Origin of the sequence: Mesorhizobium sp. M1004 (assembly GCF_040318795.1) — a bacterium.
GTDB lineage: Bacteria > Pseudomonadota > Alphaproteobacteria > Rhizobiales > Rhizobiaceae > Mesorhizobium.
Window position 1 is genome coordinate 1 of record NZ_JAMYNB010000021.1, and the last position, 57,119, is coordinate 57,119.

Annotated in this window: 50 protein-coding genes, 1 tRNA gene and 1 pseudogene (1 of these 52 running past the window's edge); 21 read left to right on the forward strand and 31 right to left on the reverse strand. The window is 63.6% G+C overall.

Annotated elements, in window-relative coordinates; genetic code table 11:
* The first annotated feature begins 232 nt into the window (after positions 1-232).
* From NKH54_RS29220 to NKH54_RS29230, 3 genes are read left to right on the forward strand one after another with little or no spacing between them, the layout of a single operon-like run.
* The gene (locus tag NKH54_RS29220) at positions 233-1,156 is read left to right on the forward strand and encodes an ABC transporter permease subunit (protein ID WP_023684574.1); all 924 of its coding nucleotides are present in this window, start codon (positions 233-235) and stop codon (positions 1,154-1,156) included.
* Between the two features lie 9 nt (positions 1,157-1,165).
* Positions 1,166-2,293, forward strand: coding sequence for an ABC transporter permease (locus NKH54_RS29225; RefSeq protein WP_023709835.1), 1,128 nt, complete (start codon positions 1,166-1,168; stop codon positions 2,291-2,293).
* Between the two features lie 47 nt (positions 2,294-2,340).
* Positions 2,341-3,960, forward strand: a complete 1,620-nt coding sequence (locus NKH54_RS29230) for an ABC transporter ATP-binding protein (protein WP_023702233.1) — start codon at positions 2,341-2,343, stop codon at positions 3,958-3,960.
* A gap of 41 nt (positions 3,961-4,001) precedes the next feature.
* On the opposite strand, the gene NKH54_RS29235 is transcribed toward NKH54_RS29230, so the two are convergent.
* A complete protein-coding gene (locus NKH54_RS29235; protein ID WP_023684572.1) occupies positions 4,002-4,340 on the reverse strand; it encodes a hypothetical protein in 339 nt (112 codons plus the stop codon).
* A gap of 172 nt (positions 4,341-4,512) precedes the next feature.
* Positions 4,513-4,589: transfer RNA gene (locus NKH54_RS29240), tRNA-Pro, on the reverse strand.
* A gap of 200 nt (positions 4,590-4,789) precedes the next feature.
* On the opposite strand from NKH54_RS29240, the gene NKH54_RS29245 reads away from it, so the two are divergent.
* Positions 4,790-6,310 carry a phosphomannomutase/phosphoglucomutase gene (locus NKH54_RS29245; protein ID WP_353029492.1) on the forward strand — a complete coding sequence of 507 codons (1,521 nt, stop codon included), beginning with the start codon at positions 4,790-4,792 and terminating at the stop codon, positions 6,308-6,310.
* An 11-nt stretch (positions 6,311-6,321) separates the two neighbouring features.
* Entirely contained in the window at positions 6,322-8,559 is a 2,238-nt protein-coding gene (locus NKH54_RS29250) for a mannose-1-phosphate guanylyltransferase/mannose-6-phosphate isomerase (RefSeq protein ID WP_353029493.1), read from the forward strand.
* Positions 8,560-8,746: 187 nt separating this feature from the next.
* Here NKH54_RS29250 and betB read toward each other — a convergent pair whose 3' ends face one another.
* From betB to betI, 5 genes are read right to left on the reverse strand one after another with little or no spacing between them, the layout of a single operon-like run.
* The gene (gene betB, locus NKH54_RS29255) at positions 8,747-10,210 is read right to left on the reverse strand and encodes a betaine-aldehyde dehydrogenase (RefSeq protein ID WP_353003601.1); all 1,464 of its coding nucleotides are present in this window, start codon (positions 10,208-10,210) and stop codon (positions 8,747-8,749) included.
* 51 nt (positions 10,211-10,261) lie between these two features.
* Positions 10,262-11,914: a choline dehydrogenase gene (gene betA / locus NKH54_RS29260; protein WP_353029494.1), complete on the reverse strand. Its 1,653-nt coding sequence runs from the start codon at positions 11,912-11,914 to the stop codon at positions 10,262-10,264.
* A 3-nt stretch (positions 11,915-11,917) separates the two neighbouring features.
* Positions 11,918-12,922: a threonine/serine dehydratase family protein gene (locus tag NKH54_RS29265; RefSeq protein WP_353029495.1), complete on the reverse strand. Its 1,005-nt coding sequence runs from the start codon at positions 12,920-12,922 to the stop codon at positions 11,918-11,920.
* A complete protein-coding gene (betC, locus tag NKH54_RS29270) occupies positions 12,919-14,448 on the reverse strand; it encodes a choline-sulfatase (RefSeq protein ID WP_353029517.1) in 1,530 nt (509 codons plus the stop codon). The genes NKH54_RS29265 and betC overlap by 4 nt, the downstream gene beginning before the upstream one ends.
* 8 nt (positions 14,449-14,456) lie before the next feature.
* Positions 14,457-15,047 carry a choline-binding transcriptional repressor BetI gene (betI, locus tag NKH54_RS29275; protein WP_023816479.1) on the reverse strand — a complete coding sequence of 197 codons (591 nt, stop codon included), beginning with the start codon at positions 15,045-15,047 and terminating at the stop codon, positions 14,457-14,459.
* A 200-nt stretch (positions 15,048-15,247) separates the two neighbouring features.
* On the opposite strand from betI, the gene NKH54_RS29280 reads away from it, so the two are divergent.
* Both NKH54_RS29280 and NKH54_RS29285 read left to right on the forward strand, forming a co-directional pair.
* Positions 15,248-16,414 (forward strand): acetyl-CoA acetyltransferase, encoded by a 1,167-nt coding sequence (locus NKH54_RS29280; protein WP_353029496.1) that lies wholly within the window; start codon positions 15,248-15,250, stop codon positions 16,412-16,414.
* 28 nt (positions 16,415-16,442) lie between these two features.
* Entirely contained in the window at positions 16,443-17,447 is a 1,005-nt protein-coding gene (locus NKH54_RS29285) for an asparaginase (RefSeq protein WP_353029497.1), read from the forward strand.
* Here the strand turns inward: NKH54_RS29285 and NKH54_RS29290 are convergent.
* On the reverse strand, positions 17,440-18,795 hold the full coding sequence (locus NKH54_RS29290) for a TIGR03808 family TAT-translocated repetitive protein (protein ID WP_353029498.1): 1,356 nt from the start codon (positions 18,793-18,795) through the stop codon (positions 17,440-17,442). The genes NKH54_RS29285 and NKH54_RS29290 overlap by 8 nt on opposite strands.
* Before the next feature lie 139 nt (positions 18,796-18,934).
* On the opposite strand from NKH54_RS29290, the gene greA reads away from it, so the two are divergent.
* Positions 18,935-19,408, forward strand: a complete 474-nt coding sequence (gene greA, locus NKH54_RS29295) for a transcription elongation factor GreA (RefSeq protein WP_023698161.1) — start codon at positions 18,935-18,937, stop codon at positions 19,406-19,408.
* A 7-nt stretch (positions 19,409-19,415) separates the two neighbouring features.
* Here the strand turns inward: greA and NKH54_RS29300 are convergent, their stop codons facing one another.
* The 3 genes from NKH54_RS29300 to NKH54_RS29310 form a co-directional block, all read right to left on the reverse strand.
* On the reverse strand, positions 19,416-19,652 hold the full coding sequence (locus tag NKH54_RS29300; RefSeq protein ID WP_023698162.1) for an AbrB/MazE/SpoVT family DNA-binding domain-containing protein: 237 nt from the start codon (positions 19,650-19,652) through the stop codon (positions 19,416-19,418).
* Positions 19,653-19,716: 64 nt separating this feature from the next.
* Positions 19,717-21,837 (reverse strand): methylmalonyl-CoA mutase, encoded by a 2,121-nt coding sequence (gene scpA / locus NKH54_RS29305; RefSeq protein WP_353029499.1) that lies wholly within the window; start codon positions 21,835-21,837, stop codon positions 19,717-19,719.
* A complete protein-coding gene (locus NKH54_RS29310) occupies positions 21,834-23,276 on the reverse strand; it encodes a methylmalonyl-CoA mutase subunit beta (protein WP_352535156.1) in 1,443 nt (480 codons plus the stop codon). The genes scpA and NKH54_RS29310 overlap by 4 nt, the downstream gene beginning before the upstream one ends.
* Before the next feature lie 349 nt (positions 23,277-23,625).
* Between NKH54_RS29310 and NKH54_RS29315 the strand changes: the two genes are divergently transcribed.
* Both NKH54_RS29315 and NKH54_RS29320 read left to right on the forward strand, forming a co-directional pair.
* Positions 23,626-25,176: a helicase HerA-like C-terminal domain-containing protein gene (locus NKH54_RS29315; protein ID WP_353029500.1), complete on the forward strand. Its 1,551-nt coding sequence runs from the start codon at positions 23,626-23,628 to the stop codon at positions 25,174-25,176.
* A 70-nt stretch (positions 25,177-25,246) separates the two neighbouring features.
* Positions 25,247-26,116, forward strand: a complete 870-nt coding sequence (locus tag NKH54_RS29320; protein WP_353029501.1) for an aldose 1-epimerase — start codon at positions 25,247-25,249, stop codon at positions 26,114-26,116.
* Positions 26,117-26,120: 4 nt separating this feature from the next.
* Here the strand turns inward: NKH54_RS29320 and NKH54_RS29325 are convergent, their stop codons facing one another.
* From NKH54_RS29325 to NKH54_RS29365, 9 genes and pseudogenes are all read right to left on the reverse strand, one after another.
* On the reverse strand, positions 26,121-26,597 hold the full coding sequence (locus NKH54_RS29325) for a DUF4189 domain-containing protein (protein WP_353029502.1): 477 nt from the start codon (positions 26,595-26,597) through the stop codon (positions 26,121-26,123).
* The gene (locus tag NKH54_RS29330; RefSeq protein ID WP_353029503.1) at positions 26,594-27,289 is read right to left on the reverse strand and encodes a hypothetical protein; all 696 of its coding nucleotides are present in this window, start codon (positions 27,287-27,289) and stop codon (positions 26,594-26,596) included. Before NKH54_RS29330 ends, NKH54_RS29325 begins: the two co-directional genes overlap by 4 nt.
* 13 nt (positions 27,290-27,302) lie before the next feature.
* On the reverse strand, positions 27,303-27,878 hold the full coding sequence (locus tag NKH54_RS29335; protein ID WP_023670757.1) for an invasion associated locus B family protein: 576 nt from the start codon (positions 27,876-27,878) through the stop codon (positions 27,303-27,305).
* 9 nt (positions 27,879-27,887) lie between these two features.
* Positions 27,888-32,463 (reverse strand): annotated as a pseudogene (locus tag NKH54_RS29340) (YadA-like family protein).
* Between the two features lies 1 nt (position 32,464).
* On the reverse strand, positions 32,465-32,884 hold the full coding sequence (locus tag NKH54_RS29345) for a hypothetical protein (protein WP_353029504.1): 420 nt from the start codon (positions 32,882-32,884) through the stop codon (positions 32,465-32,467).
* Positions 32,885-33,117: 233 nt separating this feature from the next.
* A complete protein-coding gene (locus tag NKH54_RS29350) occupies positions 33,118-34,053 on the reverse strand; it encodes a helix-turn-helix domain-containing protein (RefSeq protein ID WP_306413643.1) in 936 nt (311 codons plus the stop codon).
* 809 nt (positions 34,054-34,862) lie between these two features.
* Positions 34,863-35,063 (reverse strand): hypothetical protein, encoded by a 201-nt coding sequence (locus NKH54_RS29355; protein WP_023684556.1) that lies wholly within the window; start codon positions 35,061-35,063, stop codon positions 34,863-34,865.
* Positions 35,064-35,353: 290 nt separating this feature from the next.
* Positions 35,354-36,163, reverse strand: a complete 810-nt coding sequence (locus tag NKH54_RS29360; protein ID WP_023692792.1) for a L,D-transpeptidase — start codon at positions 36,161-36,163, stop codon at positions 35,354-35,356.
* A gap of 175 nt (positions 36,164-36,338) precedes the next feature.
* Positions 36,339-37,001 carry a haloacid dehalogenase type II gene (locus tag NKH54_RS29365; protein ID WP_023673689.1) on the reverse strand — a complete coding sequence of 221 codons (663 nt, stop codon included), beginning with the start codon at positions 36,999-37,001 and terminating at the stop codon, positions 36,339-36,341.
* A gap of 168 nt (positions 37,002-37,169) precedes the next feature.
* On the opposite strand from NKH54_RS29365, the gene NKH54_RS29370 reads away from it, so the two are divergent.
* From NKH54_RS29370 to NKH54_RS29385, 4 genes are all read left to right on the forward strand, one after another.
* A complete protein-coding gene (locus NKH54_RS29370) occupies positions 37,170-38,048 on the forward strand; it encodes a branched-chain amino acid aminotransferase (protein WP_023731015.1) in 879 nt (292 codons plus the stop codon).
* A gap of 105 nt (positions 38,049-38,153) precedes the next feature.
* Positions 38,154-38,756, forward strand: a complete 603-nt coding sequence (locus NKH54_RS29375; RefSeq protein ID WP_023673687.1) for a superoxide dismutase — start codon at positions 38,154-38,156, stop codon at positions 38,754-38,756.
* Between the two features lie 159 nt (positions 38,757-38,915).
* Entirely contained in the window at positions 38,916-39,353 is a 438-nt protein-coding gene (locus NKH54_RS29380; protein ID WP_023684552.1) for a c-type cytochrome, read from the forward strand.
* 9 nt (positions 39,354-39,362) lie between these two features.
* On the forward strand, positions 39,363-40,313 hold the full coding sequence (locus NKH54_RS29385; RefSeq protein WP_353029505.1) for a cytochrome c: 951 nt from the start codon (positions 39,363-39,365) through the stop codon (positions 40,311-40,313).
* 20 nt (positions 40,314-40,333) lie between these two features.
* Here NKH54_RS29385 and NKH54_RS29390 read toward each other — a convergent pair whose 3' ends face one another.
* From NKH54_RS29390 to NKH54_RS29400, 3 genes are all read right to left on the reverse strand, one after another.
* Positions 40,334-40,723 carry an SET domain-containing protein gene (locus tag NKH54_RS29390; protein WP_353029506.1) on the reverse strand — a complete coding sequence of 130 codons (390 nt, stop codon included), beginning with the start codon at positions 40,721-40,723 and terminating at the stop codon, positions 40,334-40,336.
* Positions 40,724-40,869: 146 nt separating this feature from the next.
* Positions 40,870-41,496, reverse strand: a complete 627-nt coding sequence (locus NKH54_RS29395; protein ID WP_023692796.1) for a LysE family translocator — start codon at positions 41,494-41,496, stop codon at positions 40,870-40,872.
* Complete coding sequence (locus tag NKH54_RS29400; protein WP_352597550.1) at positions 41,493-43,640, reverse strand: S9 family peptidase; 2,148 nt, start codon at positions 43,638-43,640, stop codon at positions 41,493-41,495. The genes NKH54_RS29395 and NKH54_RS29400 overlap by 4 nt, the downstream gene beginning before the upstream one ends.
* 114 nt (positions 43,641-43,754) lie before the next feature.
* Between NKH54_RS29400 and NKH54_RS29405 the strand changes: the two genes are divergently transcribed.
* Together NKH54_RS29405 and NKH54_RS29410 are read left to right on the forward strand one after the other, a co-directional pair.
* Positions 43,755-44,129, forward strand: a complete 375-nt coding sequence (locus tag NKH54_RS29405) for an SH3 domain-containing protein (RefSeq protein WP_023705446.1) — start codon at positions 43,755-43,757, stop codon at positions 44,127-44,129.
* Positions 44,130-44,541: 412 nt separating this feature from the next.
* Entirely contained in the window at positions 44,542-44,967 is a 426-nt protein-coding gene (locus NKH54_RS29410; RefSeq protein WP_023673680.1) for a Ros/MucR family transcriptional regulator, read from the forward strand.
* Between the two features lie 127 nt (positions 44,968-45,094).
* Here the strand turns inward: NKH54_RS29410 and NKH54_RS29415 are convergent, their stop codons facing one another.
* Together NKH54_RS29415 and NKH54_RS29420 are read right to left on the reverse strand one after the other, a co-directional pair.
* Positions 45,095-45,523 (reverse strand): SufE family protein, encoded by a 429-nt coding sequence (locus NKH54_RS29415; RefSeq protein ID WP_023673679.1) that lies wholly within the window; start codon positions 45,521-45,523, stop codon positions 45,095-45,097.
* 117 nt (positions 45,524-45,640) lie between these two features.
* On the reverse strand, positions 45,641-46,009 hold the full coding sequence (locus tag NKH54_RS29420; protein WP_023684546.1) for a DUF5330 domain-containing protein: 369 nt from the start codon (positions 46,007-46,009) through the stop codon (positions 45,641-45,643).
* A gap of 531 nt (positions 46,010-46,540) precedes the next feature.
* Here NKH54_RS29420 and NKH54_RS29425 point away from each other — a divergent pair.
* The 3 genes from NKH54_RS29425 (at position 46,541) to NKH54_RS29435 (ending at position 49,470) form a co-directional block, all read left to right on the forward strand.
* The gene (locus NKH54_RS29425; protein ID WP_353029518.1) at positions 46,541-48,286 is read left to right on the forward strand and encodes an ATP-binding protein; all 1,746 of its coding nucleotides are present in this window, start codon (positions 46,541-46,543) and stop codon (positions 48,284-48,286) included.
* Positions 48,261-49,049: a peptidoglycan-binding domain-containing protein gene (locus NKH54_RS29430; RefSeq protein WP_023816459.1), complete on the forward strand. Its 789-nt coding sequence runs from the start codon at positions 48,261-48,263 to the stop codon at positions 49,047-49,049. The genes NKH54_RS29425 and NKH54_RS29430 overlap by 26 nt, the downstream gene beginning before the upstream one ends.
* A 73-nt stretch (positions 49,050-49,122) precedes the next feature.
* Complete coding sequence (locus NKH54_RS29435; protein WP_023698568.1) at positions 49,123-49,470, forward strand: DUF1491 family protein; 348 nt, start codon at positions 49,123-49,125, stop codon at positions 49,468-49,470.
* Here NKH54_RS29435 and NKH54_RS29440 read toward each other — a convergent pair.
* From NKH54_RS29440 to NKH54_RS29455, 4 genes are all read right to left on the reverse strand, one after another.
* Positions 49,457-50,467: a hypothetical protein gene (locus tag NKH54_RS29440; protein ID WP_352521876.1), complete on the reverse strand. Its 1,011-nt coding sequence runs from the start codon at positions 50,465-50,467 to the stop codon at positions 49,457-49,459. The genes NKH54_RS29435 and NKH54_RS29440 overlap by 14 nt on opposite strands.
* 396 nt (positions 50,468-50,863) lie before the next feature.
* Entirely contained in the window at positions 50,864-51,412 is a 549-nt protein-coding gene (locus tag NKH54_RS29445; RefSeq protein ID WP_353029507.1) for a DUF1254 domain-containing protein, read from the reverse strand.
* On the reverse strand, positions 51,405-51,989 hold the full coding sequence (locus tag NKH54_RS29450) for a DUF1214 domain-containing protein (protein ID WP_353029508.1): 585 nt from the start codon (positions 51,987-51,989) through the stop codon (positions 51,405-51,407). The genes NKH54_RS29445 and NKH54_RS29450 overlap by 8 nt, the downstream gene beginning before the upstream one ends.
* Before the next feature lie 73 nt (positions 51,990-52,062).
* Complete coding sequence (locus tag NKH54_RS29455; protein ID WP_023687235.1) at positions 52,063-54,222, reverse strand: transglycosylase domain-containing protein; 2,160 nt, start codon at positions 54,220-54,222, stop codon at positions 52,063-52,065.
* A 127-nt stretch (positions 54,223-54,349) separates the two neighbouring features.
* On the opposite strand from NKH54_RS29455, the gene NKH54_RS29460 reads away from it, so the two are divergent.
* Together NKH54_RS29460 and NKH54_RS29465 are read left to right on the forward strand one after the other, a co-directional pair.
* Complete coding sequence (locus NKH54_RS29460; protein WP_353029509.1) at positions 54,350-54,496, forward strand: glycine cleavage T C-terminal barrel domain-containing protein; 147 nt, start codon at positions 54,350-54,352, stop codon at positions 54,494-54,496.
* A gap of 139 nt (positions 54,497-54,635) precedes the next feature.
* The gene (locus tag NKH54_RS29465) at positions 54,636-56,189 is read left to right on the forward strand and encodes a trimethylamine methyltransferase family protein (protein ID WP_023727643.1); all 1,554 of its coding nucleotides are present in this window, start codon (positions 54,636-54,638) and stop codon (positions 56,187-56,189) included.
* A gap of 12 nt (positions 56,190-56,201) precedes the next feature.
* Here NKH54_RS29465 and NKH54_RS29470 read toward each other — a convergent pair whose 3' ends face one another.
* Positions 56,202-56,366 carry a hypothetical protein gene (locus NKH54_RS29470; protein WP_023687237.1) on the reverse strand — a complete coding sequence of 55 codons (165 nt, stop codon included), beginning with the start codon at positions 56,364-56,366 and terminating at the stop codon, positions 56,202-56,204.
* A gap of 135 nt (positions 56,367-56,501) precedes the next feature.
* Positions 56,502-57,119 carry the final stretch of a chaperonin GroEL gene (gene groL, locus NKH54_RS29475; RefSeq protein WP_353029510.1) on the reverse strand. It continues 1,011 nt past the right edge of the window, so 618 of the gene's 1,629 nt are visible here — the last part of the coding sequence; the start codon falls outside the window, past its right edge; its stop codon occupies positions 56,502-56,504.

The following is a 57,119-nucleotide window of genomic DNA, read 5'->3' on the forward strand; positions in this document are numbered from 1 at the left end:
TTCTTTATTATATTTTTTTGTCCACCCCCCCCCCCGCCGATGCCCCCCCCTGCTCCTCACACTACCTCGCCCCCCCCGCCCGCCCCGTGTTGGGGGCGCCCGGACTGGTCGGTCATCGCACCGGTCCGAAAGTCGTGGTCGATTTTCGGCAAGCCCGGTGCGAAGATTTGGCGCCGGAGCGTGGCAATGCGTCCGCATGGACGTATGTCGCTCTGGCCGAAGCGGGGCGCCGATGCTGCGATACATCTTACGGCGGCTTCTGACCGCCATTCCGACGCTGTTCGTCATCGTGACCATGGCGTTCTTCCTGATACGCGTCGCACCGGGCGGCCCCTTCAATCAGGAGCGGGGCCTCAGTCCCGAGATCAGGGCCAATCTGGAAGCACAGTTCGGCCTCGACGATCCGCTCTGGCTGCAATATGCCCACTATCTCGGCAATCTTCTGCGCGGCAATTTCGGGCCGAGCTACAATTTGCCTGACTTCACCGTCACCGAACTGTTTGCCAAGGGGCTGCCGATATCGGTCCAGCTCGGCACCTCGGCGCTGATCCTGGCGCTGCTGCTTGGTTCGGTGCTCGGCACCATCGCCGCGCTCAACCAGAACAAGCTTGGCGACTATACGGTGATTGCGCTGGCGACCGCCGGCAGCACTATCCCCACCTTCGTCATCGCTCCTGTGATTCAGCTGGTGTTCGGATTGACCTGGAAGCTGTTGCCGATCGGCGGCTGGGGTGATGGCGCATTGATCAACAAGATCGGCCCGGTGCTGACGCTGGCCTTGCCGCAGATCGCCATCGTTGCCCGCCTGATGCGCGGGTCGATGATCGAGAGCTTGCGTTCGCATCATATCCGAACGGCGCGTGCGCTCGGCCTCTCCGACTGGTCGGTGGTGGTCAAGCACGCGCTGCGCGGCGCCATCCTGCCGATCGTTTCCTTCACCGGCCCCGCAGCCGCGGCGCTGCTCACCGGTTCGGTCATCGTCGAGACCATCTTCTCCATTCCCGGTGTCGGCCGCTATTTCGTCGATGCCGCGCTCAACCGCGACTACACGCTGGTGATGGGGACCGTGGTGGTGATCGCGCTCTTCACCATCGTCTTCAACCTGATCGTCGACGTCATGTACGCGGTCGTCGACCCGAGGGTACGCTATGACTGAGGGTGCGCTATGACCGACATCACAGCCGCCGCCGCTCCGCCGGCCGTCGTCGGCCGCTCGCTCTGGGGCGACGCATGGGCGCGCCTCAAAGCCAACCGCGCCGCCATGTTCAGCCTCTATTACCTGGCCTTCATTGGCGTCATCAGCATCTTCGGCCCCTGGTTCGTGCCGCATCAGTACACCACCATCTATGCCGACTATGTGCGCACGCCACCAAGCTTTTCAGCCTATCCGAAGCCGGACATGATCGAGACGGCGCTCAAGGATGCCATCAAGCGCATGCGCGTCGACATCAAGGAGTGGAAACTGGAGGGCAGTCGCGTCACCGTCACCGTCACCTCGACCAAACCGATCGACGACCGCAACATCCGCTATCTCGACCGCTCCGATGCCTTCGACGATACCAAGATAGAGAGCAAATCGGCCGACGGGCTCGAATTGACTATGACTGCGTCGGTCAAACAGCAGTACTTCCTGTTCGGCACCGACAACACCGGTCGCGATCTTCTCTCGCGAACGCTGATGGCAGGGCGCATCTCGCTGGCCATCGGCCTGCTTGCCGGCATTGTCGCGGTGGTCATCGGCGTCCTCTACGGGGCGGCGGCCGGCTTTTCCGGCGGCAAGATCGACGAGGTGATGATGCGCATCGTCGACGTGCTCTATTCCTTGCCCTTCATTTTCTTTGTCATCATGCTGGTGGTGTTCTTCGGCCGCAATTTCGTGCTGATGTTCCTGGCGGTCGGGGCGGTGCTGTGGCTCGACATGGCGCGCATCGTGCGCGGCCAGGCGCTGTCGATCCGGCGGCAGGAGTATGTCCAGGCGGCCGAAGCCATGGGCGTCGGCCAGCGCGGCATCCTGCTGCGCCATGTCATCCCCAATCTGCTCGGACCAGTGGTGATCTACATGACGCTGCTGGTGCCGCAGGTCATCATCCTGGAAAGTTTCCTGTCCTTCCTCGGCCTTGGCGTGCAGGAACCGATGACCAGCTGGGGCGTGCTCATCTCCGTCGGCGCCAAGAACATCGGCACCGCCAACTGGCTGCTTTTGTTCCCCGCCTTCTTCCTCGTGTCGACGCTGTTTGCACTGAACTTCGTCGGCGACGGCCTGCGCGACGCGCTCGATCCGAGAGACCGATGAAGATGGGACCGATAAAGATGGGGACCGATAAGATGGGGACCGTTGCGATGGAAACGCCCGAAACGATCCTCAGCGTCAAGGACCTTCGCGTCCGCTTCCGCACGCTCGACGGCGCGGTCGAAGCGGTCAAGGGCATCAACATCCACGTCAAGGCAGGTGAAACCGTTGCCGTGGTCGGCGAATCCGGATCCGGCAAGAGCCAGACCATGATGGCGGCGATGAGCCTGCTGGCGTCCAATGGCGAGGCGACGGGTCACGTCGATTATCGCGGCCGCAACCTTTTGACCATGAGCAAGCCCGACCTCAACAAGGTGCGCGGCGCCAAGATCAGCATGATCTTCCAGGAGCCGATGACCTCGCTCGATCCACTCTATTCGATCGGCAACCAGCTTATCGAACCGATCCGCAAGCACCGCGGGCTGAACGCAGCCGAGGCACGGAACGAGGCGCTCAAGTTGCTCAGGCTGGTGCATATCCCCGATCCCGAGCGGCGGATGAAATCCTATCCGCACGAAATGTCGGGTGGCCAGCGCCAGCGCGTCATGATCGCAATGGCATTGGCCAACGACCCCGACATCCTGATCGCCGACGAGCCGACGACGGCGCTCGACGTCACCATCCAGGCGCAGATCCTGGTGCTGCTCGCCGAATTACAGCGCAAGCTCGGCATGGCCATCGTCTTTATCACCCACGATCTCGGCATCGTCCGGCGCTTTGCCGACCGCGTCTATGTCATGCGCTATGGCGAGGTGGTCGAGGAAGGCGAGGCGGAAGCACTTTTCGCAAACCCGCAGCATGCCTATACCAAAATGCTGCTGGCCGCCGAACCGACCGGCACCAAGGCGGCGCCGCCGCCCAGCGCTCCTGTGCTGCTGGAGGGCCGCAATGTCGAAGTGACCTTCAAGATCGGCGGCGGCTTCCTTGCCGGCGAACCGCTGCTGCTACGCGCCGTCGATCACATTTCGATCCGGCTGAAGCGCAACCAGACCATCGGTATCGTCGGCGAGTCCGGTTCGGGAAAATCGACGCTCGGCCGCGCACTTCTGCGCCTGTTGCCCAGCGACGGTGTCATCCGCTTCGGCGACCGCGACATCTCCACCGCCGACCGCCAGGCGATGCGGCCGCTGCGTCGTGAGATGCAACTCGTCTTCCAGGATCCGTTCGGCTCGCTGTCGCCGCGCATGACCGTCGGCCAGATCATCACCGAAGGGCTTCTGGTGCATGAGCCGAACCTGTCAGGCAAGCAACGCGACCAGCGCGCCGTCGAGGCCTTGCTCGAGGTCGGCCTCGACCCCAACGCCCGCAACCGCTACCCGCACGAATTCTCCGGCGGCCAGCGCCAGCGCATCGCCATCGCGCGTGCCGTGATCCTGAAGCCCAAACTGGTGGTGCTGGACGAGCCGACTTCGGCGCTCGACCGCTCGGTGCAGAAGCAGATCGTCGAATTGCTGCGCAAGCTGCAGGCCGACCACGAACTGTCCTACCTCTTCATCAGCCACGATCTCTCCGTGGTGCGCGCCATGGCCGACTACATCATCGTCATGAGGCAGGGCAAGATCGTCGAGGAAGGCCCGACGGAAGAGATCTTCAGCAACCCGCAGGCCGCCTACACGCAGACACTGATGGCTGCGGCGATCGATGTCACGCGCTTCAGGCTGAGTGCTTAAGGCGTGACGTTCAGCAGATAGTCAGGGTAGGGCCAGTTCGCTTAGCCCGCTGACCTGGGGCATCTGTTGGCCCTTGTCGCGACAATGGCCTCTTGCCGCTGCTTCAGCAGTTCGATTCTGGCCGTCTCACGCTTGGCCACTGCGCTCTTCACGCGCGTGCCGCCGAGCAGCCAGTTCGGCACGCTGGTGTTGGCGACCTTGCCGCGGGTGATGGCGGTTTGCGAGATGTCGCGCGCGGTATCGCCTACGGCGGTGTTGAGTTCGGCGCATGTCATGCTGTCGTATTTCGCCGGGTTCACCGCGCTGCCCAGCGATGAGCAGCCTGCCGCCAGGGACAAAGCGAGCAGCGCTGACAGCCGGCTTGAAATCAACAAATTCATCTTCCGCAAACCTCGTTCCGGGCCGCTGTCTCGGCGGCATTCCTATTATCGAGGTAGCGCGGATGGTTGTCGCGTCAAAACACCATGCTGACAGCGAACGCCGACGCGGCCGGTTTGCATTGCGCCATCTTGTGGGTCTCGGGAGAACAAACACCTAAGTGTCTGTTTTTTCTGGTCGGAGTGGCAGGATTTGAACCTGCGACCCCCTCGTCCCGAACGAGGTGCGCTACCAGGCTGCGCTACACTCCGTGACCAGACCGCGGGCTTATAGCCGCCGCATACCGTTCCTGCAAGCGGCAATGGCAGCGCTTCTGTCGCATTTCGTTGGCTTTCGTTGGGCATTGCCGCAAAGCTTGGCTTTCCCTCCCGGGATAAACCCGGCTTAAAGCCTTGTGTGCTAAGTCGCAGCCTCGATAGATCGTGTTTTCGCCATCTGGAGCTTTGCTGCCTTGCCCCTGAAAATCGTAGGCGACGCCCGGCCCAACAGCTTCGAATTCGAAACCGAAGCGCTGATCAAGGCGTCCGGCTTTCGCGAATACGACGCGCGCTGGTGGTTTGGCCATGCCGGTTCGACGCAACCGCCGGACCTGAACCTGATCGGCGTCCAAGCGTTGGGCATGGGCCTGGGCACCTTGATCCGCCGTCTTGGCGCGGGTCCCGACATCGTCACCGGGCATGATTTCCGTTCCTATTCGCTTGCCATCAAGCTGGCGCTAGTTTCCGGCCTGATGGCTGCGGGCGCAAAGGTGAAAGACATTGGCCTGGCGCTGTCGCCCATGGCCTATTTCGCCCAGTTCGCGCTCGACGCGGCATCCGTCGCCATGGTCACGGCATCGCACAACGAGAATGGCTGGACCGGAGTCAAGATGGGTGCGGCGAGGCCGCTGACCTTCGGACCAGAGGAGATGAGCGCGCTGAAACAGATCGTGCTGTCGAGCGACTTCGATCTCGCCGGCGGCGGCTGCTACGATTTCGTCGCCGGTTTTCGCGAGACCTATCTCGACGACCTGACTCAGGACAAGCGCATCGCGCGCAAGATCAGGGTTGTGGCGGCTTGCGGCAACGGCACCGCCGGCGCCTTCGCGCCGCAGGCGCTGGAGCGCATCGGCTGCGAGGTGATCCCGCTCGATGTCGAGCTCGACCACAGTTTTCCGCGCTATAACCCGAACCCGGAAGACATGCAGATGCTGCATGCCATCCGCGACAAGGTGCTGGAGACCGGCGCCGATGTCGGGCTGGGCTTCGACGGCGACGGCGACCGTTGCGGCGTGGTCGACAATGAGGGCAACGAGATCTTCGCCGACAAGGTCGGCGTCATGCTCGCGCGCGATATCTCCAGCCAGCATCCCGGCTCGACCTTCGTCGTCGATGTCAAATCGACCGGCCTGTTCAACACCGACAGCGTTTTGCGTGGCAACGGCGCGAAGACAGATTACTGGAAGACCGGCCATTCCTATGTCAAGCGCCGGGTCGCCGAGCTTGGCGCCGTCGCCGGATTCGAGAAGTCGGGCCATTTCTTCTTCAACCCGCCGATCGGCCGCGGCTATGATGACGGTCTCATCACGGCAATAGCCATTTGTGAGATGCTCGACCGGAACCCCAGAAATTCGATGGCCGATCTCTATCGCGCGCTGCCGCTGACCTTCGGCACGCCGACCATGTCCCCGCATTGCGCCGACGATGTGAAATACGGCGTGGTCGATCGGGTGGTGGCGGACTTCCAGGCGATGCAGCGCGCCGGCAAGACTTTTGCCGGCCAGAAGATCGCTGACCTGATCACCGTCAACGGCGTGCGCGTCGTGGCTGAGGACGGCACCTGGGGGCTGGTGCGGGCGTCATCGAACAAGCCGGAGCTTGTCGTGGTTGTCGAAAGCCCGGTATCGTCCGACCGCCGCCGGCAGATGTTCGAGGCCGTCGACGCCGTGCTGCGCCGCAGCCCCGAAGTCGGCGCTTACAACCAGACGTTCTGATTGGACCTTTCATGAGCGAGCGCATCGTCAGTTTTGTCATGAGCGGCGGTGTCGGCTCGCGGCTGTGGCCGCTGTCGCGCGAGGACAACCCGAAACAGTTCCACGATCTTTCCGGCGACGGCACGATGCTGGCCAAGACACTGCGCCGGCTGACGGCGCGGCCGGAGGGCGAAACGCCGATCTTCTTGATCGCCGCCGAGCGCCATGCCGAGCGCGTGCATGCCGACCTTGCCGGCCTCGACCTCGCCGGCGGTGGCCCGCTGTTCGAGCCGACCGGGCGCAACACGGCTGCCGCCGTGGCGCTGGCCGCGCTGCGCACATTGTCGGAGTTCGGCGACAGCCTGGTGCTGGTGGTGCCGTCAGACCACGAAATCGCCACGCCCAAGCAGTTCTGGCAGAGCGTCGAGGCGGGCAGCCAGGCAGCGCTTGCCGGCCGTCTGGTGGTGTTCGGCATCAAGCCGACGCAGCCCGAGACCGGCTATGGGTATATCGAAGTCGCAGCCGAAAGCGGCGGCGTCTTCGACGTGTCGCGCTTCGTCGAAAAGCCCGACCTCGCCACCGCGCAGAGCTATCTCAGTGCGGGCACCTTCTACTGGAACACCGGCATTTTCCTATTTCGCGCCGGCGCCATGCGCGACGCATTTGCGGCCTTCCAGCCCGACATCTGGCAGGCCACCGAAGCGGCCTACAAGGCAGCGACTTCGGATCTGTCCGGCCTTTATATGCCGCTCGACCTCTATGCCGCCATCCCGTCGAACTCGATCGACTACGCCATCATGGAACGGGCCAAGGACATCGCCATGGTGCCGGCCGGCTTCCGCTGGAACGACCTCGGCTCCTGGCAGTCGCTGCTCGATGTCGGCCCTGCCGACGCCAAGGGCAATGTCGTCGTCGGCGATGTCGTCGCCATCGATTGCGAAAACTCCTACATCAGAAGCGACGGCCGGCTTTTGTCGGCAATCGGTATGAAGGATGTCGCCATCGTCTCGACGGCGGACGCCACCTTCGTCGCCCCGGTCAGCCACAGCCAGCACGTCAAGAAAATCGTCGAGCAGCTGGAAAAGTCGGGCCGGCTGGAAACCAGGTTCACGCCGGCACACGACCGCGTCATCGAGAGCGGCGCCTGGCATCGGCGCGTGCATCACTGGCTGTTCGAGGAGACCTTGCCGCTGTGGTCGACTTCAGGCGTCGATGAGCGTCATGGCGGCTTCCACGAGGCGCTCGGCTTCGACGGCGAGGCGCTGTTGAAGCCCAAGCGCATGCGCACGACGGCGAGGCAAGTCTACGCCTTCGCCATTGCCAAGGCCCGCGGCTGGGACGGTCCAGCCGATCGCCTGATCTCCCATGGCATCGCCTTCATGGCCGGCAAGGGCCGCACGGACCGGGGCGGCTGGGTGCGCACGCTCAATGTCGACGGCTCCGTCGCCGACCCAACCGAGGATGCCTACGACCATTCCTGCGTGCTGCTGGCGCTGGCGCATGCGCATATGTGCGGCAATCCGGATGCGCTGCGGCTGGGCCAGGAGACCTTCGTGTTCCTCGACGCGCATCTCGAGGACAGCCGCATGACCGGTTTCCTCGAGACGTCGGACGGGGAGGGCGAGCGGCGCTCCAACCCGCATATGCATCTGCTCGAGGCCTTCCTCGCCTGGTATGAGGCGACCGGCGACCGCACCTATCTGCGCCGCGCCGCGCGCATCATCGACCTTTTCCGCAGTCATTTCTTCGATGCCGAGAGCTGGACGCTAGGCGAATATTTCGACGCCGGGTGGAAGCCGGCCGCCGGCGAGAAGGGCACATGGACCGAGCCCGGCCATCATTTCGAATGGGCCTCGCTGCTCACCGATTTCGTCGCCCGCAGCGGCCAGGGCGAGTTGAGCAATTTTGCCCGCAAGCTCTACGCCTCGGCCATCGCCAACGGCCTCAACCGGGCCACCGGCCTTGCCTACGGTGCGGTCTCCCGGCAGGGCCTGCCGCTCGACCTCGTATCGCGCAGCTGGCCGCAGGCGGAAGCGATCAAGGCGGCGATTGCACTGGATGGCTCGGGCGGTCCCGACCTCAAGCCCGAAATCGAGGCGCGCGTCGGCCGGCTATTCCGCTGGCACATCGACCCGGCGCCGCTCGGCCTGTGGATCGACCGCATCGACGAACGCGGCCGCTCCTTGGCATCGGACGTGCCGGCCAGCATCTTCTATCATCTGGTCTGCGCGCTGACGCAGTATCTTGATGGGACAGCGCAGAAGGGGTGAGGCGTTGGAGCTGCCAATCTCCCCCCTTGCGGGGGAGATGCCTGGCAAGGCAGAGGGGGGTGCTGTCCCGACGACGTCTCAGCTACTCGAAGATCAGACCAAAGGTGGCGATCCGTCACACCCCCTCTGGCCTGCCGGCCATCTCCCCCGCAAGGGGGGAGATCAGCTATCACTTCGCTTTCAACCCTCAATACGGGCTCGCTACATCCCCGGTCTCGACATACACCGCCTTCAGCTGCGAATAGAGCGCTAAAGCCGCCAGCGAGTTCTCGCGCCCAATGCCGGATTGCTTCACCCCGCCAAACGGAATTTCCACTGGCGTCAGATTGTAGGCGTTGATCCAGCAGGTGCCGGCCTGCAGTTCGGCGATCACCCTATGAGCGCGCTGCAGGTCGCGGGTGAAGACGCCGGCGGCGAGGCCGAATTCGGTGTCGTTGGCGCGGTCGATCACCTCGTCCTCGCCGTCGAACTTCAGCACGCTCATCACCGGCCCGAAAATCTCCTCGCGCGCAATGCGCATCTTATCGGTGACACCGGTGAACACGGTTGGCTCTACAAAGAAGCCGCCATCGAACCCTTGCAGCGACGGCACGTTGCCACCGCAGGCGAGCGTTGCTCCATCCTGCCTGCCGGCCGCGATGTAGGAAACGACCTTCTCCTGCTGCGCCTTGTTGACCAGCGGCCCCATCTGCGTCTCAGGATCGAGCGGATCGCCGATGCGGATCTTTTTCGTCCGCTCGACCAGCCGGTCGACGAAGCGGTCATGGATGCCGCTTTGTACGAAAACACGCGTGCCGTTGGAGCAGATCTGCCCGTTCGAATAGAAATTGCCGAGCATGGCGCCGCCGATGGCGTTTTCGAGATCGGCATCGTCGAACACGATCAGCGGCGACTTGCCGCCGAGTTCCATCGTCGCATGCTTCATCTTCGAACCGGCGAGCGACAGCACCTTGCGGCCGGTCGGCACCGAGCCGGTCACCGAAACCTTGGCAACGACATCATGGCCGACTAGGCCGGCGCCGACTTCGCCATAGCCTTGCACGACGTTGAACAGCCCGTCGGGCAGGCCCGCCTCTGAGTAGATCTCGGCCAGCGCCAGCGCCGACAGCGGCGTGTTCTCCGAAGGCTTGAATACCATGGCGTTGCCCATGGCGAGCGCCGGGGCGGATTTCCAGCCGGCGATCTGGATCGGATAGTTCCAGGCGCCGATGCCGACGCACACACCGAGCGCCTCGCGGCGCGTATAGGCAAAAGGTCCACCAAGATCGATCGCCTCGCCGTTGAAGGCGGCAACCGCGCCGCCGAAATATTCGAGGCAGTCGGCGGCCGATAGTGCATCCGCCACCAGCGTCTCTTGGATCGCTTTGCCGGTGTCGAGCGTCTCGATCCGCGCCAGATCGGCGTTGCGCGCGCGCAAAATGTCGGCGGCGCGGCGCAGGATGCGGCCACGCTCCACCGGCTTCATCCGCGCCCAGGCCGGTTGTGCGGCCCGCGCGGCTTCGATGGCGAGCTCCAGCACGTTCGGAGTCGCCGAATGCAAAGTGGCGATGACCTCACCGGTCGCCGGATAGATCACCGGCAGCGGCGCGCCGCCTTCGTCCTCGATGTAGCGGCCGTTGACATAGTGCGATGCCGTTGGCTGGGCGCGCATGCTGTTCTCCAGATGTATTCGCTATTGCGGAGCAGTCCGCCGGACAATGCCCTATCGATCCGCCACCTGCCAGCGCGGATTGATCCAGGTTTCCTGGTTGGACGGCGCCAGTGGCGTGCGGCCGAGAATGTGGTCGGAGGCCTTCTCGCCGGTCATGATCGACGGCGCGTTGAGGTTGCCGTTGGTCACCCGCGGGAAGATCGAGGAGTCGGCGACGCGCAGGCCGTCGACGCCGATGACCCGGCACTCCGGATCGACCACGCTCATGATGTCGTCGGCGCGGCCCATCTTGCAGGTGCCGCACGGGTGGTAGGCACTCTCGGCATGATCGCGGATGAAGGCGTCGAGATCCTCGTCCGACTGGACGTGCGAACCCGGCGAGATTTCCTTGGCTCGAAAGCCGTCAAAAGCCTTCTGGCGGAAGATCTCGCGGGTCAGCCGGATGCAGTGGCGGAACTCGGTCCAGTCGTCTGGATGCGACATGTAGTTGAAGCGGATGACCGGCGTCGCTTTCGGGTCGGGAGAGCGCAGCGTCACCGAGCCGCGCGACTTCGACCGCATCGGCCCGACATGGGCCTGGAAGCCATGGGCCCTCGCCGCCGCCTTGCCGTCATAGCGCACCGCAGCCGGGATGAAGTGATACTGGATGTCGGGGTAGTCGACGCCGGCCTGCGAGCGCACGAAGGCCGCGGCCTCGAAATGGTTGGTGGCACCGAGGCCGGTCTTGAAGAACAGCCACTGCGCCCCGATCAGAGCCTTGGAGAATGGGTTGAGAACCGAATTCAGCGTGATCGGCTGGGTCGATTCCTGCTGGATGTAGAGCTCCATATGATCCTGCAGATTGCGGCCGACACCGGGCCGGTCGGCCACGACCTGGATGCCGTTCTCCTTGAGATGCGCGGCCGGGCCGATACCGGATAGCATCAGGATCTTGGGCGAATTGATCGACGATGCGGCGACGATCACCTCACGTCGTGCCTTAACGAACTGAATCTGTTTGTGAGCTTCGATCTCGACTCCGACGGCACGCTGATTCTCGATGATCACCCGGCGGGCGAAGCCTTTGACCATGCTGACATTTTGCCGCTTGAGAGCCGGCTTCAGATAGGCTGATGCCGCCGACCAGCGGCGGCCGTCGCGTATGGTCTGCTCCATCGGCCCGAAGCCTTCCTGCTTCGAACCATTGTAGTCGTCGGTCAGTTCGAACCCGGCTTGGCGGCCGGCCTCGACAAAGGCGCCGTAGAGTGGATTCTTGCGCGGGCCGCGCTGGACATGCAGCGGGCCGCCGTGGCCGCGCCAGCCGTCCTCGCCGCCGTCACTGTCCTCCATGCGCTTGAAATAGGGCAGCACGTCGGCGAAGCCCCAGCCTGCCGCCCCCTGTTCGGCCCAGTGGTCGAAGTCGCGTGCATGGCCCCTGACATAGACCATGCCGTTGATCGAGGACGAGCCGCCGATCACCTTGCCGCGTGGCGTCGCCAGCACGCGGCCGCCGAGATGCGGCTCCGGTTCGCTGGCAAAGCCCCAGTCGTAAAGGCTCATGTTGAGCGGGATCGACAGCGCCGACGGCATCTGGATCAGCGGCCCGATATCGGTGCCGCCGAACTCGATGACGATGACCGAATGCTTGCCGTCTTCCGACAGCCGGTAGGCCATGGCCGAGCCGGCCGAGCCGGAGCCGATGATGACGAAATCTGCTTCAAGCATGGTTCACATGCGCCCATCGTTCATATGCGAAATAAAATCGGCGAGAGAGACATTGCCGCCGGTAGCCATGACCAGGACGGTTTTACCCGCCACATCCACCTTGCCGCCGAGCAGCGCCGCCAGCGACGCGGCGCCTGACGGCTCAAGCACCAACTTCATCCGCTCGAAGGCGATCTTCATCGCTTGCCTAACCGATTGGTCGTCGACGGTGATGCCGCGCACGCCGGCGGTCTTGACCGCCGCGAACGGCGCGTCGCCCGGCCGCCGCGACATCAGCCCGTCGCAAATCGATTTCGGCGCGATCGGCATGGTCTCGATGGCGCCATGCGCTAGCGATGAACCCATGCCGTTGAAGCCTTCCGGCTCGACGCCGATGATCTCGGTTCCCGGCGACAGATAGTGGAAGGCGAGCGACATGCCACCGATCAGTCCGCCGCCGCCGACCGAGCAGAACAGAAGGTCGGCACTGGCGTCCTTTGCCTCGAGTTGTTCGAGCGCTTCGAGCCCGGCGCCGGCCTGGCCGGCAACGATCTCCGGATCGTCGAATGGATGCAGCAACGCCAGCCCTTCGGTCTCGGCAATCTCGCAGGCCTTGGCGGCTGCGACCTCTTCACGGGCGCGCTCGCCATGATCGGTCAGCACGACGCGCGCGCCATAGCCTGCGGTCGCATCGCGCTTGGCGGCCGGCGCGTCGATCGGCATGACGATGGTGACGGGAATGCCGAGCGCCTGGCCGGCAGCCGCCAACCCTTGCGCGAAATTGCCGGAGGAGTAGGCGACGACGCCTTTTCTGGCCTCATCCGGCGACAGCCGCTTCAACCGCCAATAGGCCCCGCGCACCTTGAACGATCCCGCCCATTGCAGCGATTCCGGTTTGATGAAGACGCGGGCCGCACCCGTCTCCTTGGCCAAGGCTGTCGATTCCAGCAAAGGCGTGATCTGCGTCGCCTTCGACGTCACGGCATAGGCCTGTCTGAGGTGCTCGAGGGAGGGGACAATTGTCATCATTCGCCTCGCGGAAAGCGTTTCTGTTCCTCGAGATTGTCGAGGTTCATGTGGTTGCGCATGTAGCGTTCCGACGCCTTCTGCAGTGGCTGGAACTCCCAGGGGTAATGCGTGCCGTTGCGCAGCGCGGGATAAACCACCCAGCGCCGCGCCTGGCTGACGCGCACCGCGGCATTGAAGGCCGCCATGTCCCAGCGCGCCCGCACTGCTCCTGTGAAGGCGGCCACCAGATCGGCATGCGCCGGATCGGTGGCAAGATTGGTGCGTTCTTGCGGATCGGCTTCGAGATCGAACAGAAGCGGCGGGTCGATCTCGCAATGGATGAATTTGTAGCGGCCGTCGCGGATCGCCACTAACGGCGCGTTGGAGCCCTCGGCGGCATATTCCATCAGCACCGGCGCGGTGCGCGGCTCGCCATTAAGCAGCGGCAGCAGCGACTGGCCATCGGTCCACGGTGCGATCGCGGAGATGTCGATGCCGGCGAGATCGCACAGCGTCGGCGTCACGTCGAGGTTGGAGACCGGCGCCTCGATCAGCCCTGCAGGAATGCCTTTGCCGGTGATCATCAAAGGTACTCGCGCCGAGCCCTCGAAAAAATTCATCTTGAACCACAGGCCGCGCTCGCCAAGCATGTCGCCATGGTCGGAGCAGAACAGGATGATGGTGTCGTCCAGCATGCGCGTTCGCTCCAGCACTGACATCAACTCGCCGACCTTGTCGTCGAGATAGGAGATGTTGGCGTAGTAGCCGCGCCGCGAGCGGCGGATCTGCTCCGGCGTGATGTTGAAACTGTCGTAGTCGCTGGCCCGGTAAAGCCGTTGCGAATGCGGGTCCTGATGGGCATAGGGGATGAATCCCACCTCCGGCTCAAGCGCCGGACAGTCTTTATAGAATTCCCAATATTGCCGCCGTGCGACATAGGGGTCGTGCGGGTGGGTGAAGGAAACCGTCAGGCACCAGGGCCGGCTGGCCTCGTCCTCGGAGGTGCGGGCAAGATCGTAGAGTTTTTGCACCGCGTGGAAGGCGACCTCGTCGTCATACTCCATCTGGTTGGTGATCTCGGCAACGCCGGCGCCGGTGACCGAGCCCAGATTGTGATACCACCAGTCGATGCGCTCGCCGGGCTTGCGGTAATCCGGCGTCCAGCCGAAATCGGCGGGATAGATGTCGGTGGTCAGCCGCTCCTCGAAACCGTGCAACTGGTCCGGCCCGACGAAATGCATCTTGCCCGACAGGCAGGTGTAGTAGCCGGCGCTGCGCAGATGATGCGCATAGGTCGGGATCGAGGAAGCGAATTCGGCGGCGTTGTCATAGACCTGGGTGCGCGACGGCAATTGCCCGCTCATGAAAGCGGCGCGGCCCGGCGCGCAAAGCGGCGAGGCCGTGTAGTTGTTGCCGAAGCGCGCCGAGCGTGCGGCCAGCGCCTTGAGATGCGGCACATGCAGGAAGTCCGCCGGCCCGTCCGCAAACAGCGTGCCGTTGAGCTGATCGACCATGACGATCAGGATGTTGGGTCGCCTTGATATCACTGAGGATGTCACTGTGTCTGTCGCCCGCCGAGTTTGATTTCGAGATAATCTTCGACCAGCGCGATCGCGGTTTGAGCATCCGGCACGCCGTCCTTCAGCGCGCGCCTGATGTACAGCCCGTCGATCATCGCCGCGACCGCTTCCGCCGCGCGGTCGGCCTCGTTGCGCGGCAGTATGCCGGTCAGTCCGCTCATCAGGTTGGAATGCAGCCGCCGCGCATAGACCCTGAGCAGCCGGCGCAGGGCCGATGATTTCTGTGCATCGACATAAAAGGCGAGCCAGGCCGCGATGGTTTCCGGCCGGAACTGGATGTCGGAGAAGTTGACGGCGACCACCGCCGAAACGCGTTCGCGCGGCGAGCCGGCGGATTGCAGCGCGCGCCGCATGTCGATCGTCAGCTCGGCCAGAATATGCCTCATCGTCGCCAGCAGCAGCTCATCCTTGGCGCCGAAATAGTGGTGAGCCAATGCTGACGACACACCGGCGCGCCCCGCTATCTCCGACATGGTCACGTCAAGCGAGCCGCGCTCGCCGATCGCCGAGATCGTCGCGTCGATGAGCGCCTTGCGGCGCAACGGTTCCATTCCGACTTTAGGCATGATGTTCCCGGCTTTTGCGGCGGAGATTATTTTTTATTGACGCGTCAATCAACAAAAAATCGATCCGATTGGAACCTGCACCAAGCGATTGTCGGCTTGCGGCCCTTTTCGATGCGGGCGGGATTGTTTATATTTGAACAATAAAGGCGAAGTGCGCCATTTGCCCACATGTTAGGCTGGCGCCAAGGATGGAGACCGCCATGACCGCATGCATCGTTGGCTGGGCGCATTCGCGCTTCGGCAAGCTGGAAGGCGAGACGCTGGAAGGCCTGATCACCAAGGTCGCGGTCGACGCGCTCGACCATGCCGGCATTGGCCCGGACGAGGTCGACGAGATCGTGCTCGGCCATTTCAACGCCGGCTTCTCCCCTCAGGATTTTACCGCCAGCCTGGTGCTGCAGGCCGATGACCGGCTGCGCTTCAAGCCGGCGACGCGGGTCGAGAACGCCTGCGCCACGGGTTCGGCAGCGGTCCGCCAAGGCATCCGCGCCATCGACGCCAATGCCGCCCGCATCGTGCTGGTGGTCGGTGCCGAGCAGATGACGACGACCCCCGGCCCCGAGATCGGCAAGAACCTGCTCAAGGCTTCCTATCTGCCGGAGGAGGGCGACACGCCGGCCGGTTTCGCTGGCGTCTTCGGCAAGATCGCGCAGGCCTATTTCCAGCGTTATGGCGACCAGTCGGACGCGCTGGCGATGATTGCCGCCAAGAACCACAAGAACGGCGTCGACAATCCGTACGCGCAGATGCGCAAGGATTTCGGCTACGAATTCTGCCGCCAGGAAAGCGAGAAGAACCCCTTCGTCGCCGGTCCGCTGAAGCGCACCGACTGCTCCCTGGTTTCCGATGGTGCAGCCGCCCTTGTGCTGACCGACACCTCGACGGCGCTGAAGATGCGCCGCGCCGTCGCCTTCCGCGCCAACGAGCATGTCCAGGATTTCCTGCCGATGTCGAAGCGCGACATCCTGTCGTTCGAAGGCTGCGAACAGGCCTGGAACCAGGCGCTGAAAAAGGCCGGCGTGACGCTCGACGATCTCTCCTTCGTCGAAACACATGACTGCTTCACCATCGCCGAATTGATCGAATATGAGGCGATGGGCCTGGCCAAGCCCGGCGAAGGCGCCAAGTTGGCGCTGGACGGCACGACGGCCAAGGACGGCAGGCTGCCGGTCAATCCTTCGGGCGGGCTGAAGGCCAAGGGCCATCCGATCGGCGCCACCGGTGTGTCGATGCATGTGCTGACCGCCATGCAGTTGACCGGCGAGGCAGGCGGCATCCAGGTGCTGGGGGCAACGCTCGGCGGCATCTTCAATATGGGGGGGGCGGCCGTCGCCAACTACGTTTCCATCCTCGACCGGATCAGGTAGAAGCGGCCCGTATTTTTGGGGCGTGGTGATGACAAATCCGGTTCTGGTCGAGGTCTTGCGCGGCGCGATCGTCGAGAGCGCCCATCGCGGCGCTGTCGCAATCTTCGACGGGGACGGCAAGCCTGTCCTGGAGATCGGCGATACGGCGCGGCCGGTGTTTCCGCGCTCGGCGGTCAAGGCGATCCAGGCGCTGCCGCTGGTCGAAACGGGTGCCGCCGATGCCTATGGCTTCGGCGACCGCGAACTGGCGCTGGCCTGCGCTTCACATTCAGGCGAACCCGCGCATGTCGAACTGGCGCAGGCGATGCTGGCCAAGGCCGGCCTCGACGAGTCGGCGCTGGAATGCGGCGCCCATTGGCCGTCGAGCCACGACGCGACGATCGCACTGGCCCGCACAGGCGTCTCGCCGAACGCACTGCACAACAATTGCTCGGGCAAGCATTCCGGATTTCTCTGCACCTGCGTGCACTCAGGGATTGCCCACCAAGGCTACGTCAAGGCAGGCCATGGTTTGCAGGAGATGGTGCGCGACGCCATGCAGGCGGTGACCGGCGCTGCCCACGATGCGGATCACCGGGCAACCGATGGCTGCTCGATTCCCACCTATGCCGTGCCGCTGAAAAGTTTTGCCCTTGGCTTTGCCCGCATGGCGACGGGCAGGAGCTTTGGCCCTGAGCGCGCCAAGGCGGCCAAACGCCTGCTGTCTGCCTGTATGGCCGAGCCTTTCCTGGTCGCCGGCACCGGCAAAGTGGATGTGGCGCTGATGCAGGCCGCGCCCGGCCGCATATTCGTCAAGACGGGCGCCGAGGGTGTCTATTGCGCTGCCGTTCCGGAGCTTGGCCTCGGCATCGCGCTAAAATGCGATGACGGCGCCGGCCGCGCCGCCGAGGTGATGATTGCCACTGTGCTGGCAAAACTTCTCAGCGCCGACGGCGCACTGGCGGCGAACCTTCTGGAGCGGGCCAATCCTCCGATCGAAAGCCGCATTGGCGCCAAGGTCGGCTCGCTGCGGCCGACGACGACGCTCAGCTGACCCTGTTTCGCTCGACCGTCAGGTGCGCATAGCCGCTATCGCTCGACCGCGCGAGGTCGCCGGTCGCCCGTTCGGCCCAGCGCTGGCCGATGATGGCGCCGTTCTCGGCGCCGTCGATGACGTTGTCGGAGATGATGGCGTTCCCAGCGCCCTCGACCACAGTGACGGCGATGCCGGTTCCGGCCTGACGAATGATGTTTCCCGTCGCCACAACATTGCGCATATAGGCGCCCCAGCCGATCTGCATGCCGTAGAACGGCGCGTTCTCGATGACATTGCCCGAGACGGTGGTGTCGGCCTCGACGCTGATACCGACGCCGAAGCCCGGCGCGTCGGCGGGGTAGGGGCCGGTGGTCGAGAGGTTGCGCACGATGTTGTTCGAGCAGACACCCATACGGCCGCCCTCGTTGAAATTGACGATCGAGATGCCGTTAGCGGCATCATCGACGATGTTGTTGCCGATGATGGCGCCTTCGAAGGAGAATTCGGAATAGAGCGCGGTTTCGCCCGACCGCGAGCAGGTGTTCCCGGTCATCTGCAGATTGCTTGAACTGTTGGCGCGGATCGCCGAGAAGGCGCAGTCCGAGACGATGTTGCCGGTGACGGAGACATTGCCGGCACGGAAGGCGTTGATGCCATTGCCGTTCTGCCCGGTGCCGCCGCTGCGCGCGCCGATCCGCTGCACGCGGTTGCCGCTGACGATCGTACCGTCCTCGGCCTGCTGCCAGCGATGGACAAGAATGCCGCCATTGCCGCAGTCGGATACGGCATTATCGGATATCGCCAGGCCAGCGGCCTCGACGGAGTAGATGCCGGCGTCCGCAGCCCCCGAAATCTCGGAGCGCTCGACGCGGCCCGACGCATGCTCCAGCGCCAGCCCATGCTTGCCGCTGCCGGTGATCGTGCAATTGTCGATGACGAGATGGGCGACGCGGCGCAGGTCGAGCAGGCCTTGCGCATCGTCGGCCAACCCGCCGTTGGCGCCGTCGAAGACCAATGCGGTGAACTCTATATGCTCGGCCTGTTCGGCCGTCAGCAAATGGCCATTGCCGCCATAGAGGATGCGCGAGGCGCCCGGCACGCCCGAAAGCCTGACGCGGGCGGGCAGGGTCAGGTTGGACACGACATAGGTGCCCGGCGGCAGGAACACCGGCGCATTGCGCTGGCTTGCCTCGGCTAGCATCCTGGCGAAGGCCTTGCTCTGGTCGTCCGGTGCGTCCGGCTCCACGCCAAGCTCGGCGGCATTGATCGAGCCAAGCGCTGCCGTCTTCGCCAAGGCGTTGTCCAGCGAAACGCCGAGCACCGCAAAGCCGACAGTCCCCTTGAGAAGCGTTCGTCTGTTCAACATCGGCACAGATCCCTGCGATGAAATGGTTCTTCGCAGGAATTGGGCCAGCCGCATAGGTCTCCGCTCGGCCATAGTCCGGCCAATGACCGGGTCCGCCAAGTGGCTTGTACAGTCGCCGAAGCGGGCCTAAGTTTATCCGATGAGCAGGGCTTTCACCCGCGAGGAAGACAGCGAAAACGCCATTGCCGGCATCGGCGAGCGGCCGATCAGCCAACACCGCAATCTGGTGACGGAGCGCGGCCTGGCGATGATCGAGGACAATCTGGCCGATCTGCGCGACATTTTGGCGAAAGCCGAGCGAAAAGCCGATCGCGAGCGCATTGCCGTCGTCTCGCGCGACCTGCGCTACTGGACAGCGCGCCGCGAAAGCGCCGAGCTTTCCGTGCCGGAACCGGGCAGCGACCAGGTGCGCTTCGGCATGGGTGTCACGCTGGAAAGCGATGACCGCAAGAAAGTGCACTGGAAGATCGTCGGCGAGGACGAGGCCGACCCCTCAAAGGGCAGCATCTCACACGTCTCGCCAATGGCCGTGGCGCTGTTCGGCAAGAAGGTCGGCGACGTCGCAAGCGTCAACGGCAAGGAATGGGAAATCGTCAAGCTGTCGGACGCCTGACGCCAGCTCACCCTATTTGCACAGCCAGCTTTCGCAACGCGGGCTCATACTTGTCCATGACATCGCGAGCAGCACGCATTTGCCGTTCGACGTCGTCACACGGCACCGGCCTTAGGATGATGCCGTCGTCGGTTTCGATGATCTGGAGTTCATCGCCCACTTGCAGGCTCAAGCTGTCGAGCGTTTCCCGCGGCAGGATTACAACGCCCGATCCGTCCTCAAGTCCGTGAATGATGGTGTTCATAGCTATACCATAGGTTGCGCCAGATATTGTAACGCAACTTTGATAAGCAGTGCAACTGTTTCAATCAGCTCGCCAGCAGCCGGTCCAGCAACCGATCCGCAGCCTCTGGAATAACCGTGCCTGGCGGGAAGATCTCCGCGGCGCCAGCTTCCAGCACCGCGTCATAGTCCTGCGGCGGGATGACGCCGCCGGCGACGATCAGCATGTCGGCGTGTCCGAGTTTCTTCAGCGCATCACGCAATTCGGGGATCAGTGTCAGGTGCCCCGCCGCCAGCGACGAGGCGCCGATGATATGGACGTCCTGCGCCACCGCCAGCCTGGCGATCTCCTCGGGTGTCTGGAACATCGCGCCGACCGTCACGTCGAAGCCGAGATCGGCGAAGGCCGTGGCGATCACCTTCTGGCCACGGTCGTGGCCGTCCTGTCCCATCTTTGCGACCAGGATGCGCGGCTTGCCGCCGGACTTCTTCTCGAAAGCTTCGAGCTTCTCCAGCAATCGGTCGACCGTCAGATTGTCGCCGAGCGCATTGCGATAAACGCCGGAGATCGTTTGCACCGAGGCGACGTGACGGCCAAAGACTTTTTCGAGCGCCAGCGAGATCTCGCCGACCGTGGCATTGGCGCGCGCGGCGCGGATGGCAAATTCCAGCAGGTTTTCGTTACCCTGCGCAGCGCGGGTCAGCGCATCGAGCGCGCTCTCGACCGCGCCAACATTGCGCGTGCCTTTCAGGTTCTGCAGCTTCGACAATTGCCGGGCCTTGACCTCGGCATTGTCGATCTTCAGCACGTCGACGTCGATGTCGTTCTCGGGGCGATGCGCGTTTACGCCAACCAGTATCTGCTCGCCGGAATCGATACGCGCCTGCGTGCGCGCCGCCGCTTCCTCGATGCGAAGTTTTGGAATGCCCTGTTCGGTTGCTGCCGCCATGCCGCCAAGCGCCTCGACCTCTTCGATATGGGCGAGCGCACGCGCCGCCAGATCGTGCGTCAGCCGTTCGATATAGGCCGAGCCGCCCCACGGATCGATGATGCGGGTGGTGCCGGATTCCTTCTGCAGGATCAACTGCGTGTTGCGGGCGATGCGCGCCGAGTGGTCGGTCGGCAGCGCCATCGCCTCGTCGAAGGAGTTGGTGTGCAGCGACTGGGTATGTCCCTGCGTCGCCGCCATCGCCTCGATCATGGTGCGGGTGATGTTGTTGTAGGGGTCCTGCGCCGTCAGCGACCAGCCGGAGGTCTGGCAATGGGTGCGCAGCGACAGCGAGCGTTCGTCGTTCGGTGCAAAATTCTTCTGCATCAGGGTCGCCCACAACAGGCGCGCCGCGCGGAGCTTGGCGATCTCCATGAAGAAGTTCATGCCGATCGCCCAGAAGAAGGAAAGCCGCGGGGCGAAACGGTCGATGTCGAGCCCGGCGGCGACGCCGGCGCGGGCATATTCGATGCCGTCGGCGATGGTGTAGGCGAGCTCCAGGTCCGCGGTCGCGCCGGCCTCCTGCATGTGATAGCCGGAGATCGAGATCGAATTGAACTTCGGCATGTGCTGGGAGGTATAGGAGAAGATGTCCGACACGATCCGCATCGAGGGCTTCGGCGGATAGATGTAGGTGTTGCGGACCATGAACTCCTTCAGAATGTCGTTCTGAATGGTGCCGGCGAGATCCTTCTGAGCAACGCCCTGTTCTTCGGCCGCGACGATATAGAGCGCCATGATCGGCAGCACCGCGCCGTTCATGGTCATCGACACCGTCATCTCGCCCAGCGGAATGCCGTCGAACAATTGCCGCATGTCGAGGATGGAATCGATGGCCACGCCCGCCATGCCGACATCGCCGGCAACGCGCGGATGGTCGCTGTCATAGCCGCGATGGGTGGGCAGATCGAAAGCGACCGAAAGGCCCTTTTGGCCGGCGGCGAGATTGCGCCGGTAGAAGGCGTTGGATTCCTCGGCCGTCGAGAAGCCGGCATATTGCCGGATCGTCCACGGCTGCTGGACATACATGGTCGGGTAGGGACCGCGCACGAAGGGCGGCATTCCCGGATAGGTGTCGAGATGCGGCAGCCCCTTGAGATCGCCCTGGCTGTAGAGATGCTTGACGGCGATGCCTTCCGGCGTCAGCCGCTGGCCCTTGACCTCGACCGGCGCTCGCCGTGGCGCCGACCAGCCAACATGGCTGAAATCCGGGATCACTGTGCGGCTCCGATTGCCTGGTCGATGCGGACGGGAAACAGCGCCTCGCACACCGCCACGCCCTCTGTGAAAGGCGGCCGCCGCTCAGCCGCCAGCGTCTCGACCGGGGCATCGTTTTTCAGCGGGTAAAGCGTGGTGCCGATGATTACCCGTTCACCCGACCGGTAGGCCTCGGCGCGGCGCTCGGATGCTGCCGTGACGCGCTTCTGGATATGCCCTTGCTGCAGGCTTGCCAGAACGCCGCCTTCCGCTTCGATCCGCTGGAACTCTTCCCACGCCGCTTCGCACAGGCCCAGGGTCAGCGCCTCGACTGCGCCCGACCCCAAGGCTGGGTCGGCGACATGGTCGATATGGCTTTCATTGGCCATGATCAACTGTGCATTGCGTGCGACGCGGCGGGCAAAGCCGGCCGGCAGCCCGTGGGCGATGGTGTGTGGCAGGATTGAGATCGAATCCGCGCCGCCTGCTGCCGCCGCAAAGCTGGCAATGGTGGTGCGCAGGATGTTGGTTTCGGGATCCGCCGCCGTCATCATGCGGAACGACGTCTCGGCATGGATGTTGGCTGCCGATGCCGGGATGGAACAGGTTTCCTGGATGCGCGCCCACAGCCTGCGCAAGGCCCGGACCTTGGCCATGGACAGGAACTGGTCCTGGTCGACGCTCAGCGCAAAGCCGATATGGGGAGCGGCATAGACAAGCGGCTGGCGCGCATCCTCGAACATCCTGAGGTAGGAGACGGCGGAAGCGAGCATGGTGCCGAGTTCCTGCGCCTCCGTGGCGCCGGCATTGTGGAACACTCGCCCATCCGCCTCCAGCAGCACACCCGGCACGCCCAGCGAGAAGAAATGCGCCAGTGATTGCGGCATCGATGCCTGCAACGCCTCGATCGACATGCGCAGCCGGCCGGTTCCGGCAAAGATTGCCGCCGGGTCGATGCCGAAGGAGAGGTTCAGCTTTGCCGGGTCGGAGCGGCGCTTGCTCAGGAACGCCACCAGCCAGTCAGCGACGGCACGGCTCCAGGGATGGGCGTCGATGCGGATCTGCGTGCGGTTTAGCGGTACGCCGTCCAGCACCGTCTCCAGCGCCTGCGCCGTCCTCGGCAGGCCATAGCCGAACGCATTCGGAGCACCTTCGAAGACAAGCGACAATCCCGTCGCGCCTTGTGCCACATCGTCCAGGGCCTGCGCCTTGGCGCGGCCGATATCGGGATCGTCAATGCGCTGGCTGACGATCCAGGGCAATTTGGGGTTGGCGCGCACAAGCGGCTCGGCGCCGGCGGCGCGATCGTAGAGCGGTTCGATGCGAATCTGATCGTCGGTATGCGAGACCAGTTTTTCCTCGAAGGAGGCGCCGGCGAGCGCCTTTTCGGCCAAGGCCAGCCAACGCTGGCGCTCGACGTCAGCGGGTTCGACACTCCTGGTCAAGGCTCCGGCGCCCATCCATGCTCCTCGTTTTTATGCGGCCGCACCAGCGTCAGCCGTCCAGTCTACGGTTCCCTGCCAGATATCGCAATGCAATGCGCTTGCGCGGTTGGGATTCGCTTCCCTGACATAGGGCAGCCTGCGTGGACGAACCATGAACGATTGCCAAACAGCGGCAAAATCCGCAAGTTCCAAAAAGCCGATTTGGAGGATTGGTTCAATTTAGACGATTGGCCCAATCTGGATGAATAGCCAACTGGATGGATAGCCCAATTGGAGAATAGCATTGTCGCTGCGCAATGGCCTGCCTATACCCTGCGGCACGGCCACAGGCTTTTAACACATCAATTTGCGGAGACATGGCCATATGGCTGACGACACCAGCATTTTCCTCGGCGCCAGCCGCAAGCCGGACGACAGCTATCAGCGCGCCGAACAGCTCTTGCTGCAATATGGCAACCGCCATGGCCTGATCACCGGCGCCACCGGCACCGGCAAGACGGTTAGCCTGCAGATCCTGGCCGAGGGGTTTTCCAATGCCGGCGTGCCTGTGTTCTGCGCCGATATCAAGGGCGACCTGTCTGGCATCGCCATGATGGGCAAGGCGCAGGATTTCCTGGTCAAGCGGGCCGAGCAGGTCAAGCTCGATCCCTATGACTTCCAGGAATTCCCGGTCATCTTCTGGGACCTGTTCGGCGAGCAGGGCCATCCGATCCGCGCCACCGTCTCGGAAATGGGGCCGCTGCTTCTGTCGCGGCTGATGAACCTCTCCGAAGCGCAGGAAGGCATCATGAACATCGCCTTCCGCATCGCCGATGAGGATGGCCTGCTGCTGCTCGACATGAAGGATCTGCAGGCGCTGCTGGCCAACATCGCCGCGCGCGCCGACGAGATCAGCTCGCGCTACGGCAATGTCACCAAGCCGTCGGTCGGCGCAATCCAGCGCACGCTTCTGGTGCTGGAACAGCAGGGCGCGGCGCATTTCTTCGGCGAACCGGCCTTGCGCATCGCCGACATCATGCGCACCACCCGCGACGGCCGTGGCGCCATCAGCGTGCTTGCCGCCGACAGATTGATGATGAACCCCAGGCTCTACGCCACCTTCCTGCTCTGGCTGATGTCGGAGCTGTTCGAGGAATTGCCGGAGGTCGGCGATCCCGAAAGACCGAAGCTGGTATTCTTCTTCGACGAGGCGCATCTGCTTTTCGACGAGGCGCCGAAGGTGCTGATCGACCGCGTCGAGCAGGTGGTTCGCTTGATCCGCTCGAAAGGCGTCGGCGTCTATTTCGTCACGCAGAACCCTTCGGATATCCCTGAAAAGGTTCTCGCCCAGCTCGGCAACCGTGTGCAGCACGCGCTGCGCGCCTATACGCCGCGTGAGCAGCAGGCGGTCAAGACCGCCGCCGACACCTTCCGGCCCAATCCCGATTTCGACTGCGCCACCGCCATCACCCAGCTCGGCACCGGCGAGGCGCTGGTCTCGACGCTGGAGGTCAAGGGCGTGCCGTCCATGGTGCAGCGGACATTGATCCGGCCGCCATCGTCCAGGCTTGGCCCGATCACGGCGGACGAGCGCCGCAAGCTGATCGACCAGAGCCCGGTCGCGGGCCAGTACGACCAGACCATCGACCGCGAATCGGCCTTCGAGATGCTGCAGAAGAAAGCCATGGGCGCGCAGGAGGCGGAAGAACAGGCACAGCCGGCCGACAGCGGGCGCTCGCGCTGGACCATTCCGGGCGTCGGCAATGACGATCCGCCGCCGCAGCAATCAGGCGGTCGCCGGGCCCCTGCGCCAAGGCCGTCCAACCGCCAGACGGTGGCCGAAGCCGCGATCAAGGCTGTCGTGCGTTCGGTCGGCTCGTCGGTCGGCCGCGCGATCGTACGCGGAATCCTGGGCAGCCTGTCCAGGGGGCGGTGAAAAGTGTCAGCCAGCCCGCCTCGGACATGATCAGCGGCCAGAACATCGCCATCGACGGCGGTTGGTAGGGATGGCCGGCCTCCTGGAACTGCGCGACGACAGCGCCCGTCTGGTCCTGGCGCCGCAAAAGGGCGCGGCGATCGCCCGCTTCGACGCACTGGTCTGCGGCGCAACGGTGCCGCTGCTCCGCCCCGACGATGGCACCGGCGCCTCCGGCTGCCAGCTTCTGGTTCCCTGGTCGAACCGCATCTCAGGCGGCGGTTTCGCCTTCGACGGCCGCTTCCATGCGATCGAGCCGAACGTGCCGGGGGAGGCCTTTCCAATCCATGGCGACGGCTTCCAGAAGGAGTGGCGTATTGCCAGCCACAGCGCCACCGAGGCAGAACTGGTCCTCGACGCCGGTGAAATCGGCCCCTACCGATATACGGCGCAGGTCGCCTATGCGTTGCATGACGGGGCCTTGCATGCCACGCTCACGGTGGAGAATCGTACCGGCATTCGCCTGCCTTACGGGCTCGGCTTTCATCCCTGGTTCCCGCGCAGCGTCGGAACGACGCTCGAGGCGAAGGCGGCGCGGGTCTGGCTGGAGGACAAGCATCATCTGCCGGTCGGCGTGGCGCCGGTGGCCGATTACCCCGCGTGGAATTTCTCGAACGCCTCCCTGCTGCCGCGAAGCTGGGTCAACAACGCCTTCGACGGCTGGGACCGCCGCGCCAGGATCACCCGGCCCGAGGACAGGATCGCCATCTCGCTCACCGCCTCGCCATTGCTCGACGTCTTCATCCTCTATTCGCCGTCGCAGGATGCCGATTTCTTCTGCTTCGAGCCGGTGTCGCATACCGTCGATGCGCATCACGGCGAAGGGCTGACCCCTCTTGAGCACGGCGCTACGCTGAGTGCAAACATGCGCCTCGATTGGCGTTCCGCTGCTTCGCTCTGATGCGTCATGTGCACACCCACTCGCGGATCTTGCATTTCTGTCCGCTCCGCTCGCACGCCTGCAGTGTCAGGTCTTCGGCATCCCGGCGTGTTTGCGCCGTCTCGGCGCCCCAACTGGTCAGCCCTTCTTCCGGCTTCTCGCCTACGGCGAGGGCGCCGCAATGCTTGTAGGGAAAGCCGGTATTGTCGTCGTCGTCCCAATGGCGATGATTGCGCAATACGCTGACCACGGCGCAGCTGCCGCCGCCGGCGTTCTGGCAATGCTTAAGCGCGATGTCCATCGCCTCCTGCCGCTTGTCGGCGCCCCAAAAGAAGCCGTGCTTCTCGTCGGGGCTCGAATAGGCGATCGCCGCCCAGATGCCTCTCTCCTCCTGGGCCGGCGGCTCGGGCACGTCCGAAGACGGGGCTAGGTCCGCCGCGCCCAGCCGCCCGGCGCAAAGCAACAGCATGCCGATCGCCGCAATGGCGGAATTCACCCTCATTGTACGCCTCCTTGTTTTCCTGCTGCCGAGGCCACGGAAATGACGACGCAGCTGTTGCCGGTTGGCAGCAGCATCGCGTTGCCCCCTCCATTGGCGAGTTCATAGACGCTGATTTGTCCAAGATTGTTGGCGAGCTTGCTGTCTTTCGGAAGCAGGGCCGGAACATCGGCGCAATTGGCCGCGAATGGCGCCACCCTGACCATCGTACCTTCGCAAACGGATGCGGTGGGTGCTGCGAACACCAAGCCTGCCGCCGGGCCGCTGTAGCCCTGCGTGGCGTAGTTCATGCCGACCAGGGCTTCCACGAGGTGTTTGTCGGGGGCCTCGTTGTTCCAGATCGACTGGACGCTGTACGTCGTGCCGGTCGTCAGCATCTGCCCAAGGGCCGGGAAAATGTTGGAACAAGACTGCAAGCCTGCCTCTTTGGCATGCTGCAGAAACGGCGTTTCGGCCAGAGCCGGATTGGGCTGGTTGGTCTCCGCGACCGCCGGCTGCGGCAATAGATTGTGGAGCAGGTCGTAGCGCATGGCCGCGAAGCCGGCGGTGGCGACGACGGCAATGGCGAGCAACGAGAAGACAGCGGTCTTCGCCCGGTTTCGTTGCGGTCTGCTCCGGTCTTCGATGCCGACCCGGACAGCACCCTTACCCTGGTTGTGGGACATTATCCGGTCATGGATCGATTGCTGGTTCATCGCGATTGCCTCGTCAATTGATCGCCGCAACGGCCGCGGCCAAGCCCTTGAGGGTTGCGGTTACGTTGATCGTTCTGCCATCCGTGGTCGGGAAGGAGATGACGGATGCCGCGGCCTTCGAAATCTGTTCGCGCATGATCGGACCAACCGGCAGCATGCCGACGCAGACGGCCTGATTGCATCCGTCGAGTTGAATTTTAATCGGCTCCTTGCGCCCCTCGAACGTCAGCGAGACAGGAGCGTCGCTCTTGGCGATCGGCGGGGCGCGCAAGATCATGTAGGGGTTGCCTTCCTTGGTGGCGGCAAGCGACCAGCTGAACGCAACCTGTCCTGCCTGGTCCTCGATGATCTGGGTGACATTGCAGACCTTTTGGCGCGCCTTCAGGTTCTCGTCGCAGATCAGCGTCCAGTTCTCGAACGGACGGGTGGTCCGTTGATATTCGCCAAGCTTCGCATCCGCAGGGATCGCTACGTCGGAAGGTTTTACCCTGTAGCCGGAAGGGATCGCTTCCTGCCCGGCCGCTAACGGGCCGGACAGGAGCATTGACGTCATGGATATCGCGACAGCAAGGACTGCCTGCCTGATCATGGCCGGGCTCTAGTTCAGCGTAAGGCTGACGCCCGCGCCGACACCCCAGTGTCCGCCTGCCGTCGTACCGGACAGGTTCGCTCGAACACGTCCTTCCTCGCTGGTGTAGCCGGCGCCGAAGGCCAGGGCGCCTTCACCGCGCCAATAGCCTCCGCCGGCGGCCACGCTCAGCTTGCCGGGACGATCGTCGTAGCGCAGCGAGCCGGCCGCCAAGCCGATTGCCGCAGCCTGGCGCGCCTCGCCCCTGACCTCTCCCATGTCCATGTTGAGCTGGCTGAGTTTGGAGTCCGCATACGCATTGGCTTGCTGCAGCGTGGTGGCCGCCACCTGGTTGGTGTAGTTCTTCGAATTGTCCAGGTTGAGTGCTAACCCGCTGTTGAACTGCTGAACATTGACCGCATCGGTGTTGGCAACGCCCGGCCCGACATTGTGGATGACCACCGGCGTGTTCGGGTCGCCGCCGGCAAGGGTAATCGAGTTGGACTTGTTGCCGTTCCCGTCCTTGTCGTACTGGACGGCGAACTGGTTGAGGTCGCCGACGCTACCCTGCATGGCTTCGACCGCCTGGTTGGTGGCGAAGAGCTGGCTGCCGTTGATGGCGTCGGTGGAGGTGCCGCTGATCCGGCCCGCCGCGACATTGGTGACGGTGCGCTCGTTGCCGACGGTGCCGACGCTGACCGTGCTCGTCGGAGCTGTTCCGGCGAAGGTATAGGCAACGCCGTTGATCGTGGTGCCGGTGGTGGCGACCGCCGCCGCCGTCGTCGAGCCCGCGCCGAGCGCGACGCTGCCCGGCTCGTTGGCCTTTGCGCCGGCGCCGAGCGCCACCGCCTGCGCTCCGTTGGTGGTCGCGTTGGTGCCGAGGGCGATGCTGTCGGCCTGGTTGACCGTCGAATTCTGGCCGATCGCTGCCTCCCGGCGCCGTCTGCTGCACGATGGCGCCATTGCCGATGCCGATGCCGTTGTCGCCATTGACGGTGGTGCGCGGACCGACCGCAACTGAATCGACGCCGACCGCAAGCGAATCCGCGGCCGTCGAATTGGCGTGGAAGTACAGGCTCCCCGTCACCGCGAACGAGCTCAGCGCGCCCTTCAACTGGCGAAGCGTGACCGCGTCCTGGTCCTGCGTGCCGTCGGCCACGTTGATGATCTGGCGATAGGAGGTGGAGGTGCCGACCGAGACGGCGCCGAGCAGGCTCATGTCCGCGGTGTTGTAGGGAATGAGGCCGGTGCCGGAGAGGATCGATCCCGAGACGGGCGCGACCGCCCGGTCCGAAACCGAGCCGGCGCCGAGCGCCACGCCGCCGATGACGCTGGCCTGGGTGTCGCGGCCGAGCGCCAGCGCATTGTCGGCGCTCGCGGTCGCCTGGTAGCCGAGGGCGGACGAGCCGATCCCTTGCGCGAAGGAGTCCGCGACGGCGAGCGTCCGGTCGTTGGTGCGCACATAGCGTATGCCGTCGCCATTGGCGTCGGTGTAGGCCAGCGAGGTGTCGCCGGTAATGTTGCTGATCGAATTGCCGAGATTGGTGATGTCAGCCGTGTTGGCGGCAATGTCGGTCGTGTTCTGCGTCACCTGCTGGTTGGTCGCAAACAGCTGCGAACCATTGACCGCGTCGGTCGAGGAGCCGCTCAACTGCCCGGCCGCGACATTCTGGATCTGGCGTTCCGCGCCCACCGAGCCGACCGAAAACGCTCCCGCCGGCGTGGTTCCGGCGAAGGTGTAGGCAACGCCGCCGATCGTGGTGCCGCCGACCGCCGTCGTCACGGTCGACACCGCATTCGCGCCGATCGCCACGTCGCCGGCATTGTTGGCCACGGCATTCGGGCCGATGGCAACGGAATCCGTCCCCAGCGCCTGTGAATCCGCCAGCGTCGAATTGGCGTGGAAATACTTGATGCCGCCGCCGGTGCTGATGCTGTTGATCGTGTTGCCGAGATTGGTGATGTCGGCGGTGTTGGCGGCGATCGCCGTGGTGTTCTGCGTCACCTGCTGGTTGGTGGCGAAGAGCTGCGAGCCGTTGATCGCGTCGGTCGACGAATTGCTGAGCCGCCCCGCCGCGACATTGGTGATGGTCCGCTCCGCGCCGACCGTGCCGATGCTGACGGTGCTAGCCGGCGTCGTGCCGGCGAAGTTGTAGGCGACGCCGCCGATCGTCGTGCCGGCGGTGCCGACCGCCGCTGCGGTCACCGAGCCCGAACCCAGCGCCACGTCACCTACGTTGCTGGCAGCAGAGCCGGCGCCCAGCGCGATCGCGTTCTGGGCGGCGGCATTCGCGCCTACGCCGAGAGCGGTTGCCTGAAAGCCGGTCGCAAACGCGTTCTGTCCGATCGCGGTGCTGGACGTGGCAGTAGCATTGGCGTTGGCGCCGACCGCGGTGCTGTATTGGCCCGAAGCCTTGGATATGTATCCCATAGCCGTTGCGTCAAGCGCCGATGCGACGGCGCCGCTGCCAATGGCCGAGGCGTTGGCATTGGAGGCGCTCGAATTGACACCCGCCGCGATGGCGTTCGTCCCCGTCGCGGTGGAGACCGGTCCGATGGCGACGGAGTCCGTGCCCGTTGCCGACGAATCCGCCGCCGTCGAGTTGGCATGGAAATACTTGATGCCGCCGCCGGTGCTGATGCTGTTGATCGTGTTGCCGAGATTGGTGATGTCGGCGGTGTTGGCGGCGATCGCCGCCGTGTTCTGCGTCACCTGCTGGTTGGTCGCAAACAGCTGCGAGCCGTTGATCGCGTCGGTCGACGAGTTGCTGAGCCGGCCCGCCGCGACATTGGTGATGGTCCGCTCCGCGCCGAGCGCGCCGACGCTGACAGTGCTCGTCGGCGTCGTGCCGGCGAAGCTGTAGGCCGTGCCGCCGATCGTCGCGCCGCTGGTGCCGACCGCCGTCGCGGTCACCGAGCCCGAACCGAGCGCTACGTCGCCGGAGCTTGCCGTCGCCGTCGCGCCGTTGCCCAGCGCGACATTGCCGGCAAGGCCGGCTGCACCCGCCGTCGAGCCATTGCCCAGCGCCACGGAGCCTTGCCCGACGGCCTTGTTGTTGTTGCCGATGGCAACCGCGCCTGCGGCCTGGTTTGCGGCTGTGGCGGTTGCCGTGCCGTCGCTGTTGGCGATGTTGTTGGCGCCGCCGGTGAAGGCGCCGGTGCCGCTGGCATAGCTCGGATCGCCGATGGAGACCGCGCCGTTGCCGTAAGCCGTGTTGCCGGCGCCAATGGCGACAGCCTTGCCGCCCGTGGCCGTCGCGGCCGTGCCGATGGCAACCGCGTCGGCGGAATTGGCCACCGCAGCATTACCGATCGCCACGGCGTTGGTGGCACTGGCCTTGGAGCCGATGCCGAGCGCGGTGCTGGCAATCCCGCTAGCGGCGGCGCTGACACCGGCGGCAAGAGAATTGTCTCCCGTCGCATTCGCGCCGGACCCGAATGAGGAGGCGTTCGCGCCGCTGGCGACAGCCGTGTTGCCGATCGCTGTGCTGGCGGAGCCACTCGCAACCGAGGTAGCACCCATCGCCGTGGCGAAAGCGCCCGAAGAGAGCGAATTGGTACCGATCGCGATGCTGTTGGGCACAGCCGTGTTGGCCTGAACGCCCGCCTGCGCGCCCGTGCCGAATGCGATGGACTGGTTGCCCCATGCACTGGCTCCTCTACCCACCGCTGCGGCGTTCGTTCCCGTTGCTTTGGTCAGGACGCCAATGGCAAGGGCGTTTTGCTGATTTGCTGTGACATCCGTGCCAAGGGCGATGGCGCCTTGGGCCAAGGCCCCTGACCCCGCAACGGTGCGCGCGCCGATATTGATAGAGTTGATATCGGACGCGACCGACTGGAAGCCTATCGCGATGGCGTTTTGACTGCCTGCATTGGCGTTGGTACCTTGGGCAAGGGAATCGATTCCGCTCTGGGTTGCTTGATATCCAAGCGCCATACCGCGCAGGCCACTAGCACTGGACTGATAGCCCATGGCGTATGCGTATTGGGCGCTGGCTACCGACCCGTAGCCAGTGGCGAACGCATAATTGTTGCTGGCCGTGGCGCCGACACCGACCGCGGTGGAGTTCGATCCCGAAGCGTGGGAGTTTGTGCCCAGTGCGCTGGCCCCGGCCGCAGTGGCGTCGGACTGAACGCCAATGGCTACCGTATTGATGTTGTTTGAAATCGCGCCGCCGCCGATCGCCACCGCGCCGCCGGTGCCTGTGGCCTGCGCATCCTGGCCGATTGCCACTGCGTATTGCGTTGACCCGACAGACCGGGTCCCGATCGCAACAGCATTGAGCTGAGAGGCCGTCGCGGCCGGGCCGATAGCGACTGAGCCACTGGCCGTCGCGGTGCCGCCGCCGGCGGCATACTGCGCGGACGCCGGGGTGGCGATGCTCCCGAATGCGATTGCACCCAGCGCCGCTGCCGCAATTCTGCCGCTGCCCAGCGTGCCAAGCCCCAGACATTTGCGTCGCATGCCGAGCACGCGGCACGCGTTGCGCAGCACCGCCATCAGGCGGCGCCGCACCGAGCGGCTGTCGGCCGCGCCCGCGATCCAGTTTCCGACAAAGCTTGAAGAAAGTTCGATCCTTCTCCGCCCCTCGACGCGTTTGGTCATGCTAGTTTTTCCTCGCAATTGCCGAGGCGCTCTGATGTGCCGCACCATTCGCCCCGGTGGCCAAAAAATCTTCGAAATTGCGCGTCTTCTCCCGCAACGAGAGACCGACCTTCGCGCCTTGTTTTTCAATCAGCTGATAGGCGCTCGCGACCCATGGCTGCGTCGGTTCTGGAACCGCATGCAGTGCAGCCTCCGTCCGTTCCGGCGGCAGGTTTACCGCCACCAGCGCGCGGCAGAGATCGAAATGAAATCCCGGATCGCCTTCACCACAAGCCGGAGAGGTCAGTCCAAGCACGAAACAGGCCAGGAGATGGTCGAGTTCCGCAGCGCTGATCCGGCTGGCGTATTGGCGTTGCAGTGCAGCCCAGGCCGCTTCGGCCTTAGGCGCGAAGACCTCGATTTCCGCGAATTGAATGTCCATGGGACAATCCGACATGCTGTATCATCTGGTTGCTCCCCCGCCCCAAATGACTTCAATCGCGACCATGAGCACATTCGCGGTGCAGGTATTTTGGAATAATCCGGAATCTTTGTAGGAAAATCCGGTATTTGGTCCCTGCGCGACAACTGTGACTGCTCTGCCACACAACCTTCGACTATACTGAAGATCAATCGAGGTATCGCCGCGGACAATCATGCGCGCCGCAACAGTCGTTAACGTTGCAGCTTCACCTGCCTGGGGGTTCTGTTCCGGTATCTGGACATGGTGACTGTCAAGTGGCTCTGGTCCGAGAATCCACTGAGATGAGCGACTTCCGCAATCGACAGGTCGCTCTCGATGAGAAGTTTTTCGGCGAAATCGAGACGCAGCCGCAGCAGGTATTTGTGCGGCGGCTCGCCAAAGGTCTTGGTGAATGCCAGGATGAAATGGCTCGGCGAAAGGCCACAGAGTGCGGCCAACTCGGCCACCGCGATTTTGCTGGAAAAATTTACCTCCAGGAATTCGCGCACCCGCCGGGCGCTGCGGTTCGACAGACCGCCCTTTGGGGCTTGTGGCAACTTTCGCGCTCCTGCGTAGTTCCGAAGCAAATGGACGCCGAACATGGTGACCAACGAATCGATATAGAACTCGTTTGGAGTTTCCCGATCCGTCAGTTCCGCCTTCAGCAACTGCGCGAGTTGCAGCGCTTGGAAGTCGACGGTCCCGTACGGCGGCGGCTGAAGCTCGGCATGGCCGGTGTCGAATTCACGCGTTGCCAGCTCGAAGAGACTCTCGGGGGTGAGCGCCACGATTACGCTTTCCGTGGTGGATGACCGGGTCACCTTGCCGCCGAGGTCGGCTGGGACGATCATGATCATGCCGACGTCGCCGTCGTATTCGTGGACTTTGTCGCTGCCCAGCGATGCCGCAATCCCTGGTGAGGGTGTAAGCAGAACCGAAGCGAAATGTTCCGCCGCTTTGAATGTGTGTGATCCCGGCCCATGAACGACATGAGCCGCCCCGCCTCGAAACGTGACCAGGTAGCGCCCCGCGCTTTCCGGAATTCCGTCGAAGATGCGACGATCCGCGCGCCGCCGCTCTGTCCCGGCGCTTTCCTGGACGTTGCCTCTATGTTGCATCTTCGTCTCTGCCACTGCTGCGCCGATCAATCCAATCCTGTGCTGTATCGAGGCGCCCAGAATTCACGTTTGCTCCTGGGCGTTCCTTCGAATCCTACAGATGCTGCTTTATATTGCAAAGAAGAATTTGAGCTCAAATGAAAATTTTACCAGGATTTTGACTATAAATTTACAGGTTTGAATTTTTAGCCAAGGCTACCTGACTATTTTCCGATCTTATCTTACCATTTTGCCTAGTTATTGTGCATAGTGTGCCGTCGCAATCCAGCGTTGTATTCCGAATATAGATCGCGCGGCCATTGACAGAGCTGGTCGACTATCTGTCATTGCCACGGACGATCCGGCAGCAGTTATCGCCCGAATCATGGCTTCTTTCCCTTGTGCTTCTTCATGGCGGTGGCCAAATGGCCTTGATCCGAAAATCCCGCGAGGTAGGCGACTTCGGCGATGGCGACCCTCCGGGAGCGATCCAGGGCTGCGGACAGAGCATATCCCGCTCCCCCGCATGGTTGCTCTTCTGGGATTGGCATTTTCGGGGATTATGTCCGAGGGCGTGCCGATCGACCCGATCGGCGCCTGCGCTGCGTTCCTGAACCTCGCCCGCATTTTTCATTCAGCCTTGCCTCAGCCGCTTTGCCAGCCCATCGAAATTCCGTGCCGTGCAAACAGCCAACCCGGAAATCCGGACGGTAATTTGTATCCCCCATAGTCCTGCCCAAAGGCAGCGTAGCGCATCCCGCGGATAGAAAAAACATTGTAAGTGAAGAAAAAAGTTCGCGCGAGAAAAACATGGCCTGGCTTGGCCGGCGCTACGGAATTATCCGGCTCACGCAGGCCTGCTAAAGATCGCCTCGGCGTTTCTCGTACAGATCCCAGGACAGCTCGACCATGGCCAGAAGAACGTCTTCCTGGCTCCACCCGGCGGCAACCGCCGCCTCGACAATTCCGCGGACGAGCGGCAGCAATTGGCGCTCGCATTCGGCCGACAGGTTGGCCTCGGCGCCGTCGGCAGGCGGACTATCGAAATCAAATCCCACCATCGGCGTTCCCCCGCCATCAATGATCTAATGAAATGTATGTCTCTGCAATCATACTCCCGTCTAATATACATCCAATCGGTAACGAAACACAGCAGCGTCGAGATTGACAGGGCATGGCCGCCCCGATTGCAGCGGCTCCATGGTTCGTCTGGACGTCTTTTTTGGCCTCCTGTTGCCGGCATTGCACATCTTGGATGCGAACCCCAGGCATTCGCGTAAAGCTATCGGGATCCTGGCGAGCTTTGCCGCATGGAGCGGAACCTGCCGCTTCATGGCATCGATGAAGTCGATCAGGTCACCGGGCCGAGCAGGACCGAGCCATCCGGCACCCCGCCATCGATCGGGATGGCTCTGCGGTTTGCGCTCGCCGCCATCGGCTGGCCGATGTCGGACGTCACGATGACCGGGCTCTTCGACGGCACGCGGTCGTAGAGGTCGATGATGTCCTGATTTATCAGGCGCACGCAGCCTGACGAGACGGATTTGCCGATCGAGTTCCATTCCGGCGAGCCATGCAGGCGGTAGAGCGTGTCGACGTTGTCGTGGAACAGGTAGAGCGCGCGGGCGCCGAGCGGGTTCTTGAGGCCGCCGGGCATGCCGCCGTTCTTGGCGCTGTATTCTTCCAGTTCAGGCTGGCGGGCAACCATCTCATCGGGCGGCGTCCATTTCGGCCATTTCTGCTTCCACTGGACGACGGCGTCTCCCGACCATTCGAAGCCGGCGCGGCCGAGGCCGACGCCGTAACGGATCGCCTGGCCGCCTTCGCGCACCAGATAGAGGAAATGGTTGGTCGTATCGACGATGATGGTGCCTGGCCGCTGGCCGGTCGGATCGGGAACGATCTGGCGCAGGAACTGCGGGTCCATCTTCTTGATCGGGATGGCCGGGAGCTCGAACCCGCTGTCGGAAATCGGGCCGTACATCGTCGCATAGTCGCCGAGCGGCGGCTCGTCATAGGTCGGCGGTGGCGGTTCGACCGGCGCCGGCGCCGGTCCGGTGGTGGTGCAGGCGGAGACCGCAATCGAAGCGGCGCCAAGGGCTGCAGCATTCAGAAAGCCGCGACGGCTCAGGCGATAGGGGTCGATTTCGGTCTTCAACATGGTTGCCTTTTTTAAGTCTCGAATCGCAAGAAAGCGTGAATGCCTTCAAGCGGCGCAGTGGTCGGCCTCCCCCAATGCCTGACGCGATAGGCGGTTCCGATTCTGGCCTGAGGGTGGACAAACAAAGGCGAAGCTGTGACCGCCCTGCCACTGTTGCTCGAAGGCAACAGAGTGATCAGCCGCCGGTCAGCAGGCCTTCAAGCGACGGCAGGATCAGCGCCGGCGGGAAATCCCGGTATTCCTCGGGCTGGTTGGCGCGGTTGATCCATACGGTGCGAAAGCCGAATTTGGTGGCGCCGGCGACGTCCCAGCGGTTGGACGACTGGAACGAGACGGCGCCCGGATAGAGTCGCCAGCCCGTCGCCACCATGTCGTAGGTCGACGGGTCGGTCTTGAAGCGCCTGACGGCGTCGACCGAAAAGATATCGTCCAGCACCTGGTCGAGGGCGGCCGACTTGACCGCCGCTTCCAGCATCTCGGGCGAGCCGTTGGACAGGATTGCGAGCTTGGCGCCGGATGCTTTCAGCGCCTTGAGCACGGCCGGCACTTCCGGATAGCAGTCGAGCCGCCAATAGGCTTCGAGCAGCTTGGCCTTCAGTCCCTTGTCGGCGGAGGGAACCTTGAGCAGGGCGAAATCGAGCGCCTGTTCGGTGAGCTGCCAGAAATCGGCATAGCCGCCCATCAGCGTGCGCACCCAGGAATATTCCAGCTGCTTGGCGCGCCAGATTTCCGAAAGCAGCGGGCCGTCGGGGCCGATCTCGCCGTCATGACGGCGCACGGCTGCGTGCACGTCGAACAACGTGCCATAGGCGTCGAAAACGTAAGCCGCGTAATGCATGGCGACAGTTTTGAGGGCAGGCGGCGCAAGGTGCAAGCATCGATTGTGGTCTTGATCGCTTTCTTGGGGCGCTCTGGCCTCAACAAATCCGCTCCATGCCGGTTGACGGCGCCGGTCAAAGCATCTTCCAATGCCTGGCAACAAACAGCTTTGAAGCGGAACCGAACAATGACACTGGCGACTGCGGCGCTATCGGCGACATGGACCTTCGTCGACGGCGACTGGTACGAAGGCAACGTCGCCATCCTTGGTCCGCGCAGCCACGCCATGTGGCTCGGCACCAGCGTCTTCGACGGCGCCCGCTGGTTCGAAGGCGTCGCCCCCGATCTCGAGCTGCATGCCGCTAGGGTGAACGCATCGGCGACCGCGCTCGGCCTCGCGCCGTCGATGAACGTCGACCAGATCGTCGGCCTGACCTGGGACGGGCTGAAGAAGTTCGACGGCAAGACAGCGGTCTACATCAGGCCGATGTACTGGGCCGAGCATGGCGGCTATATGGGCGTGCCGGCCGATCCGGCCTCGACCCGTTTCTGCCTCTGCCTTTACGAATCGCCGATGATCTCGCCGACCGGCTTTTCGATCACCGTGTCGCCGTTCCGGCGGCCGACCATCGAGACCATGCCGACCAATGCCAAGGCCGGCTGCCTCTATCCCAACAATGGCCGCGCCATTCTCGAAGCCAAGGGACGCGGCTTCGACAATGCGCTGGTGCTGGACATGCTGGGCAATGTCGCCGAGACCGGAACCTCGAACATCTTCCTGGTCAAGGACAGCCACGTGTTGACGCCGGCGCCCAACGGCACCTTCCTGTCCGGCATCACCCGCTCGCGCACCATGACGCTGCTTGGCGATTACGGCTTCAAGACCACGGAGAAGATGCTGTCGGTGCGCGACTTTCTCGAAGCCGACGAGATATTTTCGACCGGAAATCATTCCAAGGTCGTGCCGATCACCCGCATCGAGGACCGCGATCTGCAGCCCGGGCCGGTGGCCAAGAAAGCGCGCGACCTTTATTGGGAATGGGCGCATTCGACTTCCGCCGGTTGAGCCGCTAAAAGGCAATTGGCGCTTCATTCCGGAGTTGTTCCAGATCAATGCAGCCCTATCTTAATCCGGTATCCGCACCGGATTTTTCCATGAGGAGTATGACCGATGGCTTTTGAATTGCCCGCCTTGCCCTACGACTACGAGGCCTTGCAGCCTTACATGTCGAAGGAGACGCTGGAGTATCACCACGACAAGCACCACAAGGCTTATGTCGACAACGGCAACAAGCTGGCCGCCGAAGCGGGCCTTGGCGATCTGTCGGTCGAAGAGGTGGTCAAACAGTCGTTCGGCAAGAATGCCGGCCTCTTCAACAACGCAGCCCAGCACTACAACCACATCCATTTCTGGAAGTGGATGAAGAAGGGGGGCGGCGGCAACAAGCTTCCGGGCGCCCTGCAGAAGGCTTTCGACGCGGATCTCGGCGGGTACGACAAGTTCAAGGCCGACTTCATCGCCGCTGGCACCACGCAGTTCGGCTCGGGCTGGGCCTGGGTCTCGGTGAAGGACGGCAAGCTGGCAATATCCAAGACGCCGAACGGCGAGAACCCGCTCGTCCATGGCGCATCGCCGATCCTCGGCGTCGATGTCTGGGAACATTCCTATTACATCGACTACCGCAACGCGCGGCCGAAATATCTCGAGGCCTTCGTCGACAGCCTCATCAACTGGGACCATGTCCTTGAAATGTACGAAGAGGCGAAAGCCTGATCGACCCAGAGAAGCCCCGGTACTCCGGGGCTTTTCTTTCTCAGCTGAAGCAGCAGGCACACAAAATTCGGCAGAATCCGGCCGGCGGACAGGGAATAGTCCCGGCCCGCCCTCCGTTAACGTTAGGTCGCGACCCCTCATCATCCTGGAGCCAATTGAATGAGAAAGCTTGTTATCGCCATCTCTATGCTCAGCCTCGCCGCCTCGGCGGCTTTTGCCGACCCGATCCTCGACCGACAGGGACTGATGAAGGAACGAGGCAAGATCGTCGGCGGCCTGTCAAAAATCGCCAAGGGCGAGGCAGACTTCGATGCCGCCGCCGTGCTGACGGCGCTGCAGGCGCTGCAAGTCAATGCCGAGAAGTTCGATGTCGACACGCTGTTCCCGGCCGGCAGCGACAGCGGTGATACCACCGCCTCGCCCAAAATCTGGAAAGACATGGCGGGCTTCAAATCGACCGAAGACAAGTACCTCGCCGACGTCAAGGCCGCAGTCGCCGCCGCACCCGCCGATGTCGATGCGCTGAAGGCGCAGATCGATACGCTCGGCAGTGATTGCGGCACCTGCCACAAGACCTATCGGGTGAAGAAGAGCTGATCCCGGGCAATGCCCTTGTGGAAAAAATTTGTCGGCGCCGCCCTTGTCCTGGGTGTCGTCGGTGCCGGCGCCGGCTGGCTGTTGTCGGCGCCGGTCAAGCTCGACACTGACACCCTGGCGCAGCTCGGCCCCGGCGACGCCGCCAGGGGCAAGCGCATTTTCAATGCCGGCGGCTGCACCTCCTGTCACGCCAAGCCAGGCTCGCAGGGTGACGCCCGTTTGCAACTGGTCGGCGGCCTCGAGCTCAAGACGCCGTTCGGCACCTTCGTGCCGCCCAACATCTCGCAGGATCCCAAGGACGGCATCGGCGCCTGGACGGTCGAGGACCTTGCCAACGCCATGCTGAAGGGCGTGTCGCCGTCGGGCGAGCATTTCTATCCGGCCTTCCCCTACACGTCCTACGCCCGCATGAAGCCGGCTGATATTGCCGATCTCTATGCGTTCCTGAAGACGCTGCCGGCGGTCGCCGGCAAGGCGCCGGACAATTCCATGAGTTTCCCCTTCAACATCCGCCGCGGCCTCGGCCTGTGGAAGCGGCTCTATCTCAGCAAAGAGCCGGTGATTGCCTTTGCCGATGGCACGCCTGATCCGGTACTCGCCGGCCGCTATCTGGTCGAGGGGCCCGGCCATTGCGGCGAATGCCACACGCCGCGCGATGTCACCGGCGGCACCAGGAAGAGCCAGTGGCTGGCTGGCGCGGCGGCCGCCGAAGGCAGCGGCATCGTGCCGAACATCACATCGGGCGAAGGCGGGCTCGGTGACTGGTCGGAAGCCGACATCGCCAACTATCTCGAAACCGGTTTTACCCCTGATTTCGATTCGGTCGGCGGCGCCATGGTCGACGTGCAGCGCAACATGGCCGAACTGCCGCCGGAAGATCGCGCGGCAATAGCCGCCTATCTCAAGGCGGTGCCGCCGCATCCCAACGGCTACCCGGTGCGCAGCAAGCCGGCCAAGTGATCCCGGCCACAGGTGGCGATCTACAGGTGGCGATCGCCGAGGAAGTCGAAGCCCGTCTCGAAGAAATGGCTGTAATTGCAGGTCAGTTCCTCGCCGGGTGCGATGTCGCGCAAGGCATAGGTTTCCTCGGGCGAGGAGACGTCGCAATTCGGTTCGTCGTCATGGTTCATGTAGCGGGCGTCGTCGGCTTCGAAGACGATGTAGTTCGGATTCCGGCGGTCTGGATAGGAATAACGGTCGAGATAGTTCTTCACCGGGCCGCTCTCGCCTTCATAGGTCTCGACGTCGATGATCCGGTCGAATCTGGGATCGAGCTTCCAGACCAGCGTGCCCTTGGCAATGTGGTTCCTGGCGAAAACCCCGATGCCCTGGATCGGTGATTTCTCGAGATAGGTGTCGACGAGCAACATAGTGGCCCCTTTGCGTATGTCATGGTCTGGAAGGTGGCGCGCATTGGGTAGCGCGCAGCCATTGCAAATGCGAGTGAAAATGAGCAGCCTGGAATTCAAAAAGTGACGATCGGCGCGCCTCGACGGGCGCGCCTTTCGCATCGACATCAGCGCTGCTGCAAGGCCAGACGGACGCCTAACGCGCAGTAGATGCCGCCAACCACCTTGCCTTGCCATTTCACCACCGACGGATTGCGGCGCAGGAACGTGCCGAGCCGGCCCGCACTCACGGCAAAGACGACTGTGCTGAAAAGGCCGAGCAGAACAAAGATTATGCCCAGCGTCATCAGCTGGAGCATCACCGATCCGTTTTCAGGCCGCACGAACTGGGGCAGGAAGGCGAGGAAGAAAAGCGCCGTCTTTGGATTAAGCACTTCGGTCAGGACAGCTTGACGAAACGCCTTGCTGGCGGAGATCGCGAGTGCGCCCGCAGTAGGGTCGGCCGGTATTCTCTCGATGATTGCGCGGATGCCGAGGTAAACGAGATACGCCGCGCCGATGTATTTTACGACGCTGAACAGCGTTGCCGAAGTGGCGATGATCGCCGAAATGCCGACCATCGCCATGATGGTATGGAACACATCGCCAGCCGCGACGCCCGCGCCCGTCGCGACGCCAACCCTGGTTCCGGAACTCGTCGCTCGCGCGACCGTCAAAAGCGTGGCTGGGCCTGGAATAAACACAAAGCCAAGCACAACCGCTATGTAAGCCGTCAAGGTGGATAGATCGATCATTGCGACGCCTCCGTTGCATTCTCAGCCTTGCCCGTAACCTCGGGTTCGGGCTTGGCCGTAACCTTGAGCGCGAAGGAGTAGGTATAGGCGATCTCCTCCAGCCTTGAAAAGCGGCCGGAGGCGCCGGCATGGCCGGAATCCATGTTGATCTTGAACAGCACCGGATTGTCGCCGCTCTTGCGCTCGCGCAGCCGCGCCACCCATTTGGCCGGCTCCCAATAGGTGACGCGCGGATCGGTGAGGCCGGCCAGCGCCAGTATCGGCGGGTAGTCGTGATCGGCGACATTGTCATAGGGTGAGTAGGCGGCGATCGTTTGGTAATCTTCCGCCGACGCGATCGGGTTGCCCCATTCCGGCCACTCCGGCGGCGTCAGCGGCAAGCTTGCGTCGAGCATCGTGGTCAGCACGTCGACAAAGGGGACCTCGGCAACGATGGCGCCGAAATTTTGCGGCGCCATGTTGGCGATCGCACCCATCAGCATGCCGCCGGCCGAGCCGCCTTGCGCGACGATGCGGTCGTGTTGGGTGTAACGCTCGGCGACGAGATGCTGCGCGACGGCGATGAAATCGGTGAACGTGTTCATCTTGTGCGCCCGCTTGCCGTCGTCATACCAGCCATAGCCCTTGTCCTTGCCGCCGCGGACATGGGCGATGGCAAAGACAAAGCCACGGTCGACCAGCGAGAACCAGTTGGTGTTGAACGCCGCCGGGATGGCAATGCCGTAAGAGCCGTAGCCGTAAAGCAGGCACGGCGCGGAGCCATCGAGCGGCGTGTCGCGGTGATGCAGGAGCGAGACCGGCACCAGTTCGCCATCGGCGGCCGGCGCCATCAGCCGGCGCGTGACATAATGATCCGGATTGTGACCGGACGGCACTTCCTGGGTCTTCAGCAGCACACGCTCGCGGCTGCGCATATTGTAGTCGAAGACCTGCGCCGGGGTCGTCATCGACGAATAGGTGAAGCGCATGATCTCGGTGTCGTATTCATAGGACCCCGACAGGCCGAGCGAGAACGCCTCTTCGTCGAACGAGATCAGATGCTCCTCGCCGCTGCGGCGATCGCGCACGACGATGCGCGGCAGCCCTTCCTTGCGTTCGAGCCTGACCATATGATCCCTGAAGCCGACCACCGACAGGATCAGCCGGCCTGGCTCGTGCGCCACCAGCTCTTCCCAGTTGGCGCGAACCGGGTCATCAGCCGGCGCCGTCATGATCTTGAAGTCCTTGGCGCCGTCGGCATTGGTGAGGATGAAGAAGATGTCGCCGCCTTCTTCCAGATCATATTGCAGGCCGGTCTCGCGCTTTGCCACCAGCTTTGGCTCGGCGAAAGGCTCATCGGCGCGCATCAGGTGATATTCCGAGGTTTCGTGATCGTTGATCCCGATCATGATCCATTCGTTGGAGCGCGTGCCGCCGACATCCATGAAGAAGCCGGGATCGGTTTCCTCATAGATCAGCCGGTCATTAAGGGGGCTGCCGCCGAGCGCGTGGAACAGCACCTTGGACGGACGATGATTGTCGTCGAGCCTTGTGTAGAAGAAACCGTCATCGGCGGCATTCCAGACGCCGCCACCACTGGTGGCCTCGATCTGGTCGCTCAGTTCCTTGCCGCTGGTGAGATCGCGCACGCGAAGTGTGAAGAATTCAGAGCCCTTGTCGTCGAACGCCCACAACAGCTTGCGGTGATCGGCCGAATGGTCGACGCCGCCGAGGCGGAAATAGGGCTTGCCCTCGGCTTCCGCGTCGCCATCGAGCAGGATCTGCTCATCGCCGCCATCGCGCGGCATGCGGAAATAGCGGGGCTGTTCGCCGCCAAGCTTGAAGGATGAGCCGTAAGCATAGGGGCCATCCTTCATCGGCACCGTCGAATCATCTTCCTTGATGCGCCCCTTCATCTCGCCGAACAGCTGCTTCCGAAGCTCTAGCGTATCGGCCATAAGCACTGCTTGATAGGCGTTTTCGGCTTCGAGATGGGCGCGGATGCGGCCCTCAAGCAGGGAAGGGTCCCTGAACATCGCCTGCCAGTTCTCGGCCCTCAGCCAGGCATAGTCATCTGTGCGGGTAATGCCGTGATGCGTGTCGAAGACGGGGTGTTTCTCGGGGCTCGGCGGGCTGGCGGTCGGAAAAGCTGAGGTCTTGGTCATTGCGTCTCACTGAAGAAATTACTTGAATGGCAAATGAACACGCCGATCAGCGCGGGTTCAAGGGCCGGGATGTATTGGTTGCGGCGGGCTCGGGAGATGAGCCAAAAGGAGAGGATGATGAATTTCCATATCAACACCGCTGCGGCTCTCGCCGTCGTCGCTTCGACCGTTCTGGCTTTCACCGGCCAGTCTCATGCAACCGCGTTCGCCGCTTGGCAAGTGGCTGGCGTGCCGTTCGGCGACACGCTCAACGTTCGCAAATATCCGTCCGGCACCTCGCAGAAGCAGGCCGCCTATCCCAACGGGACGATCCTGCAGATGACCGGCAAGTGCACCGGCGGCTTGAATCTTCTGGAGATCGCCGGCCAGCCGCACTGGAAACAGAAACAGGCAATTCGCTATCAATGGTGTCAAGTTTGGCACGACCCGGCGCAAAATGGTGCTTTTGTTAGTGGCTGGGTCTATGGAAAGTATCTCACGCCGTATTGAATCCGGTCAGACCGAAGATCTTCTTCGGCGGGTTTCGCCAACGCTTTGCAACTTGCGGTTTGGTACGAATCCGACAATCAGCCTCCCAAACCTCGAAGCATAGACCAAGCATCGCTGCCCGCTTTATGAGTCCTTGCTGATTTAGCGGTGGTGTGACCTTACGTCATGCTAGTCCTGGTCCGACCAGAAAATATCGCGAAGTTACAGAGTGCACGAAAGATTGAAGCTGAAGAGCGACTATTCGATGAATATCGTTGAATATAGCGCAAGATGCGAATTGACTTACTTTGTCTGTGGGCTCATTAAGATGCCCGGACGCGAATCCATGAAGCTCTTCCCGCGTGAAATTCGCGCCATGCCCGATCTTCCAAAAAGGGCGCAAACAGAAACATCCTTCGTTGGGGCCTAAACCATGGATATCGTCGAAACACCTTCCAGAAATAGCGATGCGCTGATCGAGCTGACCGCCGATGTGGTGGCAGCCTATGTCAGCAACAATCCCGTGCCGGTCGGCGAATTGCCGAACCTTATCGCTGATGTCCATGCCGCTCTCGGGCGCGTGGGCGGAGCAAGCGAACAGCCTCCGGCCGACAAGCAGAAGCCTGCGGTAAACCCGAAGCGCTCTGTTCATGACGATTACATCGTCTGCCTTGAAGATGGCAAGAAGTTCAAGTCGCTGAAGCGCCACCTGATGACCCATTACGGTCTGACGCCCGATGAATACCGCGAGAAGTGGAATCTCGACGCCAGCTATCCGATGGTTGCCCCTAACTATGCCGCTGCCCGTTCGCAGCTGGCCAAGAAGATGGGCCTCGGCCGCAAGCGCAAGGGGCGGTAACACCGGCTCCAATGGACAAGATCAACGGCGCCCCTTACGGCGCCGTTTTTGTTTCTAGAACAATTCCAGGAAAACTGCCGAGCGCTTTCTCTTGGGAATTGCGTCGAAAGAAGAGAAGATAGAGCAATCAAGCAGTCTGCTTGAGAGCCATCTCGGCGTCGCGCTTGACGCGCTTGACCATCGAGCGCAGGCCATTGGCCCGCTGCGGCGACAGATGTTCGTCGAGGCCAAGCGACCTCAGCGTCGCCTCTGCGTCCGTTTCAAGGATCTGGCTGGCAGTCCGTCCCGAAAACAGCGCCAGCATGATGGCGACCAGACCGCGCACGATATGAGCGTCTGAATCGCCTGTGAAGGTGATGACCGGATCGGCGCCCGGCGCTCGGCTCGTGGTCAGCCAGACCTGGCTGACGCAGCCCGGCACCTTGTTGGCGGCGTTGCGTTCGGCGTCGGGAAATGGCGGCAGCGCTTCGCCGAGCTCGATGACATAGCGATAGCGGTCTTCCCACTCGTCGAGCAGGGAGAAGTCGTCGCGGATCGTCTGGATCGTCGTGGCCATTGCTCGGGATATAGTCATCCGCGGCTGCGGCGTCACGGAAAAAAGAAGAAAAGCACCGCAGGCATCGAGAGGTCCGACCGGCCTGCGGTGTCGCTGTAGATACAGCTGAAACGGTGTTTAGTTCTTCGCCACCAGCTTGGCAGGTATGTTGACTGTCGCCGGCAGCACGATGTCCTTGGCGACGCTGCCGGTGGCCAGCGATGTATCGGGCGAGGTCTCGGCGCTCTTGTCGTCCAGCATGGCGGCGGCGATCTTGGCGGTTTCCTTGGCCCGGGCGCTGATCGTATGCATCGCCGACTTGCCGGTTTCGCAGACGTCCGGCTTACGCTCGCAAATGCCGGCGATGTCGCCGACCGCTTCGCGCGCCGCAAAAAGCGCCTGGAACGGCCCGACGCTCTCGCGGCCATCCTCGTCGGGGCCGACGGTCAGCGGCAGCGCCAGCAACACCAGCGAAAACCAGAACGCCATTCTTATCAAAAAGCCCATCGATCTGCCCTCTCGTCCAATGACCGGATCATGCGTCCATGCGCAATGACCTCTTTATATCAGCGACAATGGCACATGAGGCGCAAAGGACGGCTTTCCTGCTCAGTGAAAATTTTCCTCAAATTTTAGGCAAATTCGAAGCGAGGCGTTTTGCAGTGCATTAGCCTCAAATGCCGACAATTTTCTTAACCTTGCAGTAACCATCTAAGCCATTGTTGTGCATGGATATTTTCAGAAGGGCAGGCATGCCGGCTCAGGGTTTCGCAGCCACGGGCACGCCCTTTGCACATAACGCTCCGTTTACTATGGCTACAAATGGCGGTGCATTCCGGTGCCGGCGCTCCAATTTTTGCCGCAGCGCGCTCGTTGTTCCGGTCAGCCTTATTCATTCCTTAAACGCTGGATGCGAGTTTCAAACAAGCAAAAGCGACCTGCAAAGCAGGGCAGTCACGACCGGGTGCGAGTGCGTTGAGTTTGACAACTGCCAGATATATTGAACTGCCTGGCGCGCTGGCGGCCGGTTGCGAACGCATGGTCCATCCGGCCATCATCGGCCAGGGCGATCGCCTGCGCCAGCGCCGGTTCATCGGCATCATGCTTGCCGCTCCGTTCTTCGCCGCCGGTGCGGCGGTGACACTGGTCACCTCGGGCATGGGCGCCGCCGTCACCGTCGCAGCCATTTTCGCCGCCTTCGGTCTTTGCTGGTTCGCCGCCTTGCTGGTGGCGGCGTCAGGCAAGATGACGCTGGCAGCCCAGGTTGCCCTTGCCGCCGGCGGTCTTGCGCTTGCCGGCGCCGTCGCGGCAGCAGGCGGCCTGGCGTCGCCGGTTGCGCTGCTGGCCCTGGCACTGCCATTCGAGGCCTGGTGGATCGGCGGTTCAAAGCGCGCGGCACTTTGGGGCGGCCTCTCGGCCTTGGCCGCAATGCTGCTGCAGCCCTTTGTCGCCTCTGTCGTCCCGCTCGGCGGGGCGCAAGTCGCGGCGTGGCACTGGCTGCTGCCGCTCGCCTGGGGCCTGACGCTGGTTCCCCGGCTCGCAGCCCTAGGCGATGCCGCACGCGCGCAGCCCGCGCTGCTTCCAAACGACCGCATTGAAGACATGATCGACGCCGTTGTCCTGCATGTCGCCCGGCATGGCGAGGTCCTGGATGCCTCGGCCAAGGCGCGCACCATCCTGAAGCTGCCGCCGGAACTGCTTTTCGGCGCCGGGCTGTTCGACCGCATCCACCTGTCCGATCGCGTCGCTTATCTCAGCGCGCTTGCCGACATGCGCGATGGCGCCCTGGCGCGCCGGCTCGATCTTCGGGTAAGGCTGCCGCAGGACGGCAGCGCCTCGACGGCCGACAATTACCGGCCATTCCAGCTCGAACTGGTGCGGGCCGAAGGGCAGCAGGAGACCTTCACCCTGCTGCTGCGCGAGAACGACGAGACTGCCCGATTGCGCGACGAGCTTGCTGCCGCCACTGAGGCCGCAGCGTCGGCCGAGGTGGCGAAGGGCCGCTTCCTGGCGGTCGTCAGCCATGAGCTTCGGACGCCGCTCAACGCCATCATCGGTTTTTCCGACATGCTGCTGCATGAGATGTTCGGCGGCTTCAAGGACCCGCGCCAGAAGGAGTATGTCAGCCTGGTGAAGGAGTCGGGCCAGCATCTGCTTGCCGTCGTCACCTCCATCCTTGATGTCTCGAGGATCGAGGCCGGCGCCTACGCGACCGAGCCCGAGCCGTTCCGCTTTATCGAAGCGGTCGAGATGTGCCAGTCGATGATGCAGCTGCAGGCCAATGCCAAGAACATCGATCTCCAGGCGCAGATTGCGCCGGACGCCGGGGAGATCAATGCCGACCGTCGTGCCGTGCAGCAGATCCTGATCAACCTCGTCTCCAATGCGGTCAAGTTCACGCCCGATGGCGGCAATGTCGTCGTCGGCGCCAAGCGGATCGGCTCGCGGCTGCATTTCTGGGTCAGGGACACCGGCATCGGCATCGCCGAGGAAGATTTTGTCAATCTCGGCAAGCCGTTCATGCAGATCCAGAACGACTATACGCGCCGCTTCGAGGGCACCGGGCTCGGCCTGTCGCTGGTCAAGGGCCTGGTGGCGCTGCACGACGGCACGATGTCGATCGAAAGCATGCCGGGCGAGGGGACGACGGTCACGATCAGCCTGCCGGTGAACGGGCCGAAGAGGAGCGCGACCGACAGGAACGGCGTGCTGCCGATGCCCGCGACCAGGACGAAAGGCGACGCGAAAGGGGACAGGAATGGCTCGCTCCGCAAAACAGCCTAAGGCGGTCAAGCGCCGCAGCGGCGCGTTCGAGGCCGGCGCGATTGCGCTCGGCGGCGCGATCTCGCGCAATCCGGTCCTGGTCGGCGGGTCGACCGCCTTCCTGGTGACGCTGTTCTACGTTTCCGCCAACGCGCTGTGGTACCAGCCGTTTCCGCATGCCGGCGCCTTCTTCGCCACCCGCAGCATCGAGGGTTTTCCGCACCCCGGCGGGGACGAACCCGAAACCACCATCAACATCCTGCGGCCCGGCCCGGCACCGGTCAAAAGCGACCCGACCGTCGAGCAGGTCCAGGGCATCCTGAAGGATCTCGATTTCTACACGGGAACGGTCGACGGCATTTCCGGGCCGAATACCCAAAAGGCGATCCAGGCATACCAGCAGAAGGTTGGCCTGCCGGCCTCCGGTGAGATCGACGCCGTGCTGCTCGACCAGCTCGGCGCCAAGCAGACCACAGCTGGCATCCCGCATCCGCTGCCGCGGCCCGTGGATATGGCCGCCGCTCGAGTTGCCGCGCCCGAGGCCGCGCCTGCGCCCATCCCGGTTTCCGCGCCGGCATCCGCCCAGGCGCCCGATGCCCGCATCGTCAAGATCCAGGCCGGCCTGAAGGCATTCGGCAATGACGACATGCAGCTCGACGGCGTCGTCGGCGCCCGCACCAAGGCGGCGATCAAGGAATTCCAGTCGCTGTTCGGCCTGCCGGAAACGGGCGAGCCCGACGAGGTCGTCTACGTCAAGATGCGCGAGATCGGCCTGACCAATTGAGTGGTCAAGACGACCGCTCGCGGATAGACGAAAATCCGGCTAAGACGCCGCGCATGTCCTCCGGAGCCTCGTCATGCGCGTAACCACCGAGTTTTGGGTGTCGGCCCTGCTGCGCCGTGTTTTCGGCGCCGGCGGCTTTGCGGCCGTCGTCAAGCGCGGCGCGACCGAGGCCGGCGCTGTCTTCGTGCTCTCCCGCGGCAGGCTGGGCGACGTCTCCCTGTTCGGCCCGGCGCCGCAGACGAGCTACGATTCGGACAAACCGGATGATCGCTTTTTCACGCTGCTCGGCGCCGGCGACGATGCCGCCGCGCTTGACGCCAGGCTTGAGCGGGAGAAAAAATTCGATCCCGACATCTGGGTGGTCGAGATCGAGGCCGGAACGGTTTCCGTCGAGGAGCTTCTCTCCGTCAAGACGCCTTGAGGCTGGCCCCTAGGCTGGCTTTGTCGACGTCCGGCGCTTGGTCGCCATTCGCGGCGACAGGGGTGTTGCCGCGCACCGCTCGCGACAATGTTTCGGCCTTCCAGCCGCGCACCTTGTCGAGCGCCGCCTCGTGGTGCAGCAGCCGGTAGCGGTCGAGGAAGATGCGGATCGCCTGCGGGTGCGGAAACTCCCGGGGGTAAACCGCGACCACGATCAGGAATGCCCTGTCCTCACTGAGGTCGAGCGCCCGCAGCGCGGCGAGCAGCGAGACATAGCTCGAATGCTCGGTCAGCGACCGCGCCGTCGAGAAGTCGATATCGAGCGCGTCGGCAAGCGCGGTCTGGAAGAAGGCGGCGTTGCCGGTCAGCGCCGTCTCGCGCAGCTTGCTGTAAGTTGCTGAGCCGGCGAAGGGATTGACCGATGTCGCCTCGCCCTCGGCGAGCATCATCGAGCGCAGGCGGCGCCTGGCGGTTTCGGCGGCGCTGCCGGGCAGTTTTGGTGCGCTGGGAGCGGCGGCAGCGGCTTCGGCGTCGGCGCCCGCCACGTCGGCGATCGGCTCGGGCTGCCGCACGCGCACCAGGGTCGGCTTTTCCAGCGCCTTGATCAACTGCGCGATGGTCGGGTTCAAATCCTTGCGGCGGGCAATGGCGCGCGCATGCGGCAGGCCGTGGCGGCCGATCAACGCGATCAGGTCGATGTCGCCCAGCGCCCGCGAACGGACGAGCAAGGGCGCGCAGACATCGACCGGCTCCTCGCAAAGCCGCCGCACCAGGGCGGCCGGCGCATATTCGCATTCGGACAGGGCGGCGGCGACATAGCGGCGCGATTCGACCGGTACGCTGTCGAACAGCGGCAGCGTCAGATCCTCGAGCTGGGCGATCTCGCGGCGCGACGGGCGGGTCAGCGAGCAGAACGCCGACACGGCGGCGCGAAACAGCCTTTCGGCTTTTCCCGATTCCGTCCGTATGGCGATTTGCCTGAAATCCGAAGCTGACACGGAAGATACGCCCGACACTCGACACAACCCGGACCATGCTCAACCGCAACTATGTCGGTTTCGCGCAAGGCCTGGAACAAACATCAAATTAGCCGCGATCCGTTAGCGCTCCGTTAACCCTCTGCCGGCCTTAATCACATTTGGAGGCGTTGCGTTGTGCTCCGGGGCAACCGAGAGGAATACGCGAACCATGGGCATGGTACTGTCTTTCGTGCCGCGATCGGCACCAGTCAATCGAGCAGTTCAGGACACCGGTACGCCGGCGGCGGTGATCATTTTTCCCGGCGTCCGCTACGAGCATCCGCCATTGGCGGGCCAGGCGCGACCGGCGGACCAGCCGGGCACACCACGGACGCCTGTTCCGCACCACTGAATTTGCTGGTCGTCGGGGTGAGGTCAGTAGTCCTGCAGTTCGCAGGAGCTCTGGTCCAGGAACTGCGACACAACCGGCTTCCAGCTGTCGTCAGGCACCAAGGCGCGGATGACGAAGATGCCTTCCTCGATCGGCGCCTCGACGAAGATCGCCCCTTGCAGGTCTTCGGGAAGCTCCCTGCGCACGTCGATCATCTGTGCCGGCGTCAGCACCACGGTGTCCAGCTTGCTGCCGGTCGCCGTGCGGTCGTTGAATGAATAGAAATTGTGGCCGTTGCGGTCATAGACCGACACCGACCAGAACGGCACGCTGCCCGGCGCCTTGATCCGCACCACGCCTTCGGCAAGGTCGAAGCGGCAGGCGGCGGCGTAAAACAGCGGATCCACCGACTTCACCACCGGCGCGCCGCCCGCCTCGGCATCCAGCCTGGTCATCTTGTAGAGGTCGGACGCCATCGCCAGCCGTGACCAGGCATCGCGCTCGGTAAATTCCGGCACCAGCAAAAGCACCACGATGTGAACGATGCCGGCGCCGAGCAGGCCGAGCAGGATGGCGTGCAGCAACCTACGCATTGCAGCCAGCCTTGACGATCCGGGGCAGCGACACGTCGGAAAGGCCGGTGCTTGAGGCAATCGGCGTGTCGTAGAAGGTGAGCACGAAATACATCCGGCCAAAACCTTCGGTCAGAAGCCAGTTGCCGGGGGCCGGACGGTTGCCGACGGCGATGATCACCGAATTGTCGGGCTGACGCAGCACCTGGTAGGATTGCAGCGCCGCCAGCCTCGGCTTGCCGGTGTCGACCACGCCGAGCGATTGATCCGCGGCATAGAGCGTCCAGAACCGGGCGGTCGGGAAACTGCCTTCGATCCTGTAGTCGCATTGCCGCTGAAGCTCATCGCCGGCCGCATCGCGTTCGGCGATGAAGGACAAGCCTTCCGCCTTGCCGAGCGCCAGCACGCCCTCGCGCGCCACGCGCGCCTTCGAATAGGGGTCGGCATCTTGCGTGCCGATCTCGGGGAAGGCGGTCCATTGGCCGATGCTGATCGCGCCGACGCCGCTCTGCGCCTGCAGCGCATACCAGACGCTGCCGCCGCCGAGGCCGATGGCTATGGCAAGCGAAAGCAGCATGAAAAAGGCGGTCTTGAGCATGAAGAACCGGGACGAGAGAATTATCGTTCGGGGATATAGCGGGGCAGGCCACAGAGCAAGCAGCGCTGTGGAATCAAAGCGCCGACAGGGTCTCCGGTGTCTGCGGCGAGCCGAGCACGGGCGCTGTCTGGAACACCTTGGTCATCTCGCGCAGCGTCTGTGTCGTGCGGCTGGACAACACCGCCGGGCGCTCGGCCGCGGCATCGGCGGCTGCCTGATCGGCGTTTTTCTTCTCCGCTTCCTCGGCTTTGGCCGCGATCTCTTCGTCGACGAAGGGCTTGTCTAGGCCGGGGATCGGCTTCAGGTCGATATTCTGGTGCGCGTAGACCATCAGCCGCTGCCACACCATCGCCGGCAGCGTGCCGCCGGTCATGTTGCGGGTCGGGGTGAAGTCGTCATTGCCGAGCCAGACGGCAGCCGTGTAATTGCCGGTGAAGCCGACGAACCAGGCGTCGCGGTAGGATTGCGTCGTCCCCGTCTTGCCAGCGACGACGATGTTGGGCAGCTGCGCGCGCCGCGCGGTGCCGATCGCCGGCACCGCAGCCAGCATGGTGTTCATGTATTTCAAAGCCTGTTCCGACAGAACCCGATGCGGCGCCGGCGCATCCTTGGCAAAGTCGTAGACGACATCGCCGGTGCGGGTGACGAGCTGGGTGATGCCGTGCCGCGAGCCGGCGAAGCCGTTCTGCGCGAACACGCTGTAGCCCGTCGCCTGGTCCATGACCGTCATGCCCGATGTGCCGAGCACCATGGTCTTGTGCGACTCCAGCGGCGATTCCACGCCGAATGATTCGGCCATCGCCTTGATCGGGCCGATGCCGAGATAGTCCTTGGCCAGCCGTACCGGCACGGTGTTGATCGATTTGGCGATCGCCGTGATCAGCGTCACATTGCCGGCCGAGCCGCCATTGTAATTGTGCGGTGACCAGCCGCCCCAGCTGATCGGCCCGCCTGAGACGACGGAGTCCGGGGTGAACCCGTGCTCCATGGCGGTGGCGTAGACGTAAGGTTTGAACGAGGAGCCGGTCTGGCGCAGCGCCTTGGTGGCGCGGTTGAACTGGCTTGCGCCATAGTCGCGGCCGCCAACAATGGCGCGCACCGCGCCATTGGTCTCGATCACCACAACGGCGCCCTCGGTGACGTTGTATTCCTTGCCGAACTGGCGGAGATGGAATTCGACGGATTCCTCCGCCGCTTTCTGGATGTTGGCGTCGAAAGTGGTGTGGGCGACCAGCGAATGCTGGCCGGGCTTGGCGATTTTCTTGACCTCATCGAAGGCCCAGTCGAGGTAATAGTCCGGGCTCTTCTGCTCGCCGCGGTCGACGATCTCGGCCGGATGCAGCCTTGCCTGCAGCACCTGGCCTTCGGTCATGAAACCGGAATCGACGAGGTTCGACAGCACCACATTGGCGCGAGCGCGGGCAGCGGGCAGGTTGATGTGCGGGGCGTATTTGGTCGGCGCCTTGAACAGGCCGGCCAGCATCGCCGCCTCGGCGAGGTTCAGATCCTTGACGCTCTTGCCGAAATAGAAATCCGCCGCCGCCTCGATGCCGAACGTGCCGCCGCCCATATAGGCGCGGTCGAGATAAAGCTGCAGGATCTCCTTCTTCGACAGATTGGCCTCCAGCCACAGCGACAGGAAGGCTTCCTTGATCTTGCGTTGGAAGGTCCGCTCATTCGACAGGAACAGGTTCTTGGCCAGCTGCTGGGTGATGCTGGAGCCGCCCTGGACGACGGAATTGGCCCGCACATTCTCGAAGATGGCGCGCGACAGGCCGAGCACGTCGATGCCGTAGTGCTCGAAGAAGCGCCGGTCCTCGGTCGCCAGCACTGCTTTGATGACATGGTCCGGCATCTCGTCGACAGGCACGGAATCGCGCTGGATGATGCCGCGCTGGCCAATCTCGTTGCCGTAGCGGTCGAGGAAGGTGACGGCGAAATCGCCCTGACTGCGCCAGTCGCCAGTGGTGATCTGGAAGGCCGGCATCGCGAGTGCGAGCAGCACGACGACGCCGCCGGCGCCCATCGTAAAACCTTCGCTCAGCACCTCGATGATGCCGCGTCGCCAGCCGGTGACTCGGAAGCGCCGCGAAAAAATGGTCGCCGATTCCCAGAACTGGCCGGCCTTGAAGCCGATTTCGTAGAGCGAGGAATCGATCCACGCGTCCACCGCCAGCAGTGCGGCGGCGATCGGACCTCTTCGTCTTGGACGTCGTTCTAAAGGACTGGCCATTCCCGAAACTCACCCAACCCACCTGAGAACCGCAAGCGGGCAATTTCAGGGCGGGCATACCCGGCGAAGACTATTCTTCCATTTCAGCCCGGCTCACAAGGGCAGCCAGGCCACACCGCACGGTTTGTTGAGCGCCGCCCGGATCGTGACGCTGGAGGTCGACGCCGTCGATGCCGACGCCAGTGGCTTCGAGCCAGTCTGGCACAAGGGCCGGCGCGTCGGCTTCGTCGCCTCAGCCGGCTATGGCTACACAATGGCAAAAGCGTCGCGCTGACGTTGCTGGGCGACGAATTCGCCGGGGAGGGGACCGCGCTTTCGGTGCACATTGTCGGCGTCGAGCGGCCGGCGCGAATTATTCCGGCCTCGCCATACGACCCCGAGGGCAGGCGATGCGGCAATGAGGAGTTTTGGCCATGGTCGATGACATTATAAGGGAGACCAGGCGCGAGCGCCGGCGCGGGCACACCGGTGAGGCCGGCAGCGGGTCAAGCCGCCACCCGAACTATCGCTCGCTCAAGAACCCGTTCCTGCCGCAGCCGGTGTTTTCGGACGACCAGGTCGCGGCCATCCACGACACGGCGTTGCGCGTGCTGGAAGAGCTCGGCATCAAGGTGCTGCTGCCGGAGGCACGGGCGATCTACGCCAAAGCCGGTGCGCTGGTCGACGAGGACAGCCAGATGGTGCGCATCGGCCGCGATATTGTCACTGCGGCACTGGCCTCGGCGCCGAAATCCATCCGGGCGCTGGCGGGCAACCGTAGCCGCGATCTCATGCTGGAGCTCGGCTCGATGACGTTCCTGGCCGGAGCCGGGGCGCCCAACGTCACCGATCTCGAACGCGGACGGCGTCCGGGCACGCTCGCCGCTTTCGAAGAACTGACCAAGCTTGTTCAGAATTTCGACGTGCTGCATATGCTCGGCCCCTGGATCGAGCCGCAGGATGTCGACAACCATTTGCGCCACTATGCCGTCAACCGTGCGCAGCTGACCCTGTCGGACAAGTTCCCCTTCGTCTTCGCCCGCGGCACGCCGCAGGTCGAGGATGGGTTCGAGATGATCAGGCTGGCGCGCGGGCTCTCGCAGGACGAGTTCCTGGCCGGCGTCCATTGCTACACCGTGATCAACACCAATTCGCCGCGCCAGCTCGATATCCCGATGGCGCAAGGCATCATCGACTTCGCCAGGGCCGGCCAGGTCTCTGTCATCACGCCCTTCTGCCTGGCCGGCGCCATGGCGCCGATCACCGTCGCCGGCGCATTGACGCTGCAGCATGCCGAGGCGCTGGCTGGTCTCGCGCTGGCGCAGATGGTGCGGCCGGGCGCACCGGTGGTCTACGGATCCTTCTCCTCCAATGTCGACATGAAGTCCGGCGCACCGGCCTTCGGCACGCCCGAGCACGTCAAGGCGACGCTGGGCGCCGGCCAGCTGGCGCGCTTCACCGGCCTGCCTTGGCGGTCCGGCGGCGGCAGTGCGGCCAACATTTCCGATGTGCAGGCGGCGCACGAGACGCAGTTCGCGCTGTGGGGCTCGGTGCTTGCCGGCGCCACCGTCTGCATCCATGCCGCGGGCTGGCTGGAGGGTGGCCTCAGCGTCTCCTACGAGAAGCTGATCACCGATATCGAGGCATTGCAGACGGTTGCCGAACTCTGCGCTACGACCCCCGGCGACGAGGATTCGATCGGCTTCGAGGCGATCGCTGAAGTCCAGCCGGGCGGGCATTTCTTCTCCGCCGGCCACACCATGACGCGCTACCGCACCGCCTTCTACGAGCCGCTGGTCGCCGATTGGTCGAATTTCGGCAGCTGGACGCAGTCCGGTTCGAAGTCGGCCACCGAGCGCGCCACCGGCATCTGGAAGCGGACGCTGGCCGACTTCCAGCCGCCGGCGTCGGCCGTTGCCACATCCGATGTGCTCGACGAGTACATTGCCCGCCGCACCGAAGAGGGCGGAGCGTTGCCGGTGTCGTGAGGTTGGCAGCCGTCACGTCGGCCGCTTGTCGCCGGTCTTCGACGGCTCGCGGCGAATCGGCCCGGCATCGGCCTGCCTGTGCTTGTCGGCGGCAATCCGGCGGATGCGATCGAAGCGGCTCTCCTCCGCCGGCTTGGTCGCGGATACAGCGTTTGGCTTCGGGGCGAATGTGATCATCTGTCGATCTCCCTGTCGTTGATGACTGGTCTTGACTGACTGACGGAAATTCCTGGCTCGCCGGGGAAATGTCCCCGGCAGCCTGTTTTGATTTATGCCCGCCCAGATTCCCAGCGGGCAATTTTCGGGCGATGGTCAGTAGCCGCCCATGCCGCCACCGCCGCCCGCAGGCGCCGCATCCTTGGCCGGAACGTCGGTGATCATCGCTTCGGCGGTGATCAGAAGGGCGGCGATCGAGCCGGCGTCCTGCAACGCGGTGCGCACCACTTTCGCCGGGTCGACGATGCCGGCCTTGATCATGTCGACATAGACCTCGTTCTGGGCGTCAAAGCCCTGATTCTGGTCCTTGCTGTCGGACAGCTTGCCGACGACGATCGAGCCTTCGACGCCGGAATTCTCGGCGATCTGGCGGATCGGCGCTTCCAGCGCCCTGAGCACGATCGAAATGCCGGCGGTCACATCGTCATTGGCGCCGGTCAGGCCGGCCAGAGCCGATCTTGCGCGCAGAAGCGCCACGCCACCGCCGGGCACGATGCCTTCTTCCACCGCCGCGCGCGTCGCATTCAGCGCGTCGTCGATGCGGTCCTTCTTTTCCTTCACTTCAGACTCGGTGACGCCGCCGACGCGGATCACGGCGACGCCGCCGGCGAGCTTGGCCAGCCGCTCCTGCAGCTTCTCCTTGTCGTAGTCGGACGTGGTCTCCTCGATCTGGCCCTTGATCTGCGCGACGCGCGCCTGGATGGTCGCCTTGGT

Bases quoted from the DNA above. Each gene is read 5' to 3' on its own strand.
- NKH54_RS29220 (WP_023684574.1), top strand. From the start codon at position 233: ATGCTGCGATACATCTTACGGCGGCTTCTGACCGCCATTCCGACGCTG.
- NKH54_RS29225 (WP_023709835.1), top strand. From the start codon at position 1,166: ATGACCGACATCACAGCCGCCGCCGCTCCGCCGGCCGTCGTCGGCCGC.
- NKH54_RS29230 (WP_023702233.1), top strand. From the start codon at position 2,341: ATGGAAACGCCCGAAACGATCCTCAGCGTCAAGGACCTTCGCGTCCGC.
- NKH54_RS29235 (WP_023684572.1), bottom strand. From the start codon at position 4,340: ATGAATTTGTTGATTTCAAGCCGGCTGTCAGCGCTGCTCGCTTTGTCC.
- NKH54_RS29250 (WP_353029493.1), top strand. From the start codon at position 6,322: ATGAGCGAGCGCATCGTCAGTTTTGTCATGAGCGGCGGTGTCGGCTCG.
- betB (WP_353003601.1), bottom strand. From the start codon at position 10,210: ATGCGCGCCCAGCCAACGGCATCGCACTATGTCAACGGCCGCTACATC.
- betA (WP_353029494.1), bottom strand. From the start codon at position 11,914: ATGCTTGAAGCAGATTTCGTCATCATCGGCTCCGGCTCGGCCGGCTCG.
- NKH54_RS29265 (WP_353029495.1), bottom strand. From the start codon at position 12,922: ATGATGACAATTGTCCCCTCCCTCGAGCACCTCAGACAGGCCTATGCC.
- betI (WP_023816479.1), bottom strand. From the start codon at position 15,047: ATGCCTAAAGTCGGAATGGAACCGTTGCGCCGCAAGGCGCTCATCGAC.
- NKH54_RS29280 (WP_353029496.1), top strand. From the start codon at position 15,248: ATGACCGCATGCATCGTTGGCTGGGCGCATTCGCGCTTCGGCAAGCTG.
- NKH54_RS29285 (WP_353029497.1), top strand. From the start codon at position 16,443: ATGACAAATCCGGTTCTGGTCGAGGTCTTGCGCGGCGCGATCGTCGAG.
- NKH54_RS29290 (WP_353029498.1), bottom strand. From the start codon at position 18,795: ATGTTGAACAGACGAACGCTTCTCAAGGGGACTGTCGGCTTTGCGGTG.
- greA (WP_023698161.1), top strand. From the start codon at position 18,935: ATGAGCAGGGCTTTCACCCGCGAGGAAGACAGCGAAAACGCCATTGCC.
- NKH54_RS29300 (WP_023698162.1), bottom strand. From the start codon at position 19,652: ATGAACACCATCATTCACGGACTTGAGGACGGATCGGGCGTTGTAATC.
- NKH54_RS29310 (WP_352535156.1), bottom strand. From the start codon at position 23,276: ATGGGCGCCGGAGCCTTGACCAGGAGTGTCGAACCCGCTGACGTCGAG.
- NKH54_RS29315 (WP_353029500.1), top strand. From the start codon at position 23,626: ATGGCTGACGACACCAGCATTTTCCTCGGCGCCAGCCGCAAGCCGGAC.
- NKH54_RS29320 (WP_353029501.1), top strand. From the start codon at position 25,247: ATGGCCGGCCTCCTGGAACTGCGCGACGACAGCGCCCGTCTGGTCCTG.
- NKH54_RS29325 (WP_353029502.1), bottom strand. From the start codon at position 26,597: ATGAGGGTGAATTCCGCCATTGCGGCGATCGGCATGCTGTTGCTTTGC.
- NKH54_RS29330 (WP_353029503.1), bottom strand. From the start codon at position 27,289: ATGAACCAGCAATCGATCCATGACCGGATAATGTCCCACAACCAGGGT.
- NKH54_RS29335 (WP_023670757.1), bottom strand. From the start codon at position 27,878: ATGATCAGGCAGGCAGTCCTTGCTGTCGCGATATCCATGACGTCAATG.
- NKH54_RS29345 (WP_353029504.1), bottom strand. From the start codon at position 32,884: ATGGACATTCAATTCGCGGAAATCGAGGTCTTCGCGCCTAAGGCCGAA.
- NKH54_RS29355 (WP_023684556.1), bottom strand. From the start codon at position 35,063: ATGGTGGGATTTGATTTCGATAGTCCGCCTGCCGACGGCGCCGAGGCC.
- NKH54_RS29360 (WP_023692792.1), bottom strand. From the start codon at position 36,163: ATGTTGAAGACCGAAATCGACCCCTATCGCCTGAGCCGTCGCGGCTTT.
- NKH54_RS29365 (WP_023673689.1), bottom strand. From the start codon at position 37,001: ATGCATTACGCGGCTTACGTTTTCGACGCCTATGGCACGTTGTTCGAC.
- NKH54_RS29370 (WP_023731015.1), top strand. From the start codon at position 37,170: ATGACACTGGCGACTGCGGCGCTATCGGCGACATGGACCTTCGTCGAC.
- NKH54_RS29375 (WP_023673687.1), top strand. From the start codon at position 38,154: ATGGCTTTTGAATTGCCCGCCTTGCCCTACGACTACGAGGCCTTGCAG.
- NKH54_RS29380 (WP_023684552.1), top strand. From the start codon at position 38,916: ATGAGAAAGCTTGTTATCGCCATCTCTATGCTCAGCCTCGCCGCCTCG.
- NKH54_RS29385 (WP_353029505.1), top strand. From the start codon at position 39,363: ATGCCCTTGTGGAAAAAATTTGTCGGCGCCGCCCTTGTCCTGGGTGTC.
- NKH54_RS29390 (WP_353029506.1), bottom strand. From the start codon at position 40,723: ATGTTGCTCGTCGACACCTATCTCGAGAAATCACCGATCCAGGGCATC.
- NKH54_RS29395 (WP_023692796.1), bottom strand. From the start codon at position 41,496: ATGATCGATCTATCCACCTTGACGGCTTACATAGCGGTTGTGCTTGGC.
- NKH54_RS29400 (WP_352597550.1), bottom strand. From the start codon at position 43,640: ATGACCAAGACCTCAGCTTTTCCGACCGCCAGCCCGCCGAGCCCCGAG.
- NKH54_RS29405 (WP_023705446.1), top strand. From the start codon at position 43,755: ATGATGAATTTCCATATCAACACCGCTGCGGCTCTCGCCGTCGTCGCT.
- NKH54_RS29410 (WP_023673680.1), top strand. From the start codon at position 44,542: ATGGATATCGTCGAAACACCTTCCAGAAATAGCGATGCGCTGATCGAG.
- NKH54_RS29415 (WP_023673679.1), bottom strand. From the start codon at position 45,523: ATGGCCACGACGATCCAGACGATCCGCGACGACTTCTCCCTGCTCGAC.
- NKH54_RS29420 (WP_023684546.1), bottom strand. From the start codon at position 46,009: ATGGGCTTTTTGATAAGAATGGCGTTCTGGTTTTCGCTGGTGTTGCTG.
- NKH54_RS29425 (WP_353029518.1), top strand. From the start codon at position 46,541: ATGGTCCATCCGGCCATCATCGGCCAGGGCGATCGCCTGCGCCAGCGC.
- NKH54_RS29430 (WP_023816459.1), top strand. From the start codon at position 48,261: ATGGCTCGCTCCGCAAAACAGCCTAAGGCGGTCAAGCGCCGCAGCGGC.
- NKH54_RS29435 (WP_023698568.1), top strand. From the start codon at position 49,123: ATGCGCGTAACCACCGAGTTTTGGGTGTCGGCCCTGCTGCGCCGTGTT.
- NKH54_RS29445 (WP_353029507.1), bottom strand. From the start codon at position 51,412: ATGCGTAGGTTGCTGCACGCCATCCTGCTCGGCCTGCTCGGCGCCGGC.
- NKH54_RS29450 (WP_353029508.1), bottom strand. From the start codon at position 51,989: ATGCTCAAGACCGCCTTTTTCATGCTGCTTTCGCTTGCCATAGCCATC.
- NKH54_RS29455 (WP_023687235.1), bottom strand. From the start codon at position 54,222: ATGGCCAGTCCTTTAGAACGACGTCCAAGACGAAGAGGTCCGATCGCC.
- NKH54_RS29465 (WP_023727643.1), top strand. From the start codon at position 54,636: ATGGTCGATGACATTATAAGGGAGACCAGGCGCGAGCGCCGGCGCGGG.
- NKH54_RS29470 (WP_023687237.1), bottom strand. From the start codon at position 56,366: ATGATCACATTCGCCCCGAAGCCAAACGCTGTATCCGCGACCAAGCCG.